This is a genomic window from Photorhabdus sp. RM323S (assembly GCF_042879375.1).
GTDB lineage: Bacteria > Pseudomonadota > Gammaproteobacteria > Enterobacterales > Enterobacteriaceae > Photorhabdus > Photorhabdus tasmaniensis.
Genome location: NZ_JBHFKZ010000044.1, coordinates 1 through 44,166, shown reverse-complemented (window position 1 = coordinate 44,166; position 44,166 = coordinate 1). Strand labels below are relative to the sequence as shown.

The window sequence follows — 44,166 nt, the reverse complement described above, 5'->3', positions numbered from 1 at the left end:
CTTTGTTTTATACCTATTTTTTTAAGAAACAGACCATTGGTTAATTAATCTGTGAATAATCAAAATACGCTATAGCAGTAGCAGACATAAAAAATAACTTAAAACAGCTTTTTAAAGCTGATAGAAAAGAAACTGTAATCAGCCCTAGACGATAATTAATTACTTATTTTTCCATTTACATCACAACCAAAACTGGAATAATCAGTTTTGTCATTATTCTGGTTATGTAAAATATTATCATCAGTATGATTAGTTAGAATAGTATTTAGAAATACAGTTGTATTAGTACGGACTGATATTCTGGACGGAATGCTTTTTTTAATGCTGGTAAATGACGGTATTTTTTTTCTTGCATTTTATGTTTTGACCGCCTTCGTATCTGTATCTGTATCTGTAATAGTGCTTTTCTGGGGGATAATGTCAGTAGCAGCAGGTTAATCAGTAGTTTAGTGTTTTAATTTTATCTGGGATTAACGGACAAATACTGTAGAAAACATTGCCTGTTCAATCTTACATTTTTGCTGGAATTGTAGATAAGTGTTATCGTTGTATTTCACATTATATCTTGATTGAAAATCATCCTACAGAGTCTGAATAGATAATAAATCGGGATCACTGTTCCACTACCAGACTAAACTCAAAAAAAGCGTGTTCTGATAGTGTATAAATATGTCATAGCGGTGTGTTTATTATCCTAAACTTTTTTACTAATTTTGTATTGTATTGAAATATGAAGAAAAAACGTCCTATTTTACAAGATGTGGCTGATCGTGTTGGTGTTACAAAAATGACAGTAAGTCGTTTCTTGCGTAACCCTGAACAAGTTTCTGAGCAATTGCGAAAGAAAATAGCTGATGCTTTGGATGAATTAGGTTATATCCCGAACCGAGTTCCGGATATTCTTTCTAATTCTACTAGTCATGCTATCGGTGTTTTGTTGCCTTCTTTGACTAACCAGGTTTTTGCGGAAGTTATCCGTGGTATCGAATATGTGACAGATCGTAATGGTTATCAAACCATGCTGGCTCACTATGGTTACCATTCAGAGAAGGAAGAAGAACGTTTAATTTCCCTGCTTTCCTACAATATTGATGGCTTGATTCTTTCTGAACGTACTCACACACCGCGAACTTTGAAGATGCTGGAAACCGCCGGGATCCCTGTCGTTGAGCTGATGGACTGTGTTTCTCCCTGTATCGACACGGCAGTCGGTATTGATAACTTTGAAGCAGCTCGACAGATGACCATGGCAATGATTGAGCGTGGTTGCCAGCGGGTGATTTATCTTGGCGCAAGGCAGGATGAAAGGACCATTATTCGCCTGGAAGGTTATGAAGCTGCAATGAAAAGCGTAGGTTTAAAGCCAGGTAAGGTTATGACACCTGACAGCTCTTCTTACACCTTAGGGGGCAAACTACTGAATGAAGCACGAACAAAGTATCCTGATGTGGATGGCCTGTTTTGTACCAATGATGACCTCGCTATCGGAGCAATTTTTGAGTGTCAACGTCAGGGGATAGCTGTACCGCATGATATTGCGATAGCTGGTTTTCATGGTCACGATGTTGGTCAGGTGATGACACCAAAACTTGCCAGTGTGTTGACACCTCGTGACTTAATGGGACGGAAAGCTGCTGGATTATTGATGGCACGGCTGAAAGGTGAACATTTACCACAGAAAATGATCGATATCGGTTTTCAGTTATCCTTAGGAGAAAGTATTTAATCGGTCAACTGGATTTACATTTTTTGAATTAATTTGTGAAAAACATCACATTTCCATTTCTTGAATATTCCGTGTTGTTGCGAAGTTTACTTCTACTTCTGATAATGTTACCGATAACAGTTACCGGTAACATTTTGTGGGTGAAATATCTGCGCTAAGGAATTTATATGAGAGATACCCAGCATTCGAATCACGTTTTTGTGCTTATGGGGGTATCAGGCAGTGGTAAATCTGCTGTTGCCAATGCTGTGGCTTATAAACTGGACTCCGCTTTTTTGGATGGTGATTTCTTACACCCGAGATCTAACATTAACAAGATGGCTAAAGGCTATGCACTGAATGATGAAGATCGTAAGCCTTGGTTGAAATCACTAAATGATGCGGTTTTTGCTATGCAACGCACAAATCCAGTTTCCCTGATTGTTTGTTCTGCGTTAAAAAAGCATTACCGGGATATGCTGCGTGATAATAATAAGAATCTGTCATTTCTTTATATGAAAGGTGACTTTGATTTAATTGAAAATCGGTTGAAAGCACGTAAAGATCATTTCTTTAAACCTCAAATGCTGGTGTCTCAATTTGAGGCATTAGAAGAACCGGGTAGAGATGAAAAAGATGTTTATCTGATTGATATTAGATCGTCTCTTGATGAAGTGATTAATCACTCAATAAGAATAATTAATAGTGTCATTTCAGGGGAAAAATAATGAGTACTTTAACCTTAGTGCTGACAGCAGTTGGCTCTGTTCTTTTACTGCTGTTTTTGGTGATGAAGGCTAGGATACATGCTTTTGTTGCGTTAATACTGGTATCTATGGGGGCGGGTGTTTTTTCTGGTATGCCATTGGATAAAATTACCGAAACAATGCAAGAAGGAATGGGCGGAACATTAGGCTTTCTGGCAATTGTTGTCGCACTGGGAGCGATGTTTGGTAAGGTTCTGCATGAAACAGGCGCGCTGGATCAGATTGCGATTAAATTACTAAATAGTTTTGGTGAAAGCCGTGCGCATTATTCATTGGGGATCGCTGGTCTGGTTTGTGCTTTACCGCTGTTTTTTGATGTAGCGATTGTTTTATTGATTGGTGTAGCGTTTGCAGTCGCGCGCCGTACTGGCGGTAACGTAGTGAAACTGGTTATTCCTTTGTTTGCCGGTGTTGCGGCAGCCGCAGCGTTTCTGTTACCCGGTCCAGCTCCGATGTTGTTGGCTTCACAGATGAATGCTGATTTTGGCTGGATGATCCTGATTGGTATCAGTGCAGCGATTCCGGGGATGTTACTGGCTGGTCCAATTTTTGGTAGTTTTGTTAGTCAATATGTTACCTTGGATTTACCCGCTGATATAAATGAACCAAGTCTTGGTCAAGGTACGATGCCATCTTTTGGTTTGAGCTTGTCGCTGGTTTTGTTCCCTTTGGGTTTGGTGGGATTAAAGGCTGTTGGTGAGCGTTTTGTTGAACAAGGCTCTGAATTGTATTTGTGGCTTAAATTCATCGGTCATCCATTTTCTGCGATTCTGGCTGCTTGTTTGATTACCATTTATGGTTTGGCAATTCGTCGTGGGATGAGTAAAGAAAAAGTAATGGATATTTGCTCTTCGGCTATTCAACCGGCTGGAATTATTTTGTTAGTTACCGGGGCAGGCGGTGTATTCAAACAAGTGCTAGTGGATTCTGGGGTTGGCCCGGCGTTGGGGGATGCATTGATTGGTGCGGGCCTGCCAATTGCGTTAGCATGTTTTATCCTTGCTGGTACAGTGCGTGTTATTCAAGGGTCTGCGACTGTTGCTTGCCTGACAACTGTTGGTCTGATTCTGCCGGTTGTTGATGTATTGGAGTATTCTGGGGCCCAACTTGCAGCTCTCTCAATCTGTATTGCGGGGGGATCTCTGATATTGAGCCATGTTAATGATTCCGGTTTTTGGTTGTTCGGTAAATTTACTGGCGCGACAGAATCTCAAACATTGAAAACCTGGTCAATTATGGAAACTATTCTTGGCATAACGGGAGCTGCTGTTGGGATGATTTTCTTTGCCATGATGTAATGCCACTTCTGAATTTTTAAGGTGCTGTTATAAGAATGAAGATTTTACCAGCTAAAACGTAGAGTACTTTTTTGGGGTGTTAAATTAATGCCGTTTTCTATGAAAACGGCCATATAGGTTAGTTATGTTAAAGATATTGATGAAACTAGAATAAGCTTCTTACTAATGGATGACGATTGCACCAGCGATCTTTATAGGTAAGAGAAGGTCTGCCAATAGAATAACGCATCGTTTTTTGATGTTGCTGGCACAGGTTTGAAGCGTTCTGAATATTTAACCACATTAAAACACTGCCAACACTGAGATTGGAATATTCGGGATCGAGTCCACCGTCTACTGCGTCAAATGAAATCCACTGGGGACTGTCTTCTTTTATGACGAGATCGTAGGTTACCGGGGCACCATTGATAGTTAATACATTCCCGTACAGATGTTGTTTGAGTTCAGTATATAATTCAATTAATTTTTCTTTCTCTTCTTCATTATGCGTTTTGTATGTCCAGCGTTTTTCGTACAGTGTCGTGTAAATATCGACGAACTCTTGACAGGTAAAATCGTTAATTTGATGTATTTCCCCGCCAGAACGTTTAAATTTGTTAATTTCATTATTGGTTTTTAATTAAATTGATACCTTGTGAACTTGTTCATATTGTAGTTCATAACTCTAAGATTTTGTTACACTAAATGTAATATTGGTATTTAGTACGATTCCCAATGAAGTTTCATTGTTGCTTATTGATCGAGAACATTTATTAATTGCTGATATAAAGCTTCAGCACTGCGCTGATAACCGGCGGCTGAAAGGTGAACATAATCTGGGCGAGCAAGATCTTGTTGTACCCAGCCTCTAATTGAGCACTTCCCCCCCATATATTCACGCCAGTTCCAGAATAGTGTGTGCTGTTCCTGAGCGACTTCTTGCTGAATACGGATGACATCATTCAACATTGCGGGTTGTTGTGTTGTACAGTTCGCTGCTTGACTGTTTTGCAAGGAATCACCAGGGCCAATAATAAGGATAACTGCTTGTGGTAACTGATGACGGATCTGTTTTATCTTGGTTTCCAGTTGCTGACGATAATTTGATAAGTCTAGAGAATCATTAAATGCTTCATTAGTGCCATAAGCAAGGATCACCATATCGGGGTGTATTTGCGCTAATGTATTCATCCATTGTGGCTGCCACTTATCCATCATATTAATGGTTGCACCATTAATACCTAAAGCGGACAACATAATACCTGGCTGTTTACGTCTGATAAACCAGCCACCTAATTTTAACTGATTATTCTGTATCGCTATAATATTAACCGGGAATGTGACCGATTCTTCAGTGGAAAATTGCCATTGACCGTGAGTTAGCGGTAATTTAAGTATTCGCTTGGTTGTAGATTGAATCAGAATCTGAGAATCATCCGTTGCTTGGTATAACGTTTTAAGTTGATAGCGATCACGAGATAGTGAAAACAGCGCCAACGTTAATTGACTTGTTTGGCTATCGGGCTCTGCAATTGCACCACCGAGAGGGAAATCGGGCAGATTATCTTTGCGACTGGTTGTGAGTTCCCATTGCTGTTTATTACCTGTCATATTGATTATTGAGCTACGTTGGCCGGGCACATTTATTGGGCTGATAAAGCCAATACCGGCATCACCAAAACGTTGTTGTAATAAAGAGCGGAGTTTGCCAGTAAAAAAGTCTGCGGCAGTATGGGAATCACCTATTTGAACAAAATGCAGTTGATTATGACGGCTGTTGTGAAGTTTATCTACCAGTAAAGTGAGATTGGGTTCACCAAAGTCTGTTAACTGCTGGTTTGCTTTTGTCGACTGTTGCGTTGACAATGGCTCTGGCTTTTGTTTATGGCATGATATCAGACTTAAAGAGAGCGTGATGACCAGACCAAGGCCGATAGAGTGATATCGCCGGAGGAGTTGTTTAAGTCTTTCCATTATGTTTGGCTGGTTCCTGAATAAATTCAATCAATGAGAATATATTGTCCGAGATAGTTTGCTGGCCTTTCAAGCTAAAATGTATACCATCGCCGCTTCTGAGTTTAATTTTGTTACTATTGTCACCAATATAATCAGAATAATCATCCGTATGGTATTTAAAAATGTCGTTAACAGAAACGTAGATTTCCCCGGCTTTCGCTACTTCTGATTGATACAATGATCTTAGATATTCCATATTAGCAGAGAGTTTTTTCTGTCGCATATTGGGAGGGCCAACCCAGATAACATCAGCTCCGTGGTTACTTGTTTCGGTAAGGATCATGTCGATACGTTGGCGATAGAGGTTTTCCCAATCAGGACTTGCGAATTTCAGGTAGGTGCTTCCATGTTTTGGTGGCATATCCCAGGGGTCATTTGGCCCTAGGAAGATAACAACCAGCTTGATATCGTGGTTAGCTTCCAATGCCTTATTGATAGTTTCCGGCCAGTTAAAAAAACCGGGGTAAGCAAGCCCAGTACTTTGTTTGCTGAGATTAATACTTGCAATACCGTAATCCTGATAGAGCCGACGTTTCAGATGGGGGGCAATGCCCTGCATCATTGAGTCTCCGGCAAAAAGCACTTTATCCTTGGCTGTCAGCGTCACATTGGTTTTGGTGATAACTAGACTGGAATGAACATTATTGCCTGAATTGTGGAGCACCGATGAACCGACAAAATTAGTATGAGGGGGTTTTTGTAATAATTCAGGGAAAGTTGCCGGAAGATTTGCTATAGGAGAGGTATAACCACCTAGGAGTCTCAGCCCGATCTGAAAACCCGCGGGAAGGATGATATTCGCTTCCAAGGAAGTTGGCTGATAATTGTCACTGTTATTGCCGGTAGTATGTAAGATGAACGCTTTTCCCGCAGCGAGTAGGCCTTGTTCCAGATTATCCCCTAAATCCCAGAGTGGGTTACCTTGTAAGGCTGCCCACAGGCTTTGCTGGTGGTATTTCTGTTGCCAGAATCTATCCAGTGAACGATGATTCAGCCAGATTAACAGTAGACTGGTTAATACCACGATAAAAATGACTTGCCCGGCAGTTTTTAAATTGGATTTGAATTCAGAAATTAGCATAGATAAATCCTGGCATTCCTTGTGGTGAAAGCATAAATACTAAAGTCAGAATAATCGCTAATGGTATTGGGTAGTATCTCCATGAAATCTGAGCATGAATTTTCCCAACGACTATTTTTAGATTAGTCAGCCACGGATAAATAATAAAGAGTCCCCAGAACATCAGTAACAACCCACCGTTGGCTATTATCGAGTGAAATAAATCTGTTGATATTAATTGATTTAATAATGTCAAGGCATCATCCAGAGTAGGGCAACGGAAGAAAATCCATGCCAGACAGACAAAGTGAAAAGTGGTCACTCTGGATAAAAATGAGGTTACTGGATTTTTGGGCGTGTTTTCGTTTTTTTTGTTTTTTGAGGAAAATAACTGATATTTAACATTGAGGATAATTAATCCTAACCCATGAATAGCTCCCCAGATAATGAAGTTAATTCCGGCACCATGCCATAAACCGGAGATGACCATAGCGGCAAACAAATTAAGATTTTTACGTATAAATCCTTGCTTATTACCGCCAAAAGAAATATAGACATAATCACGGATAAATTCAGATAAACTGATATGCCAACGGCGCCAGAAAGCTTGTAAGTTTTCCGCCAGATAAGGGGCATTAAAGTTTTCAGGTACCCTGAATCCGAGGAGTAGCGCTAATCCGGTAACAAGATTGGTATAGCCAGAAAAATTAAAATAGATATGCCAGGCATAGGCATAAATACCAACCAGGATTTGCCCGGCATTGTAGCTGGCAGGGTCATCAAAAACTGGGTTTACATAATTTTCGGATAGATAAGAGCTGAACAGGAATAGTTTAGTTATTGCCAGTGCAATCAGCAATATTGCTCTTGATGGTTCAATGATCACTCTTGATGAAATCTGGATTTGGGGCAAAAAATCTTTAGCCCGGTTTATTGGTCCGGCAACAATACTGGGAAAAAAGCAGAGGTATAAAACGACATCAGGGAATGATGCCTGGGGAATTTCTTTTCTTGTGACAGAAACGACATAGCTGACGGAATGAAATGCATAGAAAGATAAACCTAAAGGCAGTAGTAATGTCAGTATGGGTAAATCTATGGATAAACCAAGTTTGGCAAACGCTTGTTGCAGGCTTTCCTGAAAGAAAGAGTAATATTTGAATGCAGTGAAGCATCCCAGGATACCTATCGTCAGAATGGTAAATGTGATACGGTCGGATAGAAATTTGCCCGCTATGTTTGTTAAAAGATAGATAAATAGCGTATAGCCAAATAAGATGCCGGCGAAAAGTGGATTAAAAGAAAAGACAAACAGATAACTTGCGATTATCAACAAGTAGTTTTGTGCTTTCGCGCTTTTTTGTAGCATCCAATACAAGAGAAAGAGGCCAACAAAGGACCCAAGAAACTCAAAAGAAAAGAAATTCATATTAAACTCTGGCTCATCATCTTGTCGCAATACAAGGGTAATAATGAGCGATATTATAATATCTAATCTAAATATTCTATCAATGAGAAAGACATGTTGGTGAACGTAAAAAATCATCCGCTTCATACCTTTGTTATGAAACGGATAATTTTGGCTTCTGGGGCTATATCTGTGGGTTCATACTTATTTGACACCTTCGTTATGGTCGTTTTTAGCGAACTCTTGTGCTTGGGTAATAAGCCCTTTGTTGCTGTTAAACACTTTATGCAGGTAGCTGTTGTAAGTAGAACCTAATTGTGAATATCCTTCAAGATTATCAATCAGTTTGCTGGTATTCAACGATTCCTGGCTGTTCCTCTGTTTAGCGCGTGAAACACGTAATGATTCATAAGCGTTATGGGTATTCATATTTCTCATATAGGCTTCGACAGAATCATTGATAGTCGGATAGGAGGAATAACCTTTTATCTTACCCCGGGTCTTCTTACAGTTGTTACCGCAACGCATACCAAACAAGTTGTTATTTTGTTGTGCAAGTTTAGACGTTCCCCAACCAGATTCTGTTGCCGCCTGAGTTGCGACAAAATGGGTTGGGATGATGTCAACACGGCTCAGTAGCTTGTTCCAGTTAACTTTTTTAGGCGAGCTGCTACAGCTCACGTTGTAGTTTTTGCAAATACGTTGCAGGAACCTGATATCCTGAGTGGACCAATGTTTGGCTTTCTGGTGTTCCAGTAACCATTTCCGTTCCTGCATAATTCGTTGATTGTGTTTATCAATTACAGGGACAACTACATTTAAAAACGCTTTCTTACGTGGGATGCCCGAAGGGTATTTTCGCAAATCTGGCAAATTGCTTTGTGCGCCATTGTGAGAATACTCCATGCTTTTAGCGGTGCTGGTTGATGCGTGACTAAAAGCGGAAAACAATAGTGAAATAAAGAAAGCGAAGATGGCAGTTGTCCTCGTCGTTTGAGAGGGCATTGCTTTTCCTCGTTTGCTCTGAATAAAAAACAACCTAATGCTAGCAAAATAAATCCAGCATAGCCAGAGTTATTAGTAATTCATAAATTTATTTTCTGTAATGAAAGTTGTTATTTTGCTAATTTATTCTATGGTTTTTTATTAATTTATAGGTGGTTATCTGTCATTTTTGTATAAAACGTTGCTTTCCTGAGCTGGGGTATTCATCAGGTATAATAATGATTGTTTTGTTCATTTCATGCCTGAGAGGTTTTTTCTAAAAGAAAAATGATCTGTAAACCAGCTGGTAGAGTATCCAAAATTATTGAACTCAGTTCGATCCCGTTTATTTACAGTACTGCCAATCGTAAAAACACCGCAGCGAGTAATAAACTAATGGATATTAATATTGCCGCTATAAGAATAAGTATCATTTTCATAAAAAGGTAACCTGTTACCGATATGGTTTTTCCTCTGTGAGTTAAAATTGAGCTGTGTCTGTCAGATTTGAGTTGATTTTATAATATACCCATTATCATTGGTTTGGCTCGATGCAGGATATTCGATATGGTTCTGAATGTTAAGTTAAAATAAGTAACAATGTGTTACAATTATCTATTTTGGATAGATGTTATATATAACACAATAATATAGGCACATATGAAAATAATGGTTTTTTAATGGTTTGTTTGTCTATAATATAAATATCTATCTTTTGTTTTCAGTAGTGTTTTTTTGAATATAATTTATGTTTTTTTGTGATCGAGTAATTTGTGTTTATTATATTTTTGCATTTAATGTGAATATATCAATGTCTAATAATTTGTTTTTTGCCTCTTTATTTTTTATTTATATCTTTGATTTTAAACTAATTATTTTATTTTCAATATGTTTCATTGAATGTTTGTTTTATATTTTTTCATTATTATTTATATTGTTTTTTTGCTTAATTATTATCCATTTTATATATTTAAATGTAAAGGTTTTTATAATTTTTTTCATGTCTTAAATGAAAATTAAAAATATAGATTTTGTATTGTTTTTTTATATTATTGGTAAGTGATGATATGTTTTTTTCTATTTTTCAGATAATCGTACCACTTTATTAGAAAATTAAGTGAGTATGCGTGATTATTTAATATTATAATTATCATTATGTTACGTAAGTTCTGAGTAAGTTGTAAATGTAAATAGCTTTTCTTTCAGAAACACTTTGTTACACATTATTACTTATTGAAACATAAATTTTTGGTTGAGCCGAGAGATATAGAGGACATTTCCCTTGCCTTCGGGTTAATTGTATTCAAAATTCAGAACAGACGTTGCTTTCAATTCCCCTGCTATGATGTTTTGGGGATCATAAACGTAGTAGTAAGCATTAAAATCGATTGTAAAGTGTTTATCGATAACGTTGCCGGCATTTTTGCTGAATAGCTCTGTTGCTCCGCGAGAGGAAGATTGCGAAGCGCTGAAAATTATGGGTGTTGAATTACCTTGTTGAGAGACACGGATACCAACGCCTTTAGCGGCACCTGCTTTGCTATCAATTAACGTTTGATTGTCGTTTGGTAGTAAATTATTACTGCTTAGGTAGGCTTTAACTGAACGTGAGGTTTTACCGTTTTTGAGATAATCGCAGGCAAAGTTGAGTGTAAAAGGTGTTTCTCCTCTATTTGTTCCGTTAAGTAGTGCCGTGCGGTTAACTTTCGGCAGATTCACGGTTAATCCCGCATTTGAGAAGTTACAAGTTGTCTCTTTGCGATCAAAAATCATGGTGACCGGTTGATAATAGATATCCTCAGAATGAGTTGGCCACACCCAGGTGAGAATAAAGGTTAAGAAATCTGTAGCAAAACGAACAATGGCGTCAAGGATCCCTAGATTAGTGGTGTCCATTGCAATAACAGCTGTTTTTAATGTTGCATTATTGCCGGAAAAGACGTGAATATTATTACCGCTAGGTCTGCCATTCAGTAGCTTAACATTAAGCGTAAATTGTGCCTGTAATTTGCTGGCCGGATATGTTGTATTACTGTTTCCCAGACTAATAGTGCCGCTGGGAGAAAGATCTGTGATAGCCACTTCTACATAATCTTTACCACCATTGAATCCCAAAACAACCTTGTTTCTGGTAAAAGGAGAACCATTAGCAACGGAGTTTTGTTTCCACAATGCGTTTCTAGTACATGTAAAATAGCCGGAATACCGGGTGCTCAATAGCCAAGTTTCATTACTGTTCAGATAGAGATTATCTGTCATATTAATTGTGATTGCCGGTGCGGTTATCGCATGATTGGGTTTACAGTCCGCATAAGCGATACTGCTGCTACCCAGAGTGATTAAAGCCGTCAGATACAATAGATTAAGTTTCATTATTTTTCCCCTAACGGCAAATATTGGCGGTTGAATCCATTTCAGGTTGTGGATTGTTTATTATGCAGCTCTTTTCACCTGACTGACCGATACGGACATAAACTTGCTGCGGTAATTTCTCTACTCGCAGGAAAACCATACTACCCTGACCAATATATCCCAGGCTGTTACCTTCTGAATCAACAATTTCAGTGCCAAAAGGCAGAGGTTTACCATTGGCTTGAGTGGCGTAGAAAATAAAATTTTTCCGCTGGTCTGTTTTAAATCCGAGATGGGTAATGGCACCCGAATAGGGCGCAACGTCTCTGATGTTACCGATAAGTTCAGCCGCCCCTTCCGGCACTTCACTGGTATCAAGCATGATGGCGTTTTTACGGTAAGGAGAAAGATAAGGTATCAGCAACTTACCGCTGTTATTGGTTACCATGCTTTTATCACCATTTACAGAAGCGTTAACGGTGCCTGGTGCGTCAATGATTGCGAAGGTTTCCCCAACTTGATTAGCGGCTAGAATTCCACTCCGGTAAGCGACTAAACTGCCTGTTGCACCCATCCCCATCTGGCGATAATCCTTGGATTGGCTATAAGAACTATTCAGTGTGGAAGCGGATGTTTTATAGGTCAGATTTGCACTGGTTGTTGTGGAACCACTTTTCTGATCTGAAATATTGACGTGGTAATTCAGGCGGTTGTTCTGGCCTGCGCTGCCACTCAATCCCAAGTCACTGTTGTTGTAATGCTTGTCATTGATTGAGATATTACTTGTCAGATAGGCTGGAGAGTCAAACAGCTCAAAAGGAACAGACAGTGTCAGATAATAGCGCTGCTCCTCTTTATTCTCTGTTTCATTGATATTGTATCGGACACGGCTTGCCGTCAGGGTATAATTGATTTTCCCCAGACTGTTGGAATACCCCATTTGATACTCTCTGTTTTTGTTCTTTGTTCCCCAATAATCACGGAATGTTCCTGAAAGAAAAAGTGAACCCGCACCGTTACCAAGACTCTGGTTCAAATTGATATTGAAGGTATTTTTCTGGTGAGAATAGTATTGTTGGTTATATCCGTTGCTTATCCAGTCATGTAGATTAGTGGCATCGATCAGGTTCAGATAGTTTTTAGTTGAATAGCGATAAGCTGCCAGAGAGAAATTCGTTCCTGTTTGTGGAATATAGCGGCTATAAGACATTTTGTAGCTCTGGCCTTTCATCGTTGGGCTATTATCAAATTTGGCACTGGATCGTGAAATATCAAGTGAGATAGCGCCAATTGGTAGGTTAAAACCACTGCCTAACAGCAATGAGTAATAATCTTTACTGATGATGGTGCCGGTATAACCTGTCAGGACATTATTAAAGCCATATTGATAGCTGGCTTGGAAAAAGTTTGGTTTATAACGACTATTGGCGATTTGTGTTTTACCTGCGCTGATATCGTATTTGCCAAGACCTTCTTTCATCATATTAGGAACAGATGAAAAGGGAACGGTAAAGCTGTTGGTACGCCCTGTCGCTTCTGTGACTTCGACAAATAAATCTCCACCCGAACCTGTTGGTAAAATAGTATCAATGGCAAAGGGGCCAGGTGGTACATTGCCTTGATAAATAACAATATTATTCTGAGAGATTTTTACCAGAGCGTTAGTTTGTGCAACTCCCCGGACGATAGGGGAAAACCCTTGCCAGGCATCGGGGTACATGCGCATATCTGTTTTCAGGTTGATACCCCGGAAACGGAAAGAATCGAATAGATCACTTGATGTATAGCTATCACCAATGCGAAGTTCTGCGTTAATTGGTGAAATGCCCCGTTGCAGATAACGGGTATTATTACTCCATTTATTGCCACTTGAACGTGTATAGTAATAAGAGGATTGATCACGTAATTGCCAGCCAAATAGGTTCAAACCGCTATTAAGTGACACGTAAGCATTATCTTCATTCTCATAGTGACTGTTCTGTTTATTCCTGTTTTGAGTATGGTAATAGTTGGCATTATAGGAAAGCATAGCGCCTGGAATTCCTCTGTCCCAGAAGGCAGGATCGATATAACCTTTCAGTTCATTTTTAATATAAGCTTGAGGAACGACCAGATGCAGGCTGAGTTTAGGAACATCAAGATTAGCTTTTCCCTCATGTATTATTTTAGTCAGAAGAACTTCACCTTTAGATAAATTTTCTGTTGTTAATTGATTTATATCAATTTTTATCCCCAGTCTCGGCAGATCTTCCGTTAATAAGTAGATGTCTTTGCCATCGTTTTGGATATTAATATCAAATCGTCCTTTCCAATCATTATTCAGGTATATATCAATATCGTAGTGGCCGGCGGGGAGTTCTGAAGCAGAAGAAAATCGGGATAAATCCGCTTTTGCAGATTCGCCGGCCAGAAAACTAGTATTAAATGTTGCGGCATAACATAAGCAATCTGTATACAGGATAGTGGTGATGATCAGAGTTAACGGGCTAACTTTTTTTCGTATCATGTTCTATGCTATGCCAGTAATATCACTGTTGAAATGGTAAAGTTAATTTATTTATAGCACCAAAATCATCAACAATAGCCAGAATTAATTTGTCTCCCGCTTTTACTTTTTCATTGGTACTGAATGAATGAGAAGAGAACGGTTTGATGATGGTTCCTTCGTTTAATAAATTAGGTTGCGTATTGGAAGATTTAAGACCGACGATATTCAGGATATAGGGTGATGAATTTTCCAATTTTAGTTGGTTGCCGTCGCGTTTTAATGCAACATGCTGTTCGATCTGTTTAGGTGAAATAGAGAGCTTTTCGGGCCGGTAGAGAAATTTGATCCGGGTACGAATAGCAATCTGCATGACGTTTTTATCGGCAATGTTTTCTGCAATGGGTGGAATATCCAGAACATTTAAATAAAACAGCGATTCACGATCAGTAGGTAGGGTGCTATTAGTGTGCTTTATTCTCAATTGCTGGCCGTTATTGCCATCAACTTTAACTACTGGGGGAGTGAGCAGAAAGGGGACTTTAGCTGTTTCTGGTGTTGAATTAGGATCGCCATCATCTATCCAGGATTGTACCAGAGAAGGTTGATCGCCTGTATTTAATAATTGAACAGATACCTCTTTATTACCGGCCGGATAAATAACCCGGGTTGTATTAATAACGATATTGGCATGTGCAGATAAAGCTGTTACCGAGAATAATGTAGCTAGAAATAATTTCTTCATAACGTTATTTTTGTCAAAGTAAATAAGCCTATTTGGATAAATAGGCTTTATTTGTTGTAGTAAATGATTATAAATAAGCAACGTGATAAGTCACCGTTGTTATTACTTTACCGGGTTCCGCATCAGCAGTGCCTACTTTATAATATTTCGCATAGAAATCGATAACTTCAGGCGCTGGAGTAGAGCCCTTGATTCCTGTATCAAAAGCTTTATTCAGCATGATCGGGGTATTTTCTTCTGCATATTTAGCAATGGCGATACCTACGTTTTTAGGTTTGCCACTTGCATTCAGTTCTTGGTTCATCAGGTATTTACCATCGTTAGCAATGGCGTGTGCTGATGAGAAGTGGATTTTCAACATGGAGGTTGCCGGGTCGAAACCAACTGCATTGGACTGGCAGTTAGAAAATTCCAGTGAAAACGCTTTCTTACCAAAATCAATCAAGCCTTCTTTTTGTCCGGCTTGGGCGACTGAGATAGGTGCCAATACTATTGTCAGATTAGCTGAGACACCACCGTTAATAGTACAAGTGGCGTCAGTAACTGCACCTGAGAAATGTAATGTACCGCCGGCAGAATTATCAGCCGCAACAGCAGAGCCTGTAAAAATAAGCGCGGCGGCAGTGGATAATGCTAGTTTATTCATTTTTCCTCTCCAGGAGTAGGGATATCTTTAATTGATCTTATCAGGGGGCAAAGATAGGGGCCCTGAATCCCCTAATACATTAGAAAGATTTAAAAATAATGACTGTGTCTATCTATAGAATGAGTTTGATTTTATAAGTTTAAAATGAAAATCAATATATTATATGGTTGAAAATAACTCGGTAACTTAAGCCAGCTTGAATGAATTTAATTTTTTCTAATGTAACTTATTATTTTATCTACTTAGATGCAGTTGATATTGTTCATACATGTTTATAACTTGGAAATATACATTATAGACAGGTTGGATTTATTTAAGAAGGTATTTGCATTATTTAAGTTAAATTAAGAATAAACCTCTTTTTACATCGTAAAAATAACAAAAATACTCCATTTTTGAATATTTATTGAAATTATAATCTGTTTGTTTTGGTGTTTTTGCATTTTATTTCTGTTTATGTTTGTTTTTTTGGTTAATGTTTTTGTGATTTTTTTATTTATTTTTTAAATGTTGTTTAATATTAATTATTTTATATCATCTGGTTATTGTTTTTTTATCTTTGTAAATATTTTTATACGGTTTTTTATCCTGTTAAATAATGTCTTGTTAATGCGGGTTTTTCTTTGTTGACTGTGATTGGTATGGTTTTTTTATTATAGATGATGTTGATTTTATATTGTGATGTGACATTATGAGAATGATAAATAATAATCAATTATAGTTAAATGGGATTATTATTTGAGAAATAGTAATCTAAGATTTTTTTCCTCTTTGTGAAGAGGAGCAGTTAGTAGAAATATATGGGTCAATGATTTTCTTGCTGCTCTTTCGCTTTTTCTGCTAATTGTGGGAAATCAAGAACAGTCCAGTAGTGTTCTGGCACTGGAAGCTCTTTCATTTGGTGGCTGGGCCACAATTGTAATTCGGCCAATTCAGATAATATGTAGCTAGAATATTGTTGTGGCAAAGTAAGCCTGAGTGGATATTGCTGCTCTGACGGTACCCTATTCGGTGTACGATCGCTGTGAGTATGATAATCACGTTGAAGAACCAAGCGCTTATCAGGCACACGACGTTTACTGTCCCACCAGATACCATCGATCTGTTCAAACATTTTCCGGGTTTCATCAGAGGAGAGGGCTTTCAGTTCATGCAGTGCAGACGGCAGAATAGCTTGCATTGATAAGCGATATTGCTTCATTGAAGGTACTTGTCCTGCCAATATCAATGAAAGGGAAAGACGCGCTCCCAGCAAATTAGAGTAGAGATCTTCAGGAGAAAACGCAGAGACTTTTTCAGAAAATCCCGGTACAGATTGGTAACCATACCATTGGGCAATTTCATGCCATGCGGCAAGTTCAAAGGCCAGTTTTACCGCCAGATAAGCACTTAGGGTATAACGCTGTTCTATCGCAGCTGGTGGTGTGAATTGATAAAACTGGATGCGGCGTGATGCTAATTCGTTGCCTAATTCTATTTGCCACTCTTCCCCAAGACGAGGCCAAATTTGACTGAACAGAAAAACTGCATTATCAGCCGTATCCCGCACATGGGAAATATCAATGAATCCACCTCTGCGAGTATATATTATCCCTACTTTTTCATTACTGATTCCTGTTAATGAAGCGACGGTGCCAAAAAAGCTATTGTTATAATGATGTTCGCCAAGATCATCGGCATCCAGCACATTAGCTATTTGATAAAAAGGGACTGGAATAGCCAATAATTGTGTTTTCAAATCATAACCAAAAGCACAGCAGGCTCTTAATCCTTCGGGAGAGCGGATTGGGTCAAGAGCAGGCCATGCACGGGTTGCTTCGGCGGTTGTTTCACTATTGAGATCAGGTTGTACTGGAACAATTGGTGAAAAAGTTCCCTGACATCCTGCAACTAAAGTTAGAGCGGCAATCCATAAACGCAATTTCAAAAAGCCTCTCCCACCTGAAAATAAAATCCGTTGCTTTTTTTACCGATACCAAAGTCTAGTCTTACATTCATTTTAGGTTTGAATTCAAAGCGATATCCTGCCCCAACGGTGGGGAGCCAGTTTCCTGAGCCAATATCTTCGGCGTAATGGCTCATGGTGCCGGCTCCCGCCCACAAGACAAATCCGTGTCGCCAGTTCAGTTTGCGTCGATATTCCAGTTGGGTGCTGATAACATTTTTGTCCCGGTACCTTCCTTCATAATATCCGCGCATCCTGTTACTGCTACCCAGCATCGACAGCCTATTCCACGGCACCTGACCATCAGCGAAACGGCCATGATTATTGAATGCCAGTACTGATTTTTCATTTAATTGGTAATAGATGCTGTATTGCATATCAATGGTGTTAAACCGGCGGTCACTACCTAATGCCGGGGAAAAATGGGTGTAGGTAAGATCAAGAACTTGTCCCCGATGAGCGTTAGGCAGAAAATCCCGTGTGTCATAACTGAAATAGGCACTGACACCTGAACTTAATATAGATTGTCCGTCCTTTTCTGCGGCGAATAGTTTTTTCGCGCCATTATCAGGATTTTTGGCGTATAGCGATGAAAAATCCCAGCCAGCGCCCAAATAGGTGGAATCAGCAACCCGATAGAGCACTCTGGGTTGCAGGCGCAGTTCCTGTGATCGGTATTTTTCTTTATTATCATTTATCTTACCTGCGTCATATCCGCTTCCCCAGTAATAGGTGGGAACGTTATTCAGTGTGCCGGAAAGAAAAAAACGCCATTGATCATCAGCAAAAAAACTGTAGTTATCAAATGTGAATCCAAAAGCACCTGTTGAAGAGGCAAATCCATTCAGGGAAAGGGAAGAGATTTGGCTGGTATGGTCGTGACCATCTGGCCGGTAAAGCCCAACGACGGCAACACCGATGCCGGCACCTAATTCAGGGGTATAAAAAGGACCAGGCAAAATGCCCCAGTCAATGGCTTTACTGTTGTCATAGGTATTACTGCCACCTAATTTTTCCAGCCAGCCGTCGATTTTTTCCCTGCTAAGTGGCAATTGACCATACGAGAAATCAGAAATAAAAAAGCTGGCTAAAGCCAGCCCATATAAAGTACAGCGGATTTTCATTAAAAGCGGAACTCACCTGAAATATAGCAGCTGTTACGTTTGTTAAAGCCAATTTCAGTCAGTAAATTGAAATTGCGCGTGACTTCCAGCCTTGCTCCAACGGTATTATTCCAGCGGGAAGCAACATGCTGTTTTACTTTGAATTTCATATCCGGATCCTCTAATGCAGCTACCAATGCAGCAAACTCAGGGGGTAAATCTAGATTATTGATATTCCCTTTAAATTCTTGAGTAATTTTCTGGTACATGCCGCCGGTCCATACCTGCAATTTGGTATTTCCCTGTCCGGGGATGAGTGGCTGGAATGTAAACTCATAACCAACACGTGGCGTGACAACTAAGGCGCTGATTTTACCATCCAGAATATCCAAATTGGTGTAGGTATAGTTGGTATCAAGTGTACCAAAGAACTGGTTGTAACCACCTGCTAGTGTAAAACCGCCGCCATAAGATTTACCTTTAAAATCTAGCTGGAAAGGAATGTCCTTCATATAAGGGAAACCACCAAAATTAACACTCTTGATGTTGGTCTTAGATGTCCCTTTTGTCCAGCCATAAACACCGTAAACATTCAGAAAAGGCAGAACCCAAGTATCCAGCTTAAGCACATGTGATTCATTCTTTTCTCTGGTTTTACCTGCTTGGATATCCAAAACTTCTTCAGTGTCTGGGTTCTTCGGCATAATAATTTTAATATCGTCTACAACGATATTTTGTCGCATATTCATATAACCGTAACTGGCACCAAAAGGCTCCGGTAAGTCATAACCTCTGGCTCTGGCCTCATCTCCCCAAAGAGGAAGTACACGTGATTCCTGTTTATTTGGTTTTCTGGATAAACTACCATCGGCAGTCGTTTGATTTCCACCAGACTGGCTGACAGAAAGAGAAAGAATTGGGCGGTCATCCGCATAGCTATAAGGGATTGCCAGACATGATGAAATAACAGCTAACTTACTAATATCAAAAAGTTTCATAATAGAAAACTCGGTTTGCGAGTAGATAGATTAAGGTTGTTGATGTCCCATCATCATTTTCAGAGTACAGAAGCACCGGCAAACTATCACAAGTTTTATGGATAATAAATATCATAAGGTGCTGAAAATTATAATTTTACTGTACGTTTAATGAGCGGTGTTGTTTTTTCCAGGCAAAGATAAAAGGAGCATGGTTATTACACCACCGATTAATCCCCAGAATGCAGCGCCTACGCCAAGTAGTGTTACGCCGGAAGCAGTGATTAAAAATGTGATTACCGCAGCATCCCGTTGTTTCTCATTCTGCAATGCTTGGAGCAGGCTGCCAGAAATTGTGCCAAGTAAAGCCAATCCGGCGATGGTATGAATAAGAGCAGTGGGTAGTGCGCTGAATAACATGCTGATTGAGCCACCGAACAGGCCAGCGATCAGGTAAAACACACCCGCAGCGGCAGCGGCCATATAACGGCGATTAGGGTCGGAGTGGATTTCCGGACTCATACAAATAGCGGCTGTAATGGCGGCAATACAGACGGAAAAGCCACCAAAAGGAGATAAGATCAGTGCGATCAGCGCTGTCCAGCTTATCAATGATGAAACCGAGACTTGATATCCGGCAGCTTTCAGTGTGGCGATGCCGGGCGCATTCTGAGAGGCCATTGTGACAATGAAAAATGGGACGCCTACACTCAATAATGAAGAGAGTGTGAAACTGGGTGCAATAAATTCAGGAATAGCAAAGGCGATAGCTGATTGTTGTTCAAAATGAATATCGCCCTGCAAAGAGGCGATAATTAGCCCTGATAACAGGGTTAAAACAATGGCATAGCGGGATAAATATCTGCGTGTTAGCAGATAAGTCAGACACATTCCGGCAGTCAGTACAAAATTGACTGAAAACGAAGAAAAGGCATCAAGGCCAAAACGTAACAAAATTCCAGCCAGCATTGCTGCGGAAAGTGCCTGTGGAATATAGTTCATCAATCGTGCAAACAGGCCGGTAATACCACATAACAAGATCAGGGCAGAAGCAAAGATAAATATACCAATGGCTTCATTGATTGATGTTCCTGGCATGGTTGTCACCAGCAGCGCTGCGCCTGGCGTTGACCATGCAGTAAGGACTGGTGTGCGGTAATAAAGCGATAGCCCCAGCGAGCTGATACCCATGCCAAGTCCCAGCATACTCAGCCAGCCACCGATCTGCATGGTTGTGGCTCCTGCGGCTTCCGCCGCCTGAAAGATAATTGCCGCCGAGCTGGTATATCCAACCAAAACAGCGACAAATCCGGCTATAATTGCTGGAAAAGAGAGGTCGCGCAGGGAAATTGTATGGCGCATCGTGGTCTCCATTTAAATTATTTTGGTTAAAAGAATCTGGATTTGTCTATAATTTAGCAATTGCCCCGTAAACCCTCTTTAGGGCGGGGAGCAGTTACTACTATTGTAAAGACAAGTAAGCCATCGGATGAATTCCTTGTCGAAAGATTTGCGGCTAAAATAACTATTTTTATAATTAATTCTTGGAGCCTGCCCAATGGAAAACTTTGTTCGTCCTGTTTTAACGTTACCGGATAGTGCGGAACGATTATTATTGCACTCTTGTTGTGCTCCTTGCTCTGGTGAAGTGATGGAAGCGTTGCATGCTTCTGGCATTGATTACACCGTCTTTTTCTATAACCCTAATATTCATCCAAAACGGGAATATTTAATCCGCAAAGAAGAGAATATCCGCTTTGCAGAACAACACAATGTGCCATTTGTGGATGCGGATTATGACAGCGACAACTGGTTTGAACGCGCTAAAGGCATGGAGTGGGAGCCGGAAAGAGGTGTTCGCTGCACGATGTGTTTTGATATGCGTTTTGAGCGCACTGCTTTGTATGCTTATGAAAACAATTTCAGCATGATCTCAAGCTCTTTAGGTATTTCCCGCTGGAAAAATATGCAGCAAATAAATGATTGTGGAATACGGGCTGCAAGTCAGTATCCGGGGGTTAAATATTGGGATTACAACTGGCGTAAGCAAGGTGGCTCCGCCCGGATGATTGAAATCAGTAAACGGGAAAGATTTTATCAGCAGGAATATTGCGGTTGTATCTATTCATTGCGTGACAGTAATAAACACCGTAAGTCTCAGGGGCGGGATATTATCAGAATTGGTGTGAAATATTATGGTGATGACGATACAGAAGGTGCTTGTTAAACCATTTACTTTTAATATGTTGAGAGGGGGGATTTGTCCCCCCCTGAATTTACGACTATTACACTATCAAACCCGTGTTATAACCATTTATCGACACCGCCATGATGGGAACAAGTTCCTCTACGATGTTGGCTGTAACTGAAAGAACCATCTCTACAGCGCGCGGTTGCCTCAGATGAGATGGGAGAACTCAGTGGGTTTTCTTTGCTTCTTTTGTCGCTTTATGATGCGGATGTTGTTTGCCTTCTTTAGAAGTGGCTTTGCCTGATTTAGTTTTCTCCATATGGGAAGGTGTAACTTGAGTATCCGAAGATTGGGTTGCAGATGTGGTTGGTGCGGCTAATACTGCGCCAGAGAATAACAGTGATAATGCAGTTATAGATAAGCCTAAACGTGTCATGATAATTTTCCTGTGTTTTAACTTTGTTGTTTCATTTGCTGGGATACATTTTTAGCGCCTAACAAGCTACTTGATATTCCAGATTTGTTTTAATGCACAGTGAGTATACGTTTGTGATCATTAATTCAGCAAATTTAAGATAATACCTTTTTATGGTTTTTTATAATTTGTTGAAGAACCGTTGAAGTTTTTTGGCATGGTTTGCCTGATAACAGGGATCGTCGGTTTAATGGCAATGGTTTTCTATGGTTGATTAATGAGCGATTGTTTCAGGAGATGTCGTTAATAACCGGACATTCATTATCATGACTAATGTGGCATGCTTTGTTGGTCATTGACCAATCTATTGTTCGACTGTTTTTCGTCAGTGTTTAGGTTTGTCTCCCTGTATCTTGTGCCAGTGAATTATAGAGAATAGTCATGTTTACGAAGGAATAATTCATTGCCATACTTACAAAGGAAAATGCCAGACTCTTATTACGTGTACACTATGGGAGATATATAATGACAAATGGCATTAAGTTGTAGAAATAAATAGTTATCTCCAAGGGGTTCTTTCTGCAATAATTAATTAAAATAAACATAATTTAGTGGAATCATCCTATAATAATGTTTTTTATTTAGATGGGGTGGAATATTATTACAACTAATTCTATGTCCTTTGTGGACAACGGTTAAAACTACACTATTATTAAATTGATGCATTGAAATAATTAATGTGAATTTAGCCGTTCAGTAACTACATCACAGTGGATAATAACATACTGAATATATTAACGCTCTATTAGGGAAAAACGTATACCGTTCATGATGAAAAGGCAATGAAACGTCATGGTAACTCATTGGCTGTAGTCAGAAAAGTAATGTTAACCAAGTGGAGATAGATGTATGTCTAAATACAAATTAAACCGATGTTTATTAGCAAGTACGGTATTATATTCTTTCATATCAGGAAATGTTATTGCCGCCAATCCTAAAATAACTGCATATTATCTGAGTGGACCTGCTGCGCAGGTTGATTCTCAAGAATATTATGCCAGTCTTGATAATTTTAAAAAATTAAGCAGAGATATTGCCAAGAACAAAAGTAACTTTAATACGCTGGTGCTGTCTTTTGTCCAGCCTGGTTTGGTTAATTATGAGAAAAACAGCCTGAAATGTTCAGGATTGTTTGGTTATACCTGTATCTCTGGTCAAACTATTAGTACAGGAGAAGCTGAAAATGCCAGATCTGATTTTGTGACATTAAAAGGTATTATCGCTGATTTAAAATCTCATGGAGTGGGTACTTATATTGCTGTAGGCGGGTGGAACTTTAGTTGTTATCCGAAAATTTATGATATAACCGCCAAGAAAAAAGAGGCTTGTGGTAATGAACCAGGTGCGGTCTATGATATTTTCCCTAATCCAATGACTAAAATTCCCCGTTTTGATAGTAGTATTACGGGTAAGGCGGCAGATGATGTATATAGAAATATTGTTAATTTGGCTGCTGATTTAGATGTAGCAGGGATTGATGTGGATTACGAAGAGTTTTGGCATGCTGATATTAATGCCAAAAGCTGGAAATTAACGCCTGACTCAATCAAGGTTCCCTCTAATAACAGTGAAACTTTTATGACATCAACGTTAATAGCAAAGGGGTTAGGTGGTTATGTTTATGATGCGTCAATGAATATTGTCCCTGGCGCAGAAAGAATTCCCCGTGCGATGCCTGCAACCGTGGATAAATTCGCCGCTATTTTAACGTCTTTTTACACCTCAATTAATGCAGTTAAACCGTCGCTTCAGTTAAGTACCGCCGGTCCTGCAACTGGGGGGATCCCAAATATGTCCGCTAACTGGGGAACCAACGCGAGGAACAGTGATATTTATGGTGGTGCCTGGTGGGGGGGAAATCTCTATGGTTTGATTTATAATACCGCGTTGAGTTACCCCAAAATTATCAACCGACTCAGCTATATTGGTGTGATGACTTATGATTTGAGTGAAAAAGACTGTGGATTTATCGGGGGAGGTGAAACGTATATTCCTTGTGACCTACCCGGACAAGTTAAGTATTATTATGGTCAATATATTAACTGGCTTAAATCAGGTAATGAAGTTGTGACTTTCCATGTCAAACTGAAAGGAGCGCGTAATTACGCTCAGGCATCAGTTCAACCGCAAAAGTTATTGGTTTTGCCACCTATTACAGTGGGATTTGAAGTGGGTAAACCTGCAACCGGCAATTTACCGCTCACCAAGGCTAAGCTCAACAGCATATTAGATGGTACGATCAAATACGGTAAAACAGGCCTTATTATGTGGGATCTGTTTAAAAAGGAACGTTATGACGGAAATAATTGGAAAAATGAGTGGGCAACACCTAATGATGTTTTGTCTATTGCCTGTAAAAAAATAGGACTGACAGGAGAGCATTATAATTGTGATAGCTCTGTCCCGACACCTGAGCCTGTCCCGGCTTTTACCAAGAGAAAAAATCAGGATTGATGTTTCATTTTTAATTCTGAGGGTATGCAGGTTTCCTTTGAAGGCGACCTGCATGATTATATAAGGGCAGAAAAACATACCGGAAATGCTGAATATTCGTATTTGCAACGATGCCAGCTCAAACTTTTTGGGATGAGCTGGCTATTTCTTTATCGTCTGCCACGCAGCAGTGGCCGGCTGGTAATCTGAGATGGCTTATTCATTAACTTCCAATGCTCATTTTCCGAATAGACTCTTCCACTCTTAGGAATGATAGAACCAACGAGTAAATCAACATGGTGAGGTTGTAGGCCAAGTTGGTTAAATGCTGCAACATCGACATTCATGGGTGCTGTCGGGAACTTTTTGTAGTCCTTTTCTAAAATGGCATCTTCTGCGATCGCTTTAAATACCGCGGAAGGTATCTCGAATGATTTTATAACAAACGGCAGTTTTTCTTTGGGGTTTTCAGTTTTTTGTTCGTAAAACTGTAATGCCCGACGTGGGTTGCCGAAATTATAGAACGCGAGATTGCCACTGGATTTACCCTTATTGGCAGCAATATAATTTTTAGAGAAGTGATACCATCCACCTCTTTTCTGCGCCTCGCCTGGCATGGTTTTATTCAGGTAGTCTTTTTTGCCGCCATGTTCGTTATTCCTGTTAGGAATCGCTATTTTCACGCCTCCAGTACCGGTAATCCCAGTATAAAGAAACTTCTCTGATTGTTGCGCCACTTCCACACGATAAACAGTGACGTTTTCAGTTGTTATGCCATGCAGGTTAATTTCTTCAGCCGTTGCCACTTTAGGTTCTGCAAAAGGCAATTCGTTAAAGAGAGCTGATGTTTCCCGTTCCTTGGTCGGCCCACGATAAGCTTCATGCCATAAACTGTTCGTGCCTGATATTTTTGGCGCAAGTTCATCGCGTGTACCCAAACTATGCTCGCTAAAAGGTAATTGCTTAAATGCTTCCCGGGTATGCCACTGTTCCGGTGTTAATCCATCCGGATCATGTAATGTCACCGGATTATTCCGAACCATCCTGTAAAGGTTCACCCCATCCGCTGTTCCGGCAGGGTCCGCACTTAGCCATCTCCCTACCCACGGCTGATAATATCGATAACCATAGTAATACAGCCCCGTAGCATCCCGTTCTTTGCCTGAGTAGCGAGTAAATTTGTAACTGGCTTCAGTTTGGTTTCTCACTGCCCACAAAGCCGTACCACCGAATGGATAGTATTCTTCGTGGCTGATAATTATCCCTTTGTGATCCAGTTCAAGCTGGCTGGAACCGGTAAGGTTATCGTAGCTGTAACGTACTTGATTGTTTTTGATATCTGTTGGTGGTTTGGTTTCCCAGTGCAGTATCCGTACTTGTGCGCGACCGGCTTCACCCACGGTAATGACTTGTAAGTCCTGTTTGATGATAGCGCTATCTTGAGTTGTTCGCAGCTCCAATCCTGGCAGATAAATGACTCGCTGTTGGTAGGTGGGGTACCGGGCTTGCTGTTCACTCATTTTCAGTAATCGTATCCCATCGCTGCCATAGCGATACCACTCTTTATTACTATTGATGTTGTTTCCCTGAGTTGATTGTGTCACTTGTTGCAATTGACCGCGAGTGTCCCAGCTCAGGTGGTGCCCCTGTACTAATGTATTCTGGTGGCCGCCGGCGTCAAACGAATCATCCACAAGCATTGGATTCTCGGTCAATGTGCTCCACACTGCGCGGTTACTGCGGTTTGAAACCGTTATATTTGTGGTATAGCTGCCTTGGATGGCGGGTGAAATGTGTTGGATTCGCGTCAGATTGCCGCTACGGTCATAAGTATAGGTACGGATATATTTAGTGTAAGTATTGCTGTCAGAAGGCAGAATAGGTGAAGGTAGCAGGTTATTGTGCTGGCCGATATTCGCCATTTCCCGGCCAGTTGCTTCGATTAACTGGTATAGAGAATCATAGCTATAGGTATTCTTCGGTACCACTTTCTGATTGCGCCAGAAACGGGTGGCTTCTGCACTATTACGAATATGAACGACATTCCCCACTGGATCATATTCATAGCGTAAATCTTGTAATACTTTATTGTCTAAGATGCGGCGGGTGGTGATGCTAATCAGACGTTGTGTTTCCGGTTCATAAATGTATTCGGTCATCACACCGTTACCATGTACTTCTTGCAGTTTCTGCCCAGCGGCTGAATAATTCAGGGATTTGACGATAATCTGTTCACCCTGGTCTTTTACTGTCAGCTTGCTGCTGTTCAATTGTCCGGCAATATTGTAGGTCAGATGCTGTATATTGCCTTTCGTATCTGTCTGCGTCAGTAACGCGCCAGTAGCGTCAAAGGCGCTTTGTGTGATGTAGGTCTCGCTGTCCAGGCGGCTCTGGTTGGTGTCTTGGTTATCATTTCTCCAGTCTGCCTGATAATTATCGGACAGCAATTGACGGGATTGTGATAAGACGGTCCCGGTTAGTGACCGGCTTTCTAACTGGGTTAGTCCCGCAGTGTCATAGTGATTCACACACTGGCCGACAAGGTTGTGGTCTTTTTCTGCCTGTATGTTCCGGGACCAGATAAGGCGTTCAGTCACGCGTGCAGTTGCTTTTCCAGATACCTGTTCAGTGACTGATAACAAGCGACCCGGCAAGGAAGCGGCTTCATATTGCCGGGTTTGTATAACTTCGGTTGCGGTTTTTGTCAGTACCGGGCGGCCTTCAATATCATTGAAGGTGACAGTGTGGCCTGCATCAACACTCTCTGTACTCAGGATATTGCCGGTCAGATCGTACTGCCAGGTAAAATTGGGCTTCACTGAACTATCAGTTTGCATCGTGTCATACAGGCGTGGATCAATACTTTGGATCCGATATCCATAGGCATCGTACTGATGACGAGTGATACGGGTATCGGTATCACCCCCTGCGGTGGTGCGGTGAAAACTGATTTCACGGATAGTCAGGCCACGGTTGTCCCGAACGCTGACGGTAGGAGTACCGGCAAAGGTTGCCGGATTAAAAAAGGATGTCATGTTTCTATTCCTCATGTTGATAGATACTGCCCCGCCATGTACTGCGGGGCAACGGGTAAAATTATGGGTTTCTTGACGCGGTGTCGTTTTCATCCTCACTGACGATAAACCACGGGGTGTACTGTTTTTCCCGCAGGTATTTCTTCGCGGTGATGACTTTGTATTCACGTCCCAATGGATCATAAAGATGAGTATCGGCGAATAGGTCATCGCGTGCGCTGTCGTCACTGACATAGCGCCAGTCATTTAGAAAATAGGGTTGATAAGTGCGCACCGGCTGACCTTTGTCATCGTATTCCGTGCGACCGGAAACGGCCCAGCGGGTATCTGTTGATGCACTGACCAGTGTCCCATTAGCATCCACTACCAGCCCGCCGTCCTCTTGCCGTTGCCAGGCATCACCGGATTCATGGCGAACTGAACTCTGGAGTAACCGACCAAAACCGTCGCTGAAACTCACCGTTTGTTGGTGCTGCTGCTGAGGTTCATTGTCGTAACGATCGGTGGTGATCATCAGCCCGTGTGGAGGCAAACGGGGAATATCCGCCAATAAGGAGGCTTCATGAACAGTCAGTTTCTGGCTGTCTGCCGCGCGTTTCCTGCCCAGTGCATACACCTTCCCATCCTCGGTGACTACCTGGGTGGTACGCAGTTGCTGCCACCGGGTTTCGACCTCTTCTGGTGATCCGAAAAGCTGAGACGGGGATAGTGATGGCATCCAACTGTCAACGGCATAAACTATGCATTGAGCAAGGGGAAGTGCACCGGTTAACGCCAGCGCTTTATCAACGGAATCTGGTGGCGTAAAGGGTTTCTCTGCTGGTGTTGAATAACCTGTGGCTTGTCCGGACTCCGTGCCCCAGAATCGGCTGGTGGTCACGCGGCCCAGCGCATCCAGTGTCACAATGTGTTGATTATCATTAACATCTGTCAGTTGTACCGGTGTCAGGAAACGATAATCGTAACTGGCTTGGGTGATTAAGCCAGCGGCATCCTGAGTTTGTGTTGCTACACAATGATAGGTATCCCATTTCAGGGTAGTTTTCCCTGTTAGTAATGAGTTACGTTGAGCCTGAGGCCGCCAGAACTTGGCCGCATCACCGTAATCGGTATATCCCTGACGAGCCACCCATACCTGACTTTCTGATCCGGTATTAAATAGCCGTGTTACTTGTTGATAACCGGCCTGTGTCAGTGCGGTATTCAGCTCTTGCTCTTCCATGACGTCTTTGTAAGCCTGCAATGAAGTTTCGTCCATTATGGCAGTTTCGCTGAATGCCACCAGTGCCTGAAGTGTCGGTTTTTCCAGCGGTGTTTCTGATTGACCTGCGGTATAAAATGTTCGTTGTTGTCCCAGATAAACAGCAGCGTTCTCATCTGTCAGCAAGCCATTTTCTTTCAGCAACACTTCAAGCGAAATCCCTTCTGCCGGAATTTTAGTCCGGTCATAGGTGTAAACATCACTGCGTTGCGCATCAGGTAAACCCAGCCGCCAGTTTTCTCCGTCAATCAGGTGATACCAGTGACTTTTTTGCCGAACCAGACGCAGCAACTGTTGCTGGTCATCATAGCTGCTGTCGAACAGTGTATCCGGCAGCGTCGGCGGATAGGGATTTTCAGCGGGTTTTACTCTGCGCGGCCAGGCAATATCAACGGCTTGCAGCGTCTGACCAAAAATATCTTGTTGCAGTTGGATATGCTGGGTGAGTTGTGGATCACTGGCAATACGCTCATAGTGATAGCTGCGGTTTTCAATGGCGCTGACCCAAACGGCTAATTCAGTTTCTTTATTGACGGGAACAGACCGTGCCTGATAGCGCGACTCACTGACGGTATAAGGGATTGTTTGATTATCTGTTCCGTCCAGACCATAGACCTCATTGCGCAACAGCCGGCCTTTAAGTGCTCTGGTCAGCCAGTTACGCTGTGTGTCATTGGGGGTGAACACTTTGTCTGTTTGGCTGGCATTGTCCCAAATGGTATAGCGGGTTTCAAATCCGGTGTAAACTTGAGTATCTCCCTGCCAGTACTCTGCTGCTAACTGGTTGTCTACTTCATCCATCCCGGTGGCAAACCAACTGATACTCAATGACGGTGCGGCCTGTTCCGGTGCGGTGCCGTGAGAAAACGTCGTGGTATCTGTCTGTCTGACACAACCAAACCCTCTGAACTCCCGCTCCTTACCATCCCAGACGCCGTGGCTGTAGCTGACTTCACTGGTGAGTCGGTTACCGCTGATTTCATCCTGAATTTCGGTATGCCATAGCAGATGTATCGGAAACGGCAGGTAGCAAGCTGGTGACTTGCCCGCTTGAGTGAGCTGTAATTTCTCATCCAGCCAAAATTGGGCAGAACTGCGGTAATGCAGGGTGTGATGTGCGCCCCGGTTATTGTTCATCACATTTAACAACCAGGGTTTGGTCAGTGACAGGTCACAACGCCAGTGATGTGGTGCCATATGAGGCACGGTCAAAATCAGGCTGGCTACTCCTAGCCCTTGGATATCAGCAACCTGTAGCTGACAGGTGTTATCGAACTGTACCCCTTCAGGCAAAGCTAATGTTAGTGGGGCATCAAACTGATTACCGCTTTGGTTGAGATAAAGCAGCAGGGCGTTGGATTGAGCATAGATAAGGTCGGTGGTGCCGGAGCCGTCAATATCGGCCAGAAACAACTGTTCAGGGTTAAAGCTGCTTTCGGGCTGGCTGAATCCTGGCAGGGTCAGTGGCTGACCGAAACGGCCATGTCCTAGATTGGGCCAACAAGTGACGCTGTTAGCACGGATTTCCACCAGATGTTGCTGGCCGGAACCGAGCATGTCACCGAATGCCACCAGTTTACGGGCGTCGGTTCCGCTGACCGGCAGGGTGATACCTGCGGATTGGGACACATCCTGACCTTTGCTCCAGCCATCTCGCTGGTTCGCATACAGACGTACACTTTTCGGCCCGATTAACACCAAATCGGATAAGCCTGCCCCGACAAGGTCGGCAAACTGGGCGCGTGGATGGAAATATTCCATTGGCAAAGCATTGATTGGCGTAAAGTGGGTCCATTTACCGTCGGGTTGTTGGCTGTGGTATCCCCGAATACCGGAGGTGGTAACCACCCAGTCCAGTTGGCCATCCCCGTTGATGTCCATCAATGAGGCATTCTCCTGCAAATTGGGCAGAGTGGGCAGCGGCGCTATTTTGCTGTAGGCCACGGCATTGCTGTCTTCGCCTTCCTGACGTTGTGGAGCTTTATACCACCAGGCGCCACGTTCCTGATATAACATGCCCGGCAACCCTTCTCCCCGCAGGTCAACCAGTTGATAACGTTGCTGGGGATTAAAATTATCCAACGCATCGAACCGTTGCCAGGCCGGTATTTTTTCATGGTCGAAGCGTTGCCAGGCTAACTCCAGAGGGGCCAGGGTAATAGGATTGCCGTTTGGTTCGTGGCTCAATTGACGGGCGGCAGTCAATGTGGTGATGCCGGCATTTTTGTCATAGTCCAGTATCAGGCGTCCGACCAGCTCCGGCGTGTCATTTGTACCGACGTCTCCGGCCAGCAACGCGGTGCGGTGAAACATCAGCACTTGCAGACACAGGCGGCGGGTACGCACTTCAAAACCGTATTCATAACGGGAGAAAGTGTCCGGGCGTACAGACCATTGCGCTGTACCCGTATCCCATGTTGGTACGGTATACAGTGAGGTGTCCCGTTCACCGTGGTCAAAGACCAGATGAAATAACCACTCTTCCGGGGCAGGTGGTGTGTTATCCAATATAAACAGGCTGGTTTGCGGTTTGACATTCCCATAATTCACCTGCACCAGATAGCGTTGTGCTGTGGTATTCGGGTGACGTGTTTTTTCGTTATCGTCGCAATTAGCTTCATCTTCGGCCTGGTACTGGTAGCTGACATGCTCACCGGTCGGCGTCACGGTTTCTTCCAATAACCACTGGGCGATTTGCTGGTCATTTTGCGGATTAGCCAGGCAAGCCTGTGCTGTTTTTCCCAGAATGTGTAATTGTCCGTCCGGCGACGATATCAGCCAGAACGCACGTCCTTCCTGACCAGAGGCCGGTTGCCAGTATTCTATTTTACTGAAATCCTGTATCTGGCGGGGCTGATAGCGGGTCACGGTATAGGAAACCGGCAGGGTAACGCCTTGCAGCGCCTTAACGTCCTGTCGAATATCGGGTTGTCCCTGATCATTTAGGGCGATGTTCATCACCTCGCCGCCCGGGGATAAAAATGTGTCGTTATTATCGTACTGTGGAATGCCGTGTTGAGTACGTCGGCTAATGGTTGTAACGCCGCATTGCCAGCCGATACCAAAAGGTCCGTTGCCTGCACTGCTGCTATAAGCCAGCGATAGCCCAGGAGTAGTACCCCGCCCGGCAGAGAGAGGTAACGGCAGGGAGAGAGTTGCCATTCCATCAGGACCGGCGGCGTTAAGTGCTTCACCCATACCACTGATAGCGCCGCCGCCTTTGGGGAGTGACAGCGTTGTAACCGATACTTCTGATGAATCCTGCATAAAATACTCCTTATGACTAGCCCCTTACAGGGACCTGTGATAGACAAAGAAAAGAAATTTACGCGTCTCTAATGATGTAATTCAGATGCACAATGATGTCACTCAAGTTGGCAACCAGATCATGTTGCGATCCTTCCTTACCGGCATGAAAAATATTGAGCGCCAGCGTGCCGGTTGTCACCTCTCTGCCTTCAAAAGGCAGGAAACGACTGTCGTTGAAATTGGTAACAAACCGGCCATCGTCGTTCATACCGTGTGATAAGGTGGCGATTTTCGCATCCATTGTCAGCGTGGCATCGGACATCTGATAATAGAGTGCGGAGAGACGGCCAACCATCCAGTTGTGTTATTTCGTTATTAGCAATATCCCGTTGCAGCGTCCACTCTTTTTCTTTGTGTGACAATTCATAAGTATTCCTTTCTGTTTTTACTTATTTATTGCTAATTCATTTAATATGGTACATGGATGGATAAAATGACCTACACGAGAAACTCTATCCAGTATGCTTATGGCAAAAGGCGTTATAAAAATTAATTTATGATAATGGACTAATCCATGATTTATCTTAGGTATTAGATTCACTTCACTATTTGGTAAGTGTTTCTAATTGATAGAGGGATGACTTTATAGTGCGGGAGCTTATTATGTTAAGCTCATTTTTTATTAATCTAGGAATAAAAAATTAATCTAATGATGGCCGTGGAGAAACCACGTAACGGTTTGAGCCTGAAAAGGTTTGAGCCTGAAAATAATCAGGCTTGTATTTATCGGGGCGTTTTTTATCTTCTTTCAGAAAATTTATTGATATTTTTCATTCGTTTAGTGAGTAAATGTCCTCTCTGTCTATTTGCTGGCTAAAACGCCCAAAAGCCGGTTTTATTCGCTCTTGCCAGCTTCATTTGAGTTATAACGATGCTTGTTGTTACCGCATCTTGCGCCACAATGGCATGATATTGGTTAATACATCAGGGGGAGGGCAAGGATCATTCACCTTCGCCATTTTCCACAAACCGGTATGGCTTTTACGGGCAGTATTATTGGACATAAATACTTGATATAGCGAACCGGTGTCTCCGGCATGATTATGGGTATCAAGGAAACCTTTGTTTCCCCATTGATTATAAAGAGAGATACTATCGCCTTCTCTAATATTTCCATTTGGCGGTGTTGTTTCACAATAAATAACCCATTCCAAGGTTGCTCTTTTGCGGATATCTGAGGTGTAGACTTGGTGTATCTCCGTTGATAGCTCATATTGATCCACCACATCATAGTACCGTAAGTAACCGCCATCACAGTAATACAGGTTGTGAAGTAAGATAATATCATTATTAATTATCTCACTACCGGTAGGTTTTTCTGTTGCTGACTCAACTCTCCACGCTCCGCCATAAATCGCTAAAGATGCATCTACTGTTACAACGGCATATTTGGTACCGGGTCTATTACCGTTGCCAAATACACTGAGATATCCACCGCTCCAGTTCTTATAGCTGTTTAATATTGTCACGGTATCTCCATATTTAAGTATATTTTCCATCATTTCCTCGGCAAGTATGTTATTTTTTCTTTGAATAATTGATACCTCACTGAAATTACTTTCCATTCGATAATGCTATTTTCTGCATATATTTCTGGTGTTATTTCAGGATTTGGCTATCGTAACAAGCGGTTTATCTCGCCTTTTCTGTGATCCCTTGTGGGCCTGAAATAGGGTCGAATTCCTGCATCGCTAAATATTCATATCAATGGGAGATAGAAAAAGAAAAGATAAAAAAGTTAATTTTTATCGAATGAGGGGCTATTTGGTGGATTGCGGGTTATTTTCCGGTTATTACGTTACCTAAAAGTTGAAATATTATTTTTTCTGTTTATCACAGTGCACTATAGCCATAAAGTAAACATCTTTTTACTAATATATCTATCGTGGAGCACAGCAAAAAGCGACATAACGTCGCTTCAATTAATGGATAAATTTCATTTCTATTGGTATTGCTGAATTTGCCGGAGTGATACGTTTTTACCTTTTGATTCACGCCTGCGGCCAGATCAACACCACTACGCTATCGTTATACTTATTGGCGGTCCCGGTTTCCGCAGCGATAATGGCTGTTCCTGGTTTTGCGTCAAGGGTGTTATAGGCATAACGCAACTTGCATGGTTTGCCATTACTTGTAATTTCGATGCAGACTTTACCTGTGCCTGACGGGTAGGTCTTGAAGCCTAATACGCTATTTACGCCTTTACCGGTTAATGTATCTGCTAGTTGGTCGTCAATATATACTTTTATCGTTTGCTGATGAATATCGGTATTAACGTAGGCTGACAGACCAAACTTTATATTTTGAGGTAACTGGAAACAGTATTTACCTGTGTTATTGGTGCCACATGTTCCGCCACAGTTTCCACTACTGTTACTGCCTAATAGATCTGTGTCAACCGAAACTGCCGCTTGAATTTTGTTGAAAGTCACTCCATGCCAATAAGTTTGAATGGTGGCAGGTCCACCATCAATAGCATTCGACTTCGTGTTATATCGGATGTAAGAATTGCCTTTGAAAAGATAAATCATAGAGCCGGCAGTATTCTTCCATAAAATAACCGCATCCAGATTTTCACTGAATCCTGAGTATTTGCCAGTGGTTCCCCATCGGTCTGAGATAGTTTTCTTATTGGCTGTATGTGAACTCATTGTATAATCGATGCAATCTTTGCCTTTAAAAAAACAAATGGTATTTGTTGTCAATTCTGTGGCTGCATCTATGCCGTTTTCAAATCCGGTACCTCTTAATCCGGGCCATCCATCTGCAATGGGTCTCGGTCCATCACTTACCTGCGCTTGTGCTATATCGAATTTAAGATATTGTGACCCTTTGAAAAAATATAATGAACCGTTTAAATTAATCACATCATCAATATTTTGTTGAAACTCGACGGGAAGATTGGGCCAGTCGTTACTGATAGGTTGAGGATAGTTAGCCTCTGATTTATTTAGGGTGTCATTGTATATCATGTTTTCTGTGTTAAGAAATAAATAGGTGATTGAATTCATTAGTATATATCCTTAAAGATGGCTGTTCTGAATGCTATTTTGACTTATTTATCGAATTTTTCTCTTCAATTTATTGATAATCATAGACAATATATTTTCATCTTATGATAACGGCCAGTTCAATACCACTACACTATCGTCGTAATTGTTATTGGTTCCATTGCTGGCACCGATAATGGCTGTTCCCGGTTTTTCGTCGAGTGTATTATCGGCATAACGGAGTTTGCATGGTTTGCCATCTCCGGTAATCTCGATGCAGACTTTTCCTGTACCTGATGTATAGGTTTTGACATTTATTATGTGGCTTGTTCCCTTGCCGGCTAATGTGTCTATCAGAAGGTCGTCAATATACACATTTATTGTTTGCTGATGAGCAGCAGTATTAACGTAGGCTGTCAGACCAAACCGGATGCTGTGAGGTAATTGAAAGCAGTGTTTACCGGTGTGATTGGTACCGCATGTTCCGCCACAGCTTCCACTGCTCTCGTTGCCTAATGTATTTACATCAACCGACACTGCCGCTTGGATTTTATTGAAAGTGACGCCTTTCCATTTAGTTTGAATAGGGGCGGGTTGACTACGAATAGTATCCACCATCAAATGTAATCGAAGATAATCATTGCCTTTGAAAAGGTAAATAAAAGGACCGGCATTCCGCCATAAAATAGCCGCATCCAGATTTGCGCTAAATTTTGCGTATTTCCCGGTAATCCCCCATCTTTCTGTGATGGTTTTTTTGTCAATGGCATGTGAACTCACGGTGTAATTGACACAATCTTTGCCTTTAAAGAAGCAGACAATATCTCTTTTTACATCTATCCATTCTGTAGCGGCATCTATCCCATTTTCAAATTCAGTTCCTGCCAATCCAGGCCATCCATCGATAATAGGTTTAGGGCCGTCGCTCACCTGTGCTTTTGCGATATCAAACTTAAGATATTGTGAGCCTTTAAAGAAATACAAAGAGCCATTTAAATTAATCACATCGTCAATATGTCTTTGGAACTCGACAGGCAGATTAGACCAATTATTACGGATAGGTTGAGGATAGCCAGTGTCTACTTTATCTAAAGGGTCATTGTATTTAATATTTTCTGAATTAAGGAATAAATAGGTGTTTGTATTACTGTCATTGCCATTATCGCTGTCTCTGCCTAATAAATCCATATCAACTGATATTGCAGCTTGAACTCTTTTGAAGGTGACTCCGCGCCAATTAGCGTCAATAGGTGCTTTACCATCGATAGTATTCGATTTCAGATTAATTCGAATGTTAGTATTGTCTTTGAACAGAAAAAGGAAAGGGCTGCCAATGTTTATCCATAAAATAGCTGCGTCCAGATTTTCACTAAATTCTGAGTATTCTTCTGTTATTCCCCATCGGTCTGCGATAGTTTTCTTGCTAATCGTATGTGAACTCACAGTATAATCAATACAATTGCTGCCTTTAAAGAAACAGACAACATCTGTCATACCCGTTTTTTTTATATCAGGCCATTCTGTTGCTGCGTCTATGCCGTTTTCGAATTCAGTTCCTGCCAGTCCAGGCCATCCGTCTATAATGGGTTTTGGTCCATCGACTACTTGTGCTTTTGCGATATCAAATTTGAGATATTGAGAGCCTTTAAAAAAATACAAATAACCATTTAAATTAATAATGTCATCAATATGCCTTTCAAATCCAATAGGAAGACTAGGCCAATCGTTATTTATAAGTCGGGGATAGCCGGTATCTGCTTCATACGATTTTTCATCATGTTTAATATTTTCTGCATTAAGAAAAAGATAACTGGATGTATTCATTGTTATATATCCTTTATGGTGATTAGACTTTAGTGTGTTATTTCAACTTCTTTCTTATAACTGAAATAGGGTAAGAGTGATTTTAAGATGTTCTGTTTTAATTCTGTCATGTTGTTTATCTATTTGGTGCATAGGAGAATTTATATTGTTGAATTTAATGTCTCTGATAGGTTATAAGCAAGGCCATATATTAGTAACTCGTTAATAGATTTAATGCTGTTGATTATTTTGTAACTGTGTATGCTGCCATGATAACATCACCTTCAATGATGTTTTACTTAAGTTGCATTTAATATTTATCGATGAGAATAATATCTATATGATTAGATGATAATTATCTGAAATGGATTGGAAATTTCTGTTGATGATTTTTATAGGCTATAATAATCAAGAGAAATTATAATTTATTGTTTATTAACTAAAGCAGGTTTAACTCATTTTTCAATAAATATGAAGGTGTTTGTTTATTTTTGAATTAACAGTGAACTCTCTCTGAGAGATAGAAATTAATATGTAATTGTGCCTTTTATAGGAGAATATTTTAATGATGAAATTAGAACAAAATGAACATCGAATCTTAATTGACGATTCATCTAACTTTAACGCGGTTCCAATAACAGTATGGGAGCCAAATCTGTATCCAATGGGTCGGTGGGTTGATGCTACAACGCCGCGAGCTGGAGTATTGTTTAAGAATTCAGCCCGTGTAACGAGTACTTGGGATGTAGTTACTGTTGGAGGAAGGAGAGCTTTCCAGTCACAAACTTTGACTAAATCTGGCTCTGGTGGTCAATGTTTTGGGATTGCAGCAGATACACCTGTTAATGCCAAACACTGTTATTGTGAGCTTGACTTATTCTGCAATCCATATCCTGAAATTACAGTGTGTGTGTTATCTAAACAAACTCATGCAAGCGGTACATATGTAGATATTGGTTATGGCTATATGGCGATTCACTTGAGTGGAAAGTATCAAAATAAGCCGCAATGGATGCCGACAAACATTTCGTCAGGGACTTCGATTGACACTGCGACGCCTTATGCCATGGTTTGGAACCTTCAAGCGGCTAATTTGATTCAGTCAGTAAATTTTGTTGGCAAACAAACGGATGGTATTTACAAAGGACAACCGACATTGGGTAATACTCATTCTGGTGTTGCACTGAGTTACGAATGGCCGAAAAATGCTTGGTCACGCTGGCGTATTGGACTGTTAGCTGAAAATAACGGTACATTAATAGTTGAGTGGTATAACACGGTGGCAGATAAATGGAAGGTAGAACTTTGCCAATATAATATGAATGCGCTGATGACTGGAAATCTTGTGTCAGGCCAGATTGGGATCATGTTTGGAATGTCTTCTGACGCTACTACAATAGATCAACAGAATTCGCTTTATAGAACGCCGTTTGATCGTGCTATGTTTTTTCAAGATTTTTAAGATGGCGTGTTGAATCTGGTTATTAATCATCTTATGTGATATATACAAAGGGGCTTTTTCTTAGCCCCATATTTAAATCAGAGAAAGAATAGTTACACTGGAAATATTAGGATTGTCTAACTTTAAATAAATCATGAGTTGAGATAAATGTGATATGCAATAAAAAAGCGGTATTATACCGCTTTAATTTATTTATGAATTTTATTTCTATATGTGGTGAAATTCACAAAGAAATTTGCAATTTACAACAATGGCCAGTTCAATACCACCATACTGTCATTGTAGTTATTATTGGTACCATTTTCAGCACCAATAATGACTGCTCCTGGTTTTCCTTCAAGTGTGTTATAGGAATAACGAAGTTTGCATGGTTTGCCATTTCCTTCAATTTCAATACAGATTTTGCCTGTACCTGATGTATAAGCTTTAGTCGCCATTAGGTTATCTGTTCCTTTACCGGTTAATGTATCTACCAGACGGTCGTCAATATATACTTTTACAGTTTGCCGATAAATATCTGTATTAGAATAAGCTGTCAGGCCAAACCGGATACTCTGAGGTAATTGGAAACAATGTTTACCGGTGTCATTGGTACCACATTCTCCGCCACAATTGGATGGTTTGTCAGGAGAGCAAGGATCAGTGACTTTCTCGAGTTTCCACAGGCCAGTACCAGGTAAGCGGCGAGTCGATCCAGACGTCAGTACCTGATATTTCGAATTCGGGAAGGTAGCATCGCCATGTGTATCAAGGAATCCCCTTGTTTCATATCGATTAAAGAGAGCGTAAATACCTGCTTCTGTAATTTTCCCATCCTGAGAAATGGAATGCTGATTAATATACCATAACATAGTTGATTTTGGGTGGAGATTAATATCGGAGGTGTTGACTCGATAGATTTCCGGTATTTCCTTCTGTGGATCAGCATTGCCATAGCAAGCTAAGTAACCACCATCGCAGTTATAGCGGTTGTGAAGCAAGATAGTATCATTGTTTATTATCTCACTGCCGATAGGTTTTCCTGTTCCTGACTCTATTCGCCATATTCCACCTGGATTAGAATAAGAGGGAGTTACTGTGACCACGTTATGTTTGGCTCCGGGTCGAGTATCATTCTGATATACACTGAGATATCCCCCATTCCAGTTTTGATAGCTATTCAATATTTTTACGGTATCGCCATATCTAATTACATTATCCATTATTCCTCCGCAAGGTTTGTCACTTGTTTTTAATAATCAAGATATTTCGCTTTTTTATGGTCTTTAGTGGGGATGATAATAGAGATCAATTCCCGCCGATTAACTGCCTATCCCAATAGGTGCTAAGTATCAATATTAATGACTATTGGAAAAAGGCTAAGAGTTTGTCACTTGCTTCTCACAATGAATGGGTCCCTGAAATTGCCGTTGTTTGATGGTTCTGTTTTGCCATTCTCGGTGTCGTTTCAGAAATCTGGCTACATCAGGCACCGACTGTGATGATACACAGCGCTTTGCTTTGATCTGTGAGTGAGGTAAATTGCTCATTACATCGATGAAATTTACGTCAACTGAAATTGGAATTCATAATGTCAAAGTTAATTGAGAGTAATCAGATAGTTATTATTGCAATGGTTGTCGCATTAGTTCAATTTATTAATGCGTTGGAGTACATGATGGTGACTCCGCTTTTTGTGTATATGTGCGATGATTTTCACATGCCTGTGACTATGGCGGGGGTGATTGCTGGTACTTATGTTCTTGCCTCAGTCTTTTCTGGTCTGGCATCTTTTTTCTTTCTCGATCGCTTTAATAAAAGAAAGGTTCTCATTTTAAACACGTTACTTCTTGGTCTGATTACTTTCCTGACAATTTTTTCCTCAGAGCCATACCAACTTATTCTGCTGCGTATGATTGCCGGTCTGTTTGGTGGAGTGACATTGGGGGTTGGGATTGGGATCTTACTGAATAACTCCCCAGAAAATATGCGGGGAAGGGTATTAGCGATCGCGTTTTCATCTTTTTCATTCGTGAGTATTTTAGGTATGCCGTTGTGTTTATATCTGGCGACGAATTTCACCTGGAAAATTCCTTTTTTATTGATCGTTATTTTATGCATCGTGAGTTTGCCTCTGATCCTTTGCTTTATTCCAGGAAAAGAGAAGATAAAGAATAGCCAGAATAAAATTGTGCTGACCAAAAAAATAGCATTGGCCGGGTTAGCTAGTGGAGTCAGTAATTTTAGCCCCTTCATGCTTATTCCGATACTTGTCCCACTATTAACAAATGTGTTTTATGTTCCGGAAGAGCGGATTTCACTCGTATTTTTTATTGGTGGTCTGGCTTCTTGGTTTGGTACTTATTTGACTGGAAAGCTTTGCGATAAATATTCTCCTCAGAAAATAACTATTGTGGCGGCGGCTTTATTTATTGTTAATATCCTTCTGGGATTGATGGGGAAAATGAATGGATATATATTCTTTGCCCTTTTTATGTTCGCGACTTACGTGCAGGTTATGGCGGCCAACGTACTGGCTTCTTATGCTTCGACGCCTGAAAATCGTGCAGGTTTTGGTGCCCTTCAGATGGCGTTATCCAATTTGGGTGCCGGTGTGGTGTTTTTCTTCTCTTCCATCTTTTTAAGCGGTAAAGCGATTACTGCTGAAAGCGTACAGCCTATTTTCATATTGTCTATGATTAGCGCTCTAATATTACCGATATATGTAAGAAAACTAGCTCAAGTGTTGAAAAGAGATGCTAAGAGTTTATATGAATAATGCTTACAGTAACAGTTAAAGGAAAACGACGATAGATATGTGATCTAGCCTTAATGGTAAAATAGCGATTTTGAGCTATATTTAAGTTTAAGGCTAATCATTGATATAAGATCATTGGCGTTATTAATAAAAGTGGTATGCTGTTGAAAGTATAATGTCACTGGAGGAAATTATCATTAGAGAATAATTTGAGCCAATGCTGGGTGAGAGTGTGCGAAAGGATGATGTTATTAGAAATCCTATCATGATTATTATTGAGCTTATTAATTAATATAGGTGAATAAAATGGAAGAGAAATTAATTGACACTAAGAATAAACCAGCTGTTAGTATTATCGCGGGAGTAACAAATATTAAATCCATTTATAATAAAACGCCTTGCATATTTGTAATTGAGCATGGATATATTGCCAGAAAGAATTTTACTGTGGATAAGATGTCTGAATGGCATGGTGATTTATGGGCTCCCTGGATAGGTGATAAGTATGAACCCAATAAAGCAATTCATATCTATACTGGAAGAGAATGTAAATCTGAGATTGATATTTGGATATTTCAGGATTATTGGAATCCACCGAATGAAAATGCTGTTAAATACTCTTTAAATAGAACATTCAGTTATGATGATGCATTAGAGCTCCCTGGCAATAACCGAGGTGGAGGTAATAAGATACTGACTTTAGAATTTAATGATAATAATATTGACCTGAAAATGATATAGTATCGTATTATAAGATATTAAATATATCGGATAAGTATTGTATCCATATACATTCATTGGAACGGAAATATTTCTCCGGGTGTTGTTTAGTCTTTTGGATTTTCCTGCTTATGATCCAGATTTATTGATTATCAGGCAGGTTACTTGCTCGGGTAAATGGTTATCGCTGGCTTGTTCTATCGTAAAGGCGGAGAATGCAACGCGGCTGATCGTTACCAATACAACTGCTGTGGGGCGTGCTGCTAACCGCAGGGTTGAAACCAATCTGGGTACCGAGCGCAGTCGCCTGCTTTTTCAAGCCCTTATTTGTATAAAATTGTCATTTTTGTCTGCGGTCGTTGTTGGATCAACGTTCAGATGAGTGTTCGGAAATCGCTGAGATTGAGGATACCGGCACGAATAAACATTCGCTTGATCCCCAACTATTATCATCGGCTTTGCCGAATGCTCTGGAAAAATTCACGTTGGATATCACCTCCCGAGCCGCTGGCATTAGTCAGTTACGTAATCGTTATTATTTATTGCAGAGGTAAGAAGGGGAGTTTGAACTGTTGAGTATATATCTGATGTTTTGGCATTGTGGATGAAATAAGCAATAGAGGCGGTTAAGGATGGTGGAAGAAATGATTATTTGGTAATTTGAGGTTCAGCCATACTCGGTTTGGTTATAGTGCTTATTATTTTACCCTTTGGTTTTTCTGGAGTAAAAATGAAATTACCTCTTATTTTGTCTGTTTTATTGATTTTTGGCGGATGTAATATCTCTGTTTGTGCAGAGGAATACTTAAATGCAGGATTTAAGCGGCTTACCGTTCTTGATCCAGTGAACCATCATCCGATGGAGGTTACTTATTTTTATCCCAGTTCAACACAAGGAAAAGGAATAAGCTCTGTTGGACCCGTGGATATTTTAGCAATTAGCTCGGCTAAAATTACGTCAGGTCGATACCCTCTTGTTGTTATTTCCCATGGTAATTTAGGAAGTTTGTGGGGGCATCATGACCTTGCCGGTTATCTCGCTAAAAGAGGCTACATTGTTGTGACTCTTACACACCCGGGAGATAATTATAAAGATGCATCCGGCATTGGGGCCACCAGTACCATTTATGGTCGTCCTCTACAAGTCTCTGCTGCCATCACAGCCGCTTTAACGGAGCCATTCTTAGCACCTTATATAAACAGTAACCAAATTGGTTTTATTGGGTTCTCGGCAGGTGGGGGAACGGGGCTGTTTCTTGCAGGCGCACGAGCGGACTTTCAACGCCTTGAGGAATATTGCTCGTCTAGATTGGAGGACGATGTTTGCGAAAGTGAAGGAAAGATCAGAAATGATCGTCCGGATATTTTGCCTCAGTCTGATCCCCGTATTGGTGCATTTGTTTTGATGGCACCATTAAGTGTCTTTTTTTCGACTGAATCAGTAAAAAATATCCATGCTCCAATTTTTCTTTATGCTGGAGAGAAAGATTATCAGCTTGATAATGAATATAATTCAATCGCGCTTACCCGCGATCTGCCATTATCACCTGAATTTAAAATGATTCCTGGAGCAGGTCATTTTGTCTTTCTTGCGCCATGTTCTATTAATCGAACCAAAAGTGCGCCAAAATTGTGCCAAGATCCACCAGGTATTGATCGGCGCGTTATTCACCAAATAATTAATGCTGATATTGCTAAATTTTTAGATATACAGTTAAAGGGGCAGTAGTGTTCATCTCTTATTGTGAATAATTTTCTTTTTATATTAAATTTGATATGGTTTTGCTTATTCAGCTCTGGTACTGATTAAGGTAGATATTATGGAAAATGAAGGCGTGGTTATTGCTTCTGTAAATTAAATAATAAAAATCACATAGATTAAGAAACTGAATATTTATCATCGAAATAAAGGCTGAAATATTTGGATGGGTAATCTTGTCAGGTTTTCTTGTCGGATTTGTAAGACGGCGGCAGACTGTTCCAGCCATCTGATTTTATCTGCTTTTCGAGTATTATCGGGGGCACATACACTGAACCTTAAGCATTAAGCCTCTCGAAAATACCCGCCAACGTATTGTCTTTGTTGGATTTTCGTTGAGGCGACTTCAACGCATTTTTGGCGAGATATTTCAGGGCCCAATCTAAAGGAATTATTTCGGATAACTCGTTCAATAGGTTGTCCATTCTCGTCAAAATATCGGCTTGGCCAAATTTCTGAGGGATGTACTCCGAGATTATTCGCAATAATCCACTTTCCTTTAGGCCAGGGTCGTGATAGGG

33 protein-coding genes and 1 pseudogene are annotated in these 44,166 nt (G+C 41.0%); 11 read left to right on the top strand and 23 right to left on the bottom strand.

Annotated features, from left to right (window positions below; translation table 11 throughout):
- Positions 1-730: 730 nt before the first annotated feature.
- The 3 genes from gntR (at position 731) to gntU (ending at position 3,770) form a co-directional block, all read left to right on the top strand.
- Positions 731-1,726, top strand: coding sequence for a gluconate operon transcriptional repressor GntR (gene gntR / locus ACGF7G_RS16540; RefSeq protein WP_133816322.1), 996 nt, complete (start codon positions 731-733; stop codon positions 1,724-1,726).
- Positions 1,727-1,893: 167 nt separating this feature from the next.
- Complete coding sequence (gene gntK, locus ACGF7G_RS16535; protein WP_133816321.1) at positions 1,894-2,433, top strand: gluconokinase; 540 nt, start codon at positions 1,894-1,896, stop codon at positions 2,431-2,433.
- A complete protein-coding gene (gene gntU, locus ACGF7G_RS16530; protein ID WP_387466894.1) occupies positions 2,433-3,770 on the top strand; it encodes a gluconate transporter in 1,338 nt (445 codons plus the stop codon). The genes gntK and gntU overlap by 1 nt, the downstream gene beginning before the upstream one ends.
- Positions 3,771-3,915: 145 nt before the next feature.
- Here the strand turns inward: gntU and ACGF7G_RS16525 are convergent, their stop codons facing one another.
- The 13 genes from ACGF7G_RS16525 to ACGF7G_RS16465 all read right to left on the bottom strand — a co-directional run bounded on the left by ACGF7G_RS16525 (position 3,916) and on the right by ACGF7G_RS16465 (position 20,832).
- Positions 3,916-4,371, bottom strand: a complete 456-nt coding sequence (locus ACGF7G_RS16525) for a hypothetical protein (RefSeq protein WP_387466899.1) — start codon at positions 4,369-4,371, stop codon at positions 3,916-3,918.
- A gap of 131 nt (positions 4,372-4,502) precedes the next feature.
- Positions 4,503-5,723, bottom strand: a complete 1,221-nt coding sequence (locus ACGF7G_RS16520) for an SGNH/GDSL hydrolase family protein (RefSeq protein WP_387466892.1) — start codon at positions 5,721-5,723, stop codon at positions 4,503-4,505.
- Positions 5,710-6,846 (bottom strand): DUF459 domain-containing protein, encoded by a 1,137-nt coding sequence (locus tag ACGF7G_RS16515; protein ID WP_387466890.1) that lies wholly within the window; start codon positions 6,844-6,846, stop codon positions 5,710-5,712. Before ACGF7G_RS16515 ends, ACGF7G_RS16520 begins: the two co-directional genes overlap by 14 nt.
- On the bottom strand, positions 6,833-8,254 hold the full coding sequence (locus ACGF7G_RS16510; protein ID WP_387466888.1) for an MBOAT family O-acyltransferase: 1,422 nt from the start codon (positions 8,252-8,254) through the stop codon (positions 6,833-6,835). Before ACGF7G_RS16510 ends, ACGF7G_RS16515 begins: the two co-directional genes overlap by 14 nt.
- 183 nt (positions 8,255-8,437) lie before the next feature.
- Positions 8,438-9,238, bottom strand: coding sequence for a protein bax (locus ACGF7G_RS16505; protein ID WP_133816316.1), 801 nt, complete (start codon positions 9,236-9,238; stop codon positions 8,438-8,440).
- Between the two features lie 1,272 nt (positions 9,239-10,510).
- Positions 10,511-11,590, bottom strand: coding sequence for a fimbrial protein (locus ACGF7G_RS16500; protein WP_387466886.1), 1,080 nt, complete (start codon positions 11,588-11,590; stop codon positions 10,511-10,513).
- A gap of 10 nt (positions 11,591-11,600) precedes the next feature.
- The gene (locus tag ACGF7G_RS16495) at positions 11,601-14,075 is read right to left on the bottom strand and encodes a fimbria/pilus outer membrane usher protein (RefSeq protein ID WP_387466885.1); all 2,475 of its coding nucleotides are present in this window, start codon (positions 14,073-14,075) and stop codon (positions 11,601-11,603) included.
- 22 nt (positions 14,076-14,097) lie between these two features.
- Positions 14,098-14,799: a molecular chaperone gene (locus tag ACGF7G_RS16490; RefSeq protein ID WP_387466884.1), complete on the bottom strand. Its 702-nt coding sequence runs from the start codon at positions 14,797-14,799 to the stop codon at positions 14,098-14,100.
- Positions 14,800-14,866: 67 nt separating this feature from the next.
- On the bottom strand, positions 14,867-15,445 hold the full coding sequence (locus tag ACGF7G_RS16485) for a fimbrial protein (protein ID WP_387466882.1): 579 nt from the start codon (positions 15,443-15,445) through the stop codon (positions 14,867-14,869).
- Between the two features lie 805 nt (positions 15,446-16,250).
- Positions 16,251-17,372, bottom strand: coding sequence for a DUF4056 domain-containing protein (locus ACGF7G_RS16480; RefSeq protein WP_387466880.1), 1,122 nt, complete (start codon positions 17,370-17,372; stop codon positions 16,251-16,253).
- The gene (locus ACGF7G_RS16475; RefSeq protein ID WP_387466878.1) at positions 17,369-18,514 is read right to left on the bottom strand and encodes a BamA/TamA family outer membrane protein; all 1,146 of its coding nucleotides are present in this window, start codon (positions 18,512-18,514) and stop codon (positions 17,369-17,371) included. Before ACGF7G_RS16475 ends, ACGF7G_RS16480 begins: the two co-directional genes overlap by 4 nt.
- Complete coding sequence (locus ACGF7G_RS16470) at positions 18,514-19,491, bottom strand: hypothetical protein (RefSeq protein WP_387466876.1); 978 nt, start codon at positions 19,489-19,491, stop codon at positions 18,514-18,516. The genes ACGF7G_RS16475 and ACGF7G_RS16470 overlap by 1 nt, the downstream gene beginning before the upstream one ends.
- A gap of 147 nt (positions 19,492-19,638) precedes the next feature.
- Positions 19,639-20,832 carry a benzoate/H(+) symporter BenE family transporter gene (locus ACGF7G_RS16465; protein ID WP_387466874.1) on the bottom strand — a complete coding sequence of 398 codons (1,194 nt, stop codon included), beginning with the start codon at positions 20,830-20,832 and terminating at the stop codon, positions 19,639-19,641.
- Between the two features lie 196 nt (positions 20,833-21,028).
- Between ACGF7G_RS16465 and ACGF7G_RS16460 the strand changes: the two genes are divergently transcribed.
- Positions 21,029-21,697: an epoxyqueuosine reductase QueH gene (locus ACGF7G_RS16460; protein WP_023044639.1), complete on the top strand. Its 669-nt coding sequence runs from the start codon at positions 21,029-21,031 to the stop codon at positions 21,695-21,697.
- Between the two features lie 77 nt (positions 21,698-21,774).
- On the opposite strand, the gene ACGF7G_RS16455 is transcribed toward ACGF7G_RS16460, so the two are convergent.
- Together ACGF7G_RS16455 and ACGF7G_RS16450 are read right to left on the bottom strand one after the other, a co-directional pair.
- The gene (locus ACGF7G_RS16455; RefSeq protein WP_387466897.1) at positions 21,775-21,879 is read right to left on the bottom strand and encodes a DUF3761 domain-containing protein; all 105 of its coding nucleotides are present in this window, start codon (positions 21,877-21,879) and stop codon (positions 21,775-21,777) included.
- Between the two features lie 8 nt (positions 21,880-21,887).
- Entirely contained in the window at positions 21,888-22,097 is a 210-nt protein-coding gene (locus ACGF7G_RS16450) for a hypothetical protein (RefSeq protein ID WP_133816306.1), read from the bottom strand.
- 888 nt (positions 22,098-22,985) lie between these two features.
- Between ACGF7G_RS16450 and ACGF7G_RS16445 the strand changes: the two genes are divergently transcribed.
- A complete protein-coding gene (locus ACGF7G_RS16445) occupies positions 22,986-24,590 on the top strand; it encodes a toxin (protein WP_387466873.1) in 1,605 nt (534 codons plus the stop codon).
- 149 nt (positions 24,591-24,739) lie between these two features.
- Here the strand turns inward: ACGF7G_RS16445 and ACGF7G_RS16440 are convergent, their stop codons facing one another.
- The 6 genes from ACGF7G_RS16440 to ACGF7G_RS16415 form a co-directional block, all read right to left on the bottom strand.
- Positions 24,740-27,604: an RHS repeat protein gene (locus ACGF7G_RS16440; RefSeq protein ID WP_387466871.1), complete on the bottom strand. Its 2,865-nt coding sequence runs from the start codon at positions 27,602-27,604 to the stop codon at positions 24,740-24,742.
- A gap of 61 nt (positions 27,605-27,665) precedes the next feature.
- Entirely contained in the window at positions 27,666-32,132 is a 4,467-nt protein-coding gene (locus tag ACGF7G_RS16435) for a SpvB/TcaC N-terminal domain-containing protein (RefSeq protein WP_387466869.1), read from the bottom strand.
- Positions 32,133-32,190: 58 nt separating this feature from the next.
- Positions 32,191-32,469: a hypothetical protein gene (locus ACGF7G_RS16430; protein ID WP_387466867.1), complete on the bottom strand. Its 279-nt coding sequence runs from the start codon at positions 32,467-32,469 to the stop codon at positions 32,191-32,193.
- A 586-nt stretch (positions 32,470-33,055) separates the two neighbouring features.
- The gene (locus tag ACGF7G_RS16425) at positions 33,056-33,643 is read right to left on the bottom strand and encodes a hypothetical protein (RefSeq protein ID WP_387466866.1); all 588 of its coding nucleotides are present in this window, start codon (positions 33,641-33,643) and stop codon (positions 33,056-33,058) included.
- Between the two features lie 522 nt (positions 33,644-34,165).
- On the bottom strand, positions 34,166-35,185 hold the full coding sequence (locus tag ACGF7G_RS16420; RefSeq protein WP_387466864.1) for a fucose-binding lectin II: 1,020 nt from the start codon (positions 35,183-35,185) through the stop codon (positions 34,166-34,168).
- A 102-nt stretch (positions 35,186-35,287) separates the two neighbouring features.
- The gene (locus ACGF7G_RS16415; protein ID WP_387466862.1) at positions 35,288-36,988 is read right to left on the bottom strand and encodes a fucose-binding lectin II; all 1,701 of its coding nucleotides are present in this window, start codon (positions 36,986-36,988) and stop codon (positions 35,288-35,290) included.
- Between the two features lie 544 nt (positions 36,989-37,532).
- Here ACGF7G_RS16415 and ACGF7G_RS16410 point away from each other — a divergent pair.
- A complete protein-coding gene (locus ACGF7G_RS16410; protein WP_387466860.1) occupies positions 37,533-38,429 on the top strand; it encodes a hypothetical protein in 897 nt (298 codons plus the stop codon).
- A gap of 242 nt (positions 38,430-38,671) precedes the next feature.
- Here the strand turns inward: ACGF7G_RS16410 and ACGF7G_RS16405 are convergent, their stop codons facing one another.
- Positions 38,672-39,631 (bottom strand): fucose-binding lectin II, encoded by a 960-nt coding sequence (locus ACGF7G_RS16405; protein WP_387466859.1) that lies wholly within the window; start codon positions 39,629-39,631, stop codon positions 38,672-38,674.
- A gap of 368 nt (positions 39,632-39,999) precedes the next feature.
- Here ACGF7G_RS16405 and ACGF7G_RS16400 point away from each other — a divergent pair, with 368 nt between their 5' ends.
- From ACGF7G_RS16400 to ACGF7G_RS16380, 5 genes are all read left to right on the top strand, one after another.
- Entirely contained in the window at positions 40,000-41,187 is a 1,188-nt protein-coding gene (locus ACGF7G_RS16400) for an MFS transporter (protein ID WP_387466858.1), read from the top strand.
- Between the two features lie 285 nt (positions 41,188-41,472).
- Positions 41,473-41,907 carry a hypothetical protein gene (locus tag ACGF7G_RS16395; RefSeq protein WP_133816296.1) on the top strand — a complete coding sequence of 145 codons (435 nt, stop codon included), beginning with the start codon at positions 41,473-41,475 and terminating at the stop codon, positions 41,905-41,907.
- 79 nt (positions 41,908-41,986) lie between these two features.
- Positions 41,987-42,268 (top strand): hypothetical protein, encoded by a 282-nt coding sequence (locus tag ACGF7G_RS16390; RefSeq protein WP_387466856.1) that lies wholly within the window; start codon positions 41,987-41,989, stop codon positions 42,266-42,268.
- Positions 42,249-42,440 (top strand): hypothetical protein, encoded by a 192-nt coding sequence (locus ACGF7G_RS16385; protein ID WP_387466854.1) that lies wholly within the window; start codon positions 42,249-42,251, stop codon positions 42,438-42,440. Before ACGF7G_RS16390 ends, ACGF7G_RS16385 begins: the two co-directional genes overlap by 20 nt.
- A 176-nt stretch (positions 42,441-42,616) precedes the next feature.
- The gene (locus ACGF7G_RS16380; protein ID WP_387466853.1) at positions 42,617-43,615 is read left to right on the top strand and encodes an alpha/beta hydrolase family protein; all 999 of its coding nucleotides are present in this window, start codon (positions 42,617-42,619) and stop codon (positions 43,613-43,615) included.
- 420 nt (positions 43,616-44,035) lie between these two features.
- Here the strand turns inward: ACGF7G_RS16380 and ACGF7G_RS16375 are convergent.
- Positions 44,036-44,166, bottom strand: a pseudogene (locus tag ACGF7G_RS16375) (helix-turn-helix domain-containing protein); the annotation flags it as partial.

What these genes read in the sequence shown, in the direction of transcription:
- gntR (WP_133816322.1), top strand. Translation starts at nt 731, where the DNA reads ATGAAGAAAAAACGTCCTATTTTACAAGATGTGGCTGATCGTGTTGGT.
- gntK (WP_133816321.1), top strand. Translation starts at nt 1,894, where the DNA reads ATGAGAGATACCCAGCATTCGAATCACGTTTTTGTGCTTATGGGGGTA.
- gntU (WP_387466894.1), top strand. Translation starts at nt 2,433, where the DNA reads ATGAGTACTTTAACCTTAGTGCTGACAGCAGTTGGCTCTGTTCTTTTA.
- ACGF7G_RS16520 (WP_387466892.1), bottom strand. Translation starts at nt 5,723, where the DNA reads ATGGAAAGACTTAAACAACTCCTCCGGCGATATCACTCTATCGGCCTT.
- ACGF7G_RS16515 (WP_387466890.1), bottom strand. Translation starts at nt 6,846, where the DNA reads ATGCTAATTTCTGAATTCAAATCCAATTTAAAAACTGCCGGGCAAGTC.
- ACGF7G_RS16510 (WP_387466888.1), bottom strand. Translation starts at nt 8,254, where the DNA reads ATGAATTTCTTTTCTTTTGAGTTTCTTGGGTCCTTTGTTGGCCTCTTT.
- ACGF7G_RS16505 (WP_133816316.1), bottom strand. Translation starts at nt 9,238, where the DNA reads ATGCCCTCTCAAACGACGAGGACAACTGCCATCTTCGCTTTCTTTATT.
- ACGF7G_RS16500 (WP_387466886.1), bottom strand. Translation starts at nt 11,590, where the DNA reads ATGAAACTTAATCTATTGTATCTGACGGCTTTAATCACTCTGGGTAGC.
- ACGF7G_RS16495 (WP_387466885.1), bottom strand. Translation starts at nt 14,075, where the DNA reads ATGATACGAAAAAAAGTTAGCCCGTTAACTCTGATCATCACCACTATC.
- ACGF7G_RS16490 (WP_387466884.1), bottom strand. Translation starts at nt 14,799, where the DNA reads ATGAAGAAATTATTTCTAGCTACATTATTCTCGGTAACAGCTTTATCT.
- ACGF7G_RS16485 (WP_387466882.1), bottom strand. Translation starts at nt 15,445, where the DNA reads ATGAATAAACTAGCATTATCCACTGCCGCCGCGCTTATTTTTACAGGC.
- ACGF7G_RS16475 (WP_387466878.1), bottom strand. Translation starts at nt 18,514, where the DNA reads ATGAAAATCCGCTGTACTTTATATGGGCTGGCTTTAGCCAGCTTTTTT.
- ACGF7G_RS16470 (WP_387466876.1), bottom strand. Translation starts at nt 19,491, where the DNA reads ATGAAACTTTTTGATATTAGTAAGTTAGCTGTTATTTCATCATGTCTG.
- ACGF7G_RS16465 (WP_387466874.1), bottom strand. Translation starts at nt 20,832, where the DNA reads ATGCGCCATACAATTTCCCTGCGCGACCTCTCTTTTCCAGCAATTATA.
- ACGF7G_RS16460 (WP_023044639.1), top strand. Translation starts at nt 21,029, where the DNA reads ATGGAAAACTTTGTTCGTCCTGTTTTAACGTTACCGGATAGTGCGGAA.
- ACGF7G_RS16450 (WP_133816306.1), bottom strand. Translation starts at nt 22,097, where the DNA reads ATGACACGTTTAGGCTTATCTATAACTGCATTATCACTGTTATTCTCT.
- ACGF7G_RS16445 (WP_387466873.1), top strand. Translation starts at nt 22,986, where the DNA reads ATGTCTAAATACAAATTAAACCGATGTTTATTAGCAAGTACGGTATTA.
- ACGF7G_RS16440 (WP_387466871.1), bottom strand. Translation starts at nt 27,604, where the DNA reads ATGACATCCTTTTTTAATCCGGCAACCTTTGCCGGTACTCCTACCGTC.
- ACGF7G_RS16435 (WP_387466869.1), bottom strand. Translation starts at nt 32,132, where the DNA reads ATGCAGGATTCATCAGAAGTATCGGTTACAACGCTGTCACTCCCCAAA.
- ACGF7G_RS16430 (WP_387466867.1), bottom strand. Translation starts at nt 32,469, where the DNA reads ATGGTTGGCCGTCTCTCCGCACTCTATTATCAGATGTCCGATGCCACG.
- ACGF7G_RS16420 (WP_387466864.1), bottom strand. Translation starts at nt 35,185, where the DNA reads ATGAATTCAATCACCTATTTATTTCTTAACACAGAAAACATGATATAC.
- ACGF7G_RS16415 (WP_387466862.1), bottom strand. Translation starts at nt 36,988, where the DNA reads ATGAATACATCCAGTTATCTTTTTCTTAATGCAGAAAATATTAAACAT.
- ACGF7G_RS16410 (WP_387466860.1), top strand. Translation starts at nt 37,533, where the DNA reads ATGATGAAATTAGAACAAAATGAACATCGAATCTTAATTGACGATTCA.
- ACGF7G_RS16405 (WP_387466859.1), bottom strand. Translation starts at nt 39,631, where the DNA reads ATGGATAATGTAATTAGATATGGCGATACCGTAAAAATATTGAATAGC.
- ACGF7G_RS16400 (WP_387466858.1), top strand. Translation starts at nt 40,000, where the DNA reads ATGTCAAAGTTAATTGAGAGTAATCAGATAGTTATTATTGCAATGGTT.
- ACGF7G_RS16395 (WP_133816296.1), top strand. Translation starts at nt 41,473, where the DNA reads ATGGAAGAGAAATTAATTGACACTAAGAATAAACCAGCTGTTAGTATT.
- ACGF7G_RS16380 (WP_387466853.1), top strand. Translation starts at nt 42,617, where the DNA reads ATGAAATTACCTCTTATTTTGTCTGTTTTATTGATTTTTGGCGGATGT.